A 57,671-nucleotide genomic window follows, 5' to 3' on the forward strand; every position below is an offset into this window, starting at 1 on the left:
GCCTTTGCGTAGTGATTCCCATGCTTTGACTATTGAAGAGTTTTTTTATTATCTTTATTTAATTATTGAAAAGAATCATATTTTCCGATTCTTGTATCGCAATCCGATGGATTTGACGGATAAATATCCCAGTGTTGCCAAAGGATTTTCAAAATTAATGCTGGCCCAAGAACGCTGTATAACAGAGTTGCTGGCGCAATTTGTTGTGCAAAAAAGTATCAATGCTACACCGGCGCAATGCGCTAATATGGTAGAGGTTATTGGCTTGGTATTTAGTCAAGCAGTAAACTATTATGCTCTTAAAGGGCAGGATTTAAATGATGATGGCTATTTATATAAAAGTTTGTCGGCAATTTTATTTGTCCTGCTTCCTCATATAAATATTGCAGAAGGCGAATTGCAGCGTTTACAAGACGCATTAGCTAATCATGCATTTGTCCAAGAGTCTTCGCTTTAAAAAATAAACAAACTGAGTGATCACCAAGTTTAGCCAATGATCGCAGCAGTCGTTATTTTGCATTAAAAGGAAGTAGGTTGTGAGTAAAAAAATTAGCTTTTTAGATAGAACATTTTGGATCACCGAAACTGAGGATAATCCAAAGCATGTAGCCAGTTTGCAAATATTGCAGAAACCCGCTGATGCAGATAGTGATTATGTGCAGCGTCTTTTCAAAGAGTTACATGCACATTCAAATGCTAAACCCCCTTTTAATTGCGTCGTCCGCCGTTTTCTTGGTTTTCCTCTCAAGTTAGTGTCCGTTGCCCAACTGGACATGGATTATCATGTGCAGATGCATGTGGTTGAAGATATTAATGATCGCCAAGCCTTGCATAAGTTTGTCGCTGAGCTTCATCAAACCTGGTTAGAAAGAGATAAACCACTGTGGCAATACCACTTAATCAGTGACGACAAAAGTAAGCAGTTTGCCATTTATGTCAAAGTTCATCATATGTATGGAGATGGCGCAACATTGATCCGCTGGTTTCAAGCAGGTTATACCGAGAGTGTAAAAACGGATGAATTTATACCGGTTTGGGCCGCTGATCGCAGCCCACGTAGTACAGTTAAAGTAAGTGTAGTTAAGCAAGTTGGGTTGGGCTTATGGGATTTGTTCATTACCCTTAAAGATTTAGTGTGGATTATATTTCGCCTGATACTCAAGTTACTGCGCATTAACTCAAACTATATGCCGTTACCATTTTCAGGAACTAAAACGGTGCTCACCGGACAAGTTAAAAAGGGTCGGGTGGTATCCACCTTAGATATTGATTTTGCTCGCATCAAGGCTCTGAGTCACCGTGTCCGTGCTTCAGCTAATGAGGTGATGCTGTGTGTTTTTGATATCGGTGTACATCGCTTTTTAAAGGACTATGGGCATACCTTTAAGCGTGCGTTGCATACCAATATGCCGATAAACTTAAGAAAACCCGGTGAAACTACGGCAGGCAATAGAATTGCCATCGTGCCAGTAAAGCTTGCACATGGGGAAAATGATCCTTATTTACGCTTGCGCCAGATAATTGAAAATCATCGTGTCGTTAAACGCGCTGCGCGAGTCTCTCATCCCATGGCGTTTAGTTATTACACGATACTGATCCAATCTTATTCGATGCTTTTTGAGCTATTACATTTATCTGACTGGGTTAAACCCATCGCTAATATTTTAGTGTCTAATTTACCAGGACCACCAAACACCTTATATTTTAAAGATAGTAAGTTGTTGGCAAGTTATCCCATATCAGCCATGACACCCGGTGGTGGAGTAAATATTACTATGGTGAGTTACGCCGGCAAGGCCAATATTGGACTTGTGTGTTGTAATAAAAATATTCCAAGTTTAGAAATAATGAGTCAATATTTTCTGGAGGCATTTGCCATGTTAGAGGGTTGTATTGATGACCCTAGCTTAAATATTGATGATATTGGCGAGCAGATCACAGAAGAGTACTCATCTATTGTTGATGAGCACGATATTGAGCAGACCGTTGAAAAATAAGCTTCAATATTGAGATGGCTAATTAAGCTATTAACCATCTCAAATATCTTTGTGTTCAATCTTGAAATGACTTAGTGACTATGGCCACAGCCATCTTCTGAGTGAGGGTGACCATGAGCAATTTCCTCTTCAGTGGCAACTCTAACTCCAAGTACTTCAACATCAAAATTAAGGGTTAGCCCCGATAAGGGATGATTACCATCAACCACAACTTCATCCTCGGTCACATCTATTACCATCACAGATTGTTCACCGTCATCGGTGGTGGCGCGAAAGGTCATACCTGGGTTGACATCTATATCAGCAAACATTGATTTCGGTACAACTTGTACCAAGGCGTCATGGCGTTCACCGTAGGCCAGCTCTGGTTCCACATCAATAATAAATTTATCACCGGCTTGTTTACCTTCCAATTCGTTTTCTAAACCCTGAATCAAATAGTGACTACCCTGCAAGTAGTCCATGGGTTTGCCTGTGCGTGAAGTGTCGATTTGTGTCCCATCTTGGGTACAAACAGTGAAGTGGATGGTCGCAACTGTTTCGTGTGTAATTTTCATCATTGTCCAAATTTAGTCTGTGCTGATACTTGGCTAAGCATCAAAAGCATGAGTTACCTTAAGCTAATAAATATTAGGTTAATTCGTATGGTTGTGGGAGAACAGTAAAACTCGATTCCGGAGCATCTTTAACTCGCATAACGCTGCCAATCTCAGTATCTGAGGCTAAAGTGGCAAGTAGCCATGTTTGTTCTTTAGTGGTGGCGCTGCGCAAGATGGTACCTGCAGGCCGCCAGTTTTCGCCTAATTGACGCTCAAGCTTGTCTCCAACATGCGCAGATTTTACGCCATCTGCATGCAATCTAAAAGCTGCTCGTTTGTTTTTGCCTAAGTATTTGGTGCGCGCGACAACTTCTTGCCCCATGTAACATCCTTTGGAAAAACTAATCGCCCCAAGTTGTTGTAAATTCATCATTTGCGGCACAAATTCATTGCATGTTTGCGCACGAATATCAGCGATCCCCGCTTTAATATCTTCCACTTCCCAGATGTTTTCTGCGTCTTTTGTGGGTTCAATGTTGACGATACTTTGAGCGTCTTTAGGTTGCAGAATAATGTAGCGCTTGGTCGATCCTGCTAGCAACAAAACCAGTCCATTTTCGTTTTGACAGTAGTCTTGGTGTTTTTCCGGAAGATGGTTAAATACTCTAATAATCTCTGCTTCAATCGCCTTGCCTAAACCCGCAGTCACCCGCCAATCTTTGCTGGCATCAACAATATCTACTTTGGCAAAAACACCGTATTTTTTAAGTTCGCCTAAAGACTTTTCCATAACGGATTGGTGTGTTAATAGTAAAAGTTGTTCTTGCCAACTCATCAGATAACTTACACTCCACGTTTTTCCTTTAAAGTCGCAATGACAAGCCAATAAAGCATTATTACCGGTTAATGCATTTACGTCGGCGGTAATTTGTCCTTGTAGATATTTTTGTCTTTCTGGTCCAGAGAGTTGAATCACGCCTTTATCAGATAAGTCTGTGTAGAAATCGCTAGGGAGCATATTTATCTCTATGTTGTTGAAGTTAATGAGTTTCGTTTGCAAGAATTGGGATCTTAATGCTTCAATACATCCATTAATGTCTTGTTTCGTATTAATGGTATCATGCTGCTAATTTTTCAATGAAATAAAATATATGAGCCAAATAAAAATGAGGAATAAAAATGTTTGATAAACAACGATTGGGACGCTTGAAATGGGCCTGTCGCCGTGGAATGTTGGAACTAGATGTATTGTTTATGCCATTTGTTGAAAATGGCTTTGCCGACCTTGATGAAAAGCATCAACTTATCTTTGAGCGTCTTCTTACTTGTGATGATCCAGATTTATATGCATGGTTTATGGGCCACTTACCCTGTGAGGACAAAGAAATAAAAGCAATGATTGAGCACATTCTGCAACGTGTCAAAGTATAGAATTGCGTTAGTACCATCGAAGTATAAAGTCACTATACAGTTATTGTTTTGGGGCGTAGTTTTGGTTTCCCCTTTTCATTGGCAAAGCCATATAGTGCCTTTTCAATGGCTGATCCAAACTCTTTTTTCTTTAATTATTTTATGGCTCGCGCTGACTAGTCTGCATGAGCATGTAAAGTCTCAACCGCTAACAGTGGACTTGAGTTCAGATGGCGAGTGGCATGAACTAAGCCCTATTGCTCAATCTCATTGGAGGATTAGTCTTAAGTCTAGAATTTCACCTTGGTTTTTGTGGATACACCTCGTTTCGCCGATTAATCCGCAGCAAGCACATTGGCGAGTTGTATACAAAGACCAAGTGAGTGAGTTGGATTATAGGCGGATTTGTCGTGCCATCCTATTTCAACAACAGAGTAAACAATAAACAATTATGTCTGAAGTCAATGCTCAGTATTTAGCTAAGTCACCCAAATTCATCGGGTTAATCCCTCGAATATTATGTAAAAAAAATATCGGCTATCAACTCGGTACTTCTCTACCAGATACCTCTATTTGGCTAAAAAATGTAAAATTTGATGCAAACCATATGGCTTCTTTTAATCATACAGTTGATTGGCAACAGCCAAGCATTCTGCACCCTGGCTATTTGCATACCTTGGCTTTTCCCATACAACTAAAACTGATGTTACAACAGTCATTTCCTTTTTCTATCATTGGACTAGTGCATGTTCACAATAAAATCGAGCAAAGCAAGCCGGTGAGGATAAATGACAAAGTTGATATCTGTTGCAAATTTGGCGAGTTGGTAAAACAAGATGCTGGTGTTTCATTTACCATCAATAGTACATTTTATGTAGATAATGTTTGTGTGCTGAGTGCGCAGCATCAATATTTAAAACGGGAAATTAGGCAGAATAAACCGACACGCACTGTCACTGCTGAGCCAGTATTTTTAGCAACTCCGCAAAGTCAGCTCTGGTCACTAAGCAGTGCACTAGGCAGACAATATGCACGTTGCTCTGCGGACTATAATCCCATTCACTTACATCGACTTAGTGCAAAGTTATTCGGTTTCAAACGGCATATTATTCATGGAATGTGGCTCAAATCTCGGATAATTTCTGCCTTATGCAATCAACAAGATGCTATATTTACATCGCCATTTAGTTGCGAGGTTGAATTTAAAAAACCGCTTTATTTGCCCAATGTTGTGCGCTTTCACAAGCAATTAGTTGAACAGGCGCAAAATTATAAAGGTTTTGAATTCAAGGTCATAAGTGACAACAATAATCTGCCTGTTGAACATATGTCAGGCAGATTACTATTCTAGGTGAATGATTATAGTGGCCCAGCCCGTTAGGCGTTAAGATTAACTGGATTTTCCCGCTATAATAGTGGGGCCCGGATTTTCTAATAATTGTGGGTAATCAATATTATAATGAAGACCGCGACTTTCTTTTCTGGCTTGCGCGCAACGAACAATTAAGTCTGCCACAGTCAGAAGGTTACGCAGTTCTAACAGATTGTTGCTCACTATAAAGTGAGAGTAATATTCGTCCACTTCTTGTTTTAATAAAGCAATTCGATGTTGGGCTCGCTCTAGACGTTTATTAGTTCTGACAATACCGACATAATCCCACATAAATAATCTTAGTTCATGCCAGTTATGTTGAATAATAACTTCTTCATCAGAGTTACTAACCTGACTTTCATCCCATGAGTTAATGGGTTCTATCTCTAGGGTTTCAGTCAGACGTTGCAATATGTGGTCAGCGGCAGCATGCGCAAAAACAATACACTCTAACAACGAATTACTGGCCATACGGTTCGCGCCATGTAGGCCAGTATAGGCGACTTCACCTATGGCATATAAATTATCCAAATCGGTCTTGGCATCAAAATCAGTAACCACGCCGCCACAGCTATAATGAGCCGCAGGCACAACCGGTATTGCTTGTTGGGTAATATCAATGCCTAAAGAACGACATTTACGGTAAATATTGGGGAAGTGTTGCACGATAAAATCACTGGATTTGTGGCTAATATCTAAATACATGCAGTCAGCACCCAGTCTTTTCATTTCGAAATCTATTGCTCTGGCGACAATGTCGCGGGGCGCTAAATCACCTCTTTCATCAAAGCGATGCATAAAAGGGGTGCCGTCTGCGTGACATAATTTAGCCCCTTCGCCTCTCAAGGCCTCAGTTATCAAGAAATTGCGTGCTTCTGGATGATAAAGACATGTCGGGTGAAATTGATTGAACTCCATGTTGGCAACTCGGCATCCTGCCCGCCACGCCATGGCAATTCCATCGCCACTTGATACGTCTGGGTTGGATGTATACTGATACACCTTGCTCGCACCTCCAGTGGCTAAAGCCACAAAACGGCTGCGAATAACCTCGACGCTTTCTCTTTTTCGATTCCATACGTAAGCGCCAATGATGGTGCTTTTGTTGCTACTACTTTTGATCAGATCGATAGCGTTATAACGTTGAAACAAATGAATGTTGGGGTGGTGTTTGACTGCTTCCACTAAGGTAAGCTGCACAGCGGCCCCCGTCGCATCAGCAGAATGCAGGATGCGTCGATGACTATGGCCACCTTCTCGTGTTAGGTGAAAACGGGTTTCGATGCTTGCTGTATCGTGTTCTTTATTGGCTATTTGATCGAAGGGCATACCAAACTTAATCAGCCATTGCATACAGGCCTTAGCTCTAGAGGCAGTAAAATAAACAGCGTCCTCATTACACAAGCCTGCACCCGCATTAAGGGTATCTTCTACATGGCTGTCAATGGAGTCGCTTTCATCAAAAACCGCCGCAATGCCCCCTTGCGCATATTTGGTTGATCCTTCAGATATATCACTTTTACTAAGTACTATAACTTGGCAATGTTCAGCAAGTTTAAGAGCTAGACTGAGTCCTGCAGCACCACTCCCAATAATAAGCACATCACATTGATGTTCGACACTAGAGTGCATACACTACTCGAAGTTAAACGTATTAAGGACAGTCATACTAATTAACAGCTCAAAAATTACAATCATTCCCATGGTTTTTAGGCAATAAATATTGATAAAACGCTCGTGTAATAGACAAATTTCCCGAGTATGCAAATTTTTTGCTAAAAAAATGAGGTAAAATCGAACTTTTATGACAAGCCAGAGTCAATACTTGTGCTTGCATGAGTCGCAGTATTAATTCGTAAAGGAGTAAAGGCTCGAATGAGCGAGCAATTCACAGATCAACAGATAGTTGAAAAAGTGCAGCGCGGAGACAAAAATGCTTTTGGTTTGCTGGTGGTAAAGTATCAGCACAAAGTGGCTTATTTAGTTTCTCGCTATGTAAAAAATTCGGGTGATGTAGCTGATGTAGCGCAGGAAGCGTTTATCAAAGCCTATCGAGCCTTACCAAGCTTTAGAGGCGACAGCGCATTTTACACTTGGTTATATCGAATAGCAGTAAATAGCGCCAAAAACTACTTAGTGGCGCAGGGTAGAAAACCACCAGCCAATGATGTTGATGCTGAGGATGCAGATTTTTATGATGGCAGTGATGCACTAAAAGAGAACAATTCTCCAGAAAAATGTTTGATGTCTGATCAAATGGAGAAGTTGTTGTTTGATACGCTAGAACAGCTGCCTGAAGATTTACGTATGGCGATTAGTCTACGTGAGTTAGATGGAATGAGTTATGAAGATATAGCCAATGTCATGGATTGTCCTGTAGGTACAGTAAGATCAAGGATCTTTCGAGCCAGAGAAGCACTCGATAAAGTTATCCAGCCAATGCTTATGAATGATTAAGCTTTGGTTAGAAAAATTTTAGATATTTAATTTACATTGAGCGGGAAACAATTTGTATGTCGCAAAAGTTTGAAAATTTGTCAGCTTTAATTGATGGTGAAAACCCTCAGTTTGACTTGCATGGTAATGATACAATTACCGCGATGAAACATGATAAGGAGCTGCAGCAAAAGTGGCACTCGTACCATGTTATTCGTTACGGCTTGCGCAAAGAGTTACCAAGTCAATTAAACTTTGATATTGCTGCGAATGTTGCACTGGCACTTGAGTCTGAACCTGCTATTTTAGCACCGAAAAAGACTTGGCGTGATACTCGACTTGCGAGTTCAGTGGTTCCATTTGTTAAACAAGGCAGCCAAATGGCCATTGCAGCATCGGTTGCTGTGGCGATGATCATTGGTGTGCAGCAGTTTAATCAAACTGATGTTGAACAACCTTTCAGTTCAGCCGCGCCTATTCTGGGTATTCCAGGTGGTTTGTCACCAGTGAGTTTCGAACAAACTCGCACAGTGCCGCAAAATGATATGGTTGAGCAAAAGCGCAGAATTAATGCATATATTGCTGACCATCAACAACAAATGCAGTTAAAATCTGTAGAATTGAACCCAATATCTAATGTGGAACAACAAGTTGAAAAGAGTGATTTGCAGTCTGAAGTCCTTGAACAAACTCCCTAAAAGCTTTGCAGCCTCTGTATCTCTTGGGCTGCTTAGTTTGTTTTTTGTTCCCTTGGTAGGGAACGCGCAGGAGGAAAGCGATACTTCCCCCGCTCTAGAAAATTCTACTTCACAATATCCTGCAGATAGCGCAGAAGCGTGGTTAATGAAACTATCCAGCGCTGTTAAGTCGCTTAATTATAGTATCTCGTTAGTTGTTCTGAAGCCTGGGGTAGATTCCCAACCTTATCTGTGGCGCCATGCTATTGACGATAACGGTGTTGAGTTAGAGCAATTAAATTTACTTAATGGCCCAGGGCGCGAAGTGGTCAGAATTGGTAACAAGGTCAGTTACTTTGAACCTAACGTCCCACCTTACAGTTTGCAGTCAAACACCATCAATGGACCATTTCCAAGTGAACTTCTATACGATCCTGAACAACTATTCGATAGTTACGAATTTGTTTTGGTGGGAAGAAGTCGGGTCTCAGGTCGTTCTGCGCAACAAATTAGAGTCATCAGCAAAGATAAAAGCCGTTTTGGCTTGAATCTTTGGTTGGACCAAGAAAGTGGCTTAATTCTAAAAATGAACATGGTTAATTTAGAAGGGCAGCTACTAGAACAAATTCAAGTAACAGGTATTCATGTAAGTGAAAAACCCGATCCTTTCTTTGCTCGAATTGAGCAAGCCATGTTGCCAGATATCTTGGTTTTACGAAATCAAGTCGACAATCCCCCTCGCTGGAAAATTACTAATCTACCAGTGGGAATGCACATTATAAAACAAGATATCCATCGCTTACCTATGACAGGTGATGTGGTTGACTATATCTTATTGTCAGATGGCTTAGTGGATGTATCCATATATTTGCAGCCCTTACCTAGTGCCAGTGCCTCTCAGGATTTAATTGGTCGTCACGAGTCAAATACCATACTGACTCGTCAGATAGGTGATGTAAGTGTCACTGTGGTAGGAAAGGTGCCTGCGGTAACGGCTGATGCGATTTTAAAGTCTATCCAAGTAGTGCAATAAGCAATGATTGAAGAAATTGGCACCATCGTTGCGATAGCGCATGAAAAAGGAATGCAAAAGATTTGGGTTGAAACGGAGATCAAAACGACCTGTAACTCTTGTCAGGTCCAAACCAATTGTGGCACCAGTGTGGTCGCTAAAGCCTTTACACCGAAAAAGCAAAATATCGAACTCTTCTATGATCTACCTGTAAAAGTGGGGCAGAAGGTAAAATTAGGCATACCCGAAGAAACGTTGTTGAGTGCGTCTTTGCAAGTCTATTTGTTACCCCTTTTTGGACTAATAGTCGGCGCCATGCTTGCAAGCTGGCTAATGCCATTTTTTGCATTAGAATCAGAATTGTGGGTGGTGTTGAGTGGCTTTGTTATGGCTATTTTAGTGTTTTTGCTGATAAGACATAGAATGGCTTCATCAGGCAATCAGCAGTTTTGTCCGACATTACTCGATGTATTTCCACATGATGCTCAGACTATTTCTATCACAAACCTGTGACAAATTAATGGTGCCAAATACTCCACTGAAACTAATCCTCAGATCCTTGTCGCAAAGTTAACTATAAAAATGTAAAATCCAGCCCTATTTAATCAATTGTTCCCATATTTCGCCTGAGCATGCTTGCATTGTTCTGACAAGCACTTGGGGGAAAGCAACAGCACTAGGTACTTTTCTAAATCGCTATGCAAATGAAGCACATACGTAACTTTTCAATAATCGCCCATATCGACCACGGTAAATCAACTCTTTCAGATAGACTTATCCAGCATTGTGGGGGCTTACAAGCCCGTGAAATGTCTGAACAAGTTCTAGATTCAATGGACATTGAACGCGAACGCGGAATTACCATAAAGGCACAAAGTGTCACCTTGAACTATCTTGCAAAAGATGGAGAAACCTATCAATTAAACTTTATAGATACTCCGGGGCATGTTGACTTTACTTACGAAGTATCTCGGTCTTTAGCGGCTTGTGAAGGTGCTTTGTTAGTAGTTGATGCCGGACAAGGGGTTGAAGCTCAGACCTTGGCTAATTGCTATACGGCCATTGAATTAGAAATGGAAGTCGTGCCGATTATCAATAAAATTGATCTTCCACAAGCTGAGCCTGATCGTGTTGCGGCCGAGATAGAGGATATCGTTGGCATACCAGCGATGAATGCTGTGCGTTGTTCAGCTAAAACGGGTATCGGTATTGAAGACGTACTTGAAGTGATTGTAAAGCAGGTGCCTTGTCCAGAAGGCGATCCTAATAAACCACTAAAGGCCTTAATCGTTGATTCTTGGTTTGATAATTACCAAGGGGTTGTTTCATTGGTGCGTATCATTGATGGCCAGTTGCGTAAAAACGATAAAATGAAAATTATGTCAAACGGGGTTATTCACCAAGTTGACAAAGTTGGAATTTTTACGCCAAAAGCGACCGATACAGGAGTATTAAGTGCCGGTGAAGTTGGCTTTATTATTGCTGGTATAAAAGAAATTCACGGCGCCCCAGTGGGCGATACTATTACCTTAGCCAAAGATCCTGCCGCACAAGCTCTGCCGGGCTTTAAGAAAATAAAACCACAAGTTTATGCTGGTATGTTTCCTATCAGCTCAGACGATTATGAAGACTTCCGTGACGCACTCAACAAACTTAGCTTGAACGACGCGTCTCTGTTCTTTGAGCCTGAAAGTTCCTCAGCGCTGGGTTTTGGTTTCCGTATTGGCTTCTTAGGTATGCTGCACATGGAAATTGTGCAGGAGCGTCTGGAACGTGAATATAATCTTGATTTAATAACGACTGCACCAACAGTGGTATATGAGGTTGTAGATTCTTCTGGTGAGGTAATTTATGTGGATAACCCTTCTAAATTGCCTCCAGTGAATAACATTCAGGAAATTCGCGAACCCATAGTGGAAGCCAATATATTGGTGCCGCAAGAATATTTGGGTAACGTCATAACGCTGTGTATTGAAAAACGAGGTACTCAGAATAACATGACTTACCACGGTAAACAGGTCGCTTTAAGTTATGACCTACCGATGGCCGAAGTGGTAGTGGATTTCTTTGATAGACTTAAGTCTACAAGCCGCGGATTTGCTTCATTAGATTACAATTTCAAACGCTTTCAATTGGCTAATATGGTGCGTTTAGATATTTTGATAAATGCTGAAAAAGTAGATGCATTGGCTATGATTACGCATCGTGATAACGCGCAAGGCCGTGGGCGAGATATTGTTGAAAAATTGCGGGATATCATTCCAAGACAAATGTTTGACATTGCTATTCAAGCGGCGATTGGCAATCAAATTATTGCTAGAAGCACGATTAAGCAACTTCGTAAAAACGTAATAGCTAAATGTTATGGTGGTGATGTAAGCCGTAAGAAAAAATTGTTGCAGAAGCAAAAAGAGGGTAAAAAACGTATGAAACAAGTGGGTAACGTAGAACTCCCTCAAGATGCTTTCATGGCAATATTGAAGGTGGGTAAATAGATGGCAAATTATTTTTCTATTTTCTTGGTAGTATTAACTTTAGCTTCCGGATTAATCTGGCTAGTTGACAGTTTGTTGTTTGCGACCAAACGACGTGAGCGCATGGCTTTAGGCGGCACAATGCAAAAAGCACAAGCTGGCATTCAAGCCGATGAACAACTACCTTGGTTAGTAGACACGGCACAGCAAATATTTCCAGTCATCGCTTTTGTTTTGGTCTTACGTTCGTTTTTATATGAACCGTTTCAAATCCCTTCTGGCTCAATGATGCCAACCTTATTAGTCGGGGATTTTATCCTGGTTGAAAAATTTTCTTATGGCTTAAGGGATCCTGTTTTACGCAAAAAGTTTGTTGATATAGGTGAACCTGAACGCGGTGACGTAGTGGTGTTTAAATATCCTGTTGATACTCGCTTAGACTATATTAAACGTGTTGTCGGTTTGCCTGGAGACACTATTATATATCGCAATAAACAACTGCAAATCAAGCCAGCCTGTAATGTGGTTGATAATTGCCTCCCGCTACAAACAGTCGAGCTGAAATTTGAAAGTGTGGGCGAGGAGTTTCAAAACTTTGCTCCCTTAGAAAAACTCACCGAACAGCTAGGTGAGGCGAGTCATCAAATATATCGCACAACCAGTAAAAATAATCGTTCAGGTGAATATTATCAGCAACCTGGTACACAGGTAGATGAATGGTTAGTACCTGAAGGCCATTATTTTGTTATGGGTGACAACCGGGACAATAGTCTAGATGGTCGTTTTTGGGGCTTTGTACCAGAAGAAAACCTAGTCGGAAAAGCCGTAGCAATTTGGATCAGTTTTGAATTTGATCGTGTACCAAGTAGTTGGGTACCAGGATGGATCCCTACCGGTGTTAGATTTGCCAGAGTGGGTGGCATTCACTAAATGCAACTTGTTGATCCTTATGTCAATTTGTACAAAAAAATTGGTTATACTTTTGTAGAACCAGACAATCTGAAGATGGCACTGACTCACCGTAGTGCCAATAAAAAGCACAATGAACGCTTAGAGTTTCTCGGTGATGCCATACTCGGTATGATTATCGCTAAAGAACTGTTTCAACGCTTCCCTTCTCAGCCAGAAGGAAAGTTAACTAGGATGCGTTCGAATTTGGTTAAGGGCGATACACTTGCCATCTTAGCGAGAGAGTTTGACCTAGGTGACTTATTGCTACTTGGTCCCGGTGAATTAAAAAGTGGCGGTTTTAGACGCGACTCAATACTAGCTGATGCATTGGAAGCCATTATAGGTGCTATATACCTAGAAGGTGGATTGTCACAGTGTGAACCCATCGTACTACAGTGGTTTGCAGCAAGACTCGCAGAGCTAGATCCACTGTTGGTGTCTAAAGATGATAAAACCCGTTTACAAGAATATTTGCAGGCTAGAAAGTTACCCTTACCCATATATGAGGTGAGTGAAATTACTGGCCAATCCCATGAACAAATTTTTTACGTCGAGTGCTCGGTGGCGGGTTTGAACAAACCTACTATTGGCAAGGGTAATAGTCGTAGAAAAGCAGAACAAAAGGCAGCAAGACAAGCCTTTGAGAAATTATCAAATGCAGGATAATACCTATTGCGGCATGATTGCTATTGTGGGACGCCCCAATGTGGGTAAGTCGACTTTACTCAATAAATTACTGGGACAAAAAGTCAGTATCACTTCACGCAAACCGCAAACCACGCGTCATAGAATAATGGGCATCGACAGTGAAGAACAATATCAAGCCGTCTATGTTGATACACCCGGTCTGCACATTGAAGAGAAACGTGCCATCAATCGTTATATGAATCGAGCGGCCTCAAGTTCAATTGGTGATGTGGGTTTGGTGTTGTTTATTGTTGAAGGCACTAAATGGACAGACGATGACCAGATGGTCTTAACCAAGATTCAACAGAGTGATTCACCTTGTTGGTTGATCGTTAATAAATCAGACAACGTTAAAGATAAAGAAACCATGTTACCTCATTTAAAATGGTTAGGTGAGCAGCATAGTTTTGCCAAGATAATGCCAGTATCGGCTAAAACGGGTAAAAACGTTGAAGAGTTGCGTAAGTTAGTACAACAAAGCTTGCCACCCAGTGAATTTTACTTTCCTGAAGATTATATTACCGACCGTTCCAGTCGTTTTATGGCTTCAGAAATCATTCGTGAAAAGCTCATGCGTTTTACTGGAGAAGAGTTGCCTTACTCAGTCACAGTGGAAATTGAACAATTTTTATTAAGTGAAAACGGCATGTACCGGATTAATGGCTTGATATTAGTAGAACGAGATAGTCAAAAAAGTATGGTGATAGGCAAGGGTGGCCAACGACTTAAAACCATTGGTGCAGAAGCTCGAAAAGATATGGAAAACTTATTTGATGCCAAAGTCTTTTTAGAATTGTGGGTCAAAGTTAAGTCGGGCTGGGCTGATGATGAACGAGCTTTGCGCAGTCTTGGTTATGGTTTAGATAATTAAATTCCGTTCAAACAATGAGGTTAGGTATGCAATCTATTAGTGATATCAGACGGGACTATACAAAGTCCGGATTAGATACCGAAAATCTAAAAGACGATCCCTTAGAGTTGTTCGATATTTGGTTACAAAATGCAGTTGATGCAAAGTTAGACGATCCGACTGCGATGACTGTGGCAACCGTTGATGCTTCAGGGCAACCGTCGCAGCGTATCGTATTATTAAAAGACATCAGCCAAGGCGGTTTTGTTTTCTATACAAACTTAGGCAGTAAAAAAGCCGACGACCTTAAGCATAATAATAAAATATCATTACATTTTCCTTGGCATATGCTCGACAGACAAGTAAAGATCAGTGGTACTGCACATCAGTTAAGTGTTGCTGAAGTCACCAAATACTTTTTTTCAAGACCCAAACCAAGCCAAATAGCTGCTTGGGTCTCGAAACAAAGCCGACCTATTGCGACCAAACAGCTACTCATGTCACAGTTTAACGAAGCTAAACAAAAATTTATGCAAGGAGAGGTTCCCTTTCCTAGTTTTTGGGGTGGTTATCGGGTTGTACCCCATAAAATTGAATTTTGGCAAGGCGGAGAACATCGTATGCACGATAGATTTGTTTTCTCCTTAGATGAGAATAAACAATGGCAGCATCAGCGCCTGATGCCATAGGTGCCTGTGCCTCTTTTAAGGGGCTTAGTCCTACCTGTGCTTTATTATGTTGATTGACTCCCATTGCCATCTAGATTTTGACTGCTTCGATCATGACCGCCAGCTGGTGATCGAGCACTGCGCAGATTTATCTATTCATACCCTAGTTATACCTGGCACACAGGCTTGTTCTTGGCAAAAAATAATGGAATTAAGTCAGCAATATAAAGCCCTGAAACCAGCCCTGGGTTTGCATCCTTATTTTTTAGCCCAATACCAAGCTAATGACCTGAGCCGCTTGTCTGAATATTTGCAAACATACCGCGATCAAATTGTTGCCTTAGGTGAAATTGGACTTGATAAAGCAATTGATGTGGATGTTAATCTGCAATTGCAGGTTTTTAAATCACAACTAGCCATCGCCAGTGATTTTAACTTGCCTATCATTGTGCATCACAGGCATTCACACAACGAAATCATTCAAACCTTAAAACAATGTCGGTTTTCTGGTGGGGGGATTATTCACGCGTTTTCGGGCAGCTTGCACGAAGCTCTGACTTATCAGGAGATGGGGTTTAAATTGGGTATTGGAGGATTAATTACTTATGCTCGAGCTCAGAAAACCCGACAAGTGGTCGGTCAACTGCCTCTGGAATTATTAGTATTAGAAACCGATGCGCCTGATATGCCCCTAGCGGGTAAGCAAGGTCAGCGCAATACGCCGGAAAATTTACCCCTTATATTGGCAGAGTTGAGCAAATTACGTACTGAAAGCCAAGATGAGATCGCTGCTCAATGTTGTCAAAATGTGTATTCGGTCTTAAATAATATCGGCACTGTTTGAATCTTCTTTGAGTTTGCGTCGATATTGGCGATATCTGATAGTATAAAACGCCCTAGTAACAATACCGCCAGTGAGTGCAGCAAGTAGTAATAAGACTTCAAATTTTTCAATCATTTGTTGTTGATAATCAAAATGAAATTGCATGACTTTTGTTTCGTCGAGCAGAACACGTAGATAGCCGATGATGTCATTCTGATCTGAGCGAACTTCTTGGATAAAGGTTAAGGTTGGCTTAGTCAATTTTTGGTCGCCAACAAAAATCACACTTTCAGCATTCTCTTGCTGAATCAATTGCCCTTTTTGGTTGTAAAGTGCGACACCTAAAACATAATCATTGTTAGTTAAAAAGCTGATTTGTTGCACAAGATTTTGTTCATCTTGTTCTATTATTCCTTTAATCATTGTTTGGGCACTGAGTTTGGCCAAACTGCGGCCTAATTGATTGGCCTGTTGGTGATACCATAGCGACTCTTGTTTGCTATGAACCAACCAAAGCTTGCTACAAATAACTACGCCTATAATCACCAAACTTAAGTTAAGTAAGCGTTTGAAAATTGAAAAATTGCTGGCACGCCAATTATGCAGATAATGGGCATCAGTATTTCGCTCTCTATTGAATGAAAAGAGCTGAAAATTAAATGATGTTTTAGGTAGGTTCATAGTTCGACAATAATGCAATTTACTCCACTTGCCAAGGCAAATAACACAGCAAACAATAAAGCTATATTTGTAACAAATAATGACATTTACTTTTAGTGATTGAACCTTAATGGTTAAATTTAGTCGATAACGCGGACTGACTTTTAGCTACTTCTATATAGAAAATTCGGCCTTGTTAAATTGGAATAATATAAAAAGTTAAATTGCATATAAACCCACACTAGTGTTGAAAATACCTGAGTCATCACTATATCTTAGCTCAGTGTTTTCGATCATTTTTAGGATAGTTATGATCTCGGTAAAAAACTTGTATAAGTCGTTCGGCAATGTTGTTGTCGTTGACGATCTTAGTTTCGATGTAAAGCCTGGCGAAGTCGTGGGCTTTTTGGGTCCCAATGGTGCGGGTAAATCCACTACTATGAAAATGCTCACAGGATTTTTACCGCCCAGTAGTGGCGAGATATCGATATTTGATATGTCATTTAAAAATAAGGCTAAAGCGATAAAACAAGGTATCGGTTACTTGCCCGAGGGGGCACCAGCTTATGGTGATATGACAACCCTGCAATTTTTGAATTTCATTGCCCAGATTAGAGGTTATTCGGGCAATGAAAAGAAAGAACGGATAAAAGATGTTATTGGTAAAGTCGAGCTGCAAGAAGTGCTTGATAAGCCAATCGAGAATCTATCAAAAGGTTTTAAACGACGGGTTGGCCTCGCTCAAGCCCTTATTCATGACCCCCAAATTCTCATTTTAGATGAGCCAACAGATGGATTAGATCCGAATCAAAAACATCAAGTTCGTCGCTTAATTCAAAATCTGGCCAAAGATAAAATGGTCATTATTTCTACTCATATACTGGAAGAAGTCAGTGCAGTATGTAACCGCGTAATGATTATTGCCAAAGGCAAGTTACTGTTTAATGGCACACCTGATGAGTTGAATCGAAAATCGAGCTACTACGGTGCAGTTACTTTGCGCTTTAGCTATAAAGCCGACATTTCTGAATTGGCCGAATTAGATGGTGTAGCTAAGATGCAGGTTAATCCTGAAAACGACGAGGTCACTTTGTTTCCAGAACCTGATAAACAAATTTTACATTTAATTACTGCGCATATTCAACGCTGTAAATTACCAGTCGATAGTTTAACTATTGAACAGGGTAGATTAGATGATGTATTTAGGGAAATTACTCAATTGGAGACTAATAAATGAGTAATGTAACGATTTTAGTAAAGCGCGAATTTGCCAGTTTCTTCGCGACACCTGTGGCATTTGTTTTTATTGGTATCTTTTTAATATTATCTGGGGTTTTTGCCTTTTTTGTTGGCAGTTTGTATGAACGTGGTCAAGCCGACTTATTGCCCTTTTTTAACTTCCATCCTTGGTTGTACCTATTTTTGGTACCCGCCATGGCGATGCGAACTTGGTCAGAAGAACGAAAGAGTGGCAGCATCGAGTTATTGATGACACTACCCATCAGTACATGGCAAGCCATGTTAGCCAAATATCTAGCGGCTTGGCTGGTGCTTGGCCTCGCTTTATTATTAACCTTTCCTTTGTGGCTCACCGTCAATTATTTAGGCCATCCTGATAATGGCATTATCTTAGCGGCTTACATTGGTAGTTGGTTTATGGCCGGAGCATTCTTAGCCATCGGTATTTGTATGTCGGCTATGACTAAAAACCAAGTTATTGCCTTTATTTTATCAGTGCTGGTGTGCTTTTTGTTTGTTGTCAGTGGCAGCAACATTGTTTTGGATGCTTTTAAGAACTGGGCACCCAGCGTCGTGATGGATACGATTGCTTCTTTCAGTTTCCTAACGCATTTTGAAGCATTAGCTAAAGGAGTCATTGCTTTGAACGACATCGCGTACTTTTTATTGGTGACAGTAACATGGTTATTTGTCGGTTTACTCATCATTGATCAAAAGAAGGCGGACTAATAATGCAAAATAAATTTACTACCTCACTTAGTCTGTTACTGATAGCGATAGTGTTTTTTGCCTTAGTGTTGATTAATAATCAAGTGCTGTCTCCTTTTCGTCTTGATTTAACCGAAAACCAAGTTTATTCGCTCTCTGGTGGCAGTAAACAGGTACTGGCAGAAATCGATGAGCCGATTAATTTATATTTTTTCTTTTCTGACAAATCGTCTAAGAATATGACGAGTCTGCGAAACTATGCCAACCGCGTAGAAAGTCTACTAAGTGAATATCAAACCATGGCCAAAGGTAAGTTGACCTTGCAGGTTATCGACCCTCAGCCCTTCTCTGAACAAGAGGACCAAGCCAATCAATATGGCCTAACGGGTGCCACCATTGGCGCCGCTGGAGAAGCGATATACATGGGTTTGGCAGCGACGAATGCTATTGGTGAACACAAAGTGATTGCTTTCTTTGACCCGAAACAAGAAAGTTTTTTGGAGTACGAGATAAGCAAGCTTATCCATCAACTTAGCTCGACTAAAATACCAAAAGTAAGCTTGTTGACTGATCTCAATATTGCCGGTGGGCAAAATCCCATGACGGGACAAATGGATCCTGCATGGACGTTTTACACTCAATTACAACAACTTAATGACGTTGAGCTAGTGGGCAGCGACAGTACTAGTTTACCTACAGATACGGATCTTCTAGTCATCGTTCATCCCCAGGGTATAAGTGAAAGTTTACTTTATGCCATTGATCAATATGCACTTAAGGGCGGCAAGTTATTAGTTTTTGTTGATCCACACAATGAATCTGATCAAATGGCGATGATGGCAGGTTCAATGGGACCTAACAGCTCTTCCTTAGATCCACTGTTTGCTGCGTGGGGAATTGAGTTTGACAGTAAACAGGTACTGCTCGACGCAATGGCGGGCTTAGATATTCGAACTCAAGCAGGTGGTGTTACGCGTCATTTTGGTTTTATTGGCTTAGGTGCTGAGCAGTTAGATAGAGAAGACATAACTACATCGAATCTTGAAGTGATTAATGGCGCTTCATTTGGCACCTTTAACAAAAAGTCAGATATTAAAACCCAGTGGTTACCTTTGATGACATCGACAATTAATGCCGATTTAATCGATGTGAGTACCTATGCTATGACCAGAGATCCTGATGAATTGGCTAAGAAGTTTCAAAGTAAAAATAAGGAGTTTGTATTGGCCGGTCGTTTGATAGGCAAAGCAAAGTCTGCCTTTGAACAAGCACCAGAAGGTCAAGATGCAAGCACTTTTACTGCCTCTACCGATGCATTAAATTTAATTGTGGTCGGTGACACTGACTTACTCGCTGACCGTTTTTGGGTGCAACAAGCAAACTTTTTTGGACAAATGGTTTTTACTCCCTTTGCTAATAATGGTGATTTCGTTACTAATGCAGTGGAAAACTTAAGTGGCAGTGAAGCTTTAATCAGTATTCGCAGCAGAGGTACTTTTGCTCGTCCATTCATTAAAGTTGATGAACTTACCGTTGCAGCGGAGAAAAAGTTCAGAGAACAGGAGTTGATCCTGCAGCAACAGCTTGATGACACTGAGCAGCAATTGATGCAATTACAAACCCAACAAGAAGACGAAGCAGGTCTAGTTATCTCAGCTGAGCAGCAGCAAACAATTGATAATTTCATGCAGAAGAAAATTGAAATTAGAAAGGCACTAAGAGAAGTGCGTCATCAATTAGACAAAGATATAGAACAATTAGGAAATTGGATTAAATTGATCAATATTGCTGCGGCACCTTTTATTTTAGTCATGCTGCTTATTTTATTCAGCGCTTTGTTGCGGACTCGTTCGACAGCTGAGCAGCGCGAAGTAACTAAGGGGGGAGAATGAATAAGCAATTAGGCCTTTTATTACTCCTCACCTGTTTAGCCGTTGGTGGAGGCGTTTGGTTAAGTTATAACAATCAAACAGCGAGCCCAGTTGAAGAAAACTTGTTTAGTCCGGGCATAGAGCAAGCAGGCAAAATTAGTGAAATTACTCTGCAAAATAGTCAAAAGACTCTTTTGCAAGCCAGTTTAGTAGACGATAAATGGACTGTTCAGTTACCGGATTTATTTGGTCATTACCCACTTGATAAAAGTAAATTAGCGGGTTTCTTACAAAAAATAGTGCAAGCTAAATTGGCCGAGGCGAAAACGACAAAGCAGAGCAACTATCATCATCTTGGGGTGGAATCCATCGACAATATTGATAGTCTAGCGACATTGGTGTCACTCAATATGGGTGGTGCAGCAAAACCATGGCAAGTGTTAGTGGGTATTACAGCCAACTTAGGAGAGGGCAGTTATGTGCGACTACCTTCGTCCTCGCAAAGTTATTTAATTGACCAAGTGATCGAGCTACCTAGTGACGAGTTTGAATGGTTGCAGCGGCCTTTATTGCCATTTAAATCAAGCGATATAGAATCAATTAGTCGCAGTGACTCTAAGGCTTGGAAGATCAGCAAATCGGTTGATGATGAAGTATTTAGCCTAGATGCATTACCAAAAGACAGAGAACTGCGTTATCCCGGTATTATTAGTGCTTATGTCGATAGTCTTATTGAGCTTGATTTTGAGCAATTGTTGCCCTTGGATGCTGAACGTTGGCAGAAGGCCAAAGTGATAGCAAAAATAAATGTACTCATCGAGCAAAATCAAACACTACAACTTAAAATAGCCAGTGTAGACAATGACTATTATGTGCAATTTAGCTCTCCCGCGCTCGATGGATATTATCTGGACTGGACTTATAAAATCAGTGCCTTTAGTGCACAACAGTTATTGAAAAATAAAGATGATTTTTTAAGTGAACTCAGTGATACAGGTGATGTTAAATCGCCGACCTTAAAAATTGATGAAGGCGATGCTCCGAACTAAGTAAGCCCAACTCAATGTTTGGACTCCACCACTATAGCTCAACTAAAGTGGTGGAGTCCAAAACCCAAGCTGAGGTTAAGTGTTAAACATAGCTGTTTAAAGTAAAACGCTGCTGAAGTGTAGCCGCTCAGTATTGATATTATATTTGAAGTCTAAAGCGTTTGACCTCATCTAACAGTCAGTATTGTGCCTATCCCCCGTCATGGGGTTATCTTTTAAGTCGAAGTAGATAAAAGAACAAATTGAAACCACGGAGGACACGGAGTTAACAGAGGAAAATCAGTTTAAAAAGACAGTTATTATTGGAGTAAAGAGCTAGAGCTGACTTGCGGTAATGCGCAAATTATAGTCATTCAGGGATTAAATTCTCTCTGCAATTTCAGCGGCTCTGACCCCGCAGTTCCCTGACCCCGCAGTTCCCCCGTTGGTTTTCCGAAGCCCGAACTGGCGATAAAGCACAACAAAGCAGATGCTTACTTTATAAATGACCTCAAAGTACCGTATAGGGTACTAATATCAATAGGTTTTGCTATATGAGCATCAAATCCTTGGCTTAAATAGTTGGAAACGTCATCAACCATCGCATTCGCGGTTAGTGCAACTATCGGTATATGATTATTGAAACTACTGATATTTTTCATTGCTTCGACACCATCCATTTCTGGCATTTGAATATCCATAAGTATCAAATCAAAGTCTTCTTTCTTAGCGGCTTCCACAGCCTGCTTACCGTTATCTACAATGGTTAATGCAGCGTTAGTGCTTTCGAGCATTGACTGAACGACCATTTGATTGATTTCGTTATCCTCAGCAACCAGTATTTTCTTTCCCTTCAACTGCGGCGGAGTCATAGATTTTTGTACGAGAGAGCTGATACTCTTATTAGTTATAGCTAACGGTAATATGACTCTTACGTTTGTCCCTCTACCCACCTTGCTTTTTACATCAATTGTTCCTCCCATCATCTGAGTGAGGCTGATGGTAATCGACATACCCAGTCCAGTACCACCAAACTTACGAGTTGTTGAGTTGTCAGCTTGTGAAAAACGATCAAATATACGTGCTTGAGCTTCCTCGCTTATTCCAATGCCTGTGTCAGCCACTTCAATACTAATAGCCTGCTTTTCGTGATATGGAATTTCGCTAAAGAAAATGTTTACACTACCCTTTTCAGTAAATTTAACCGCATTCGACACAAGATTGAGCAATATTTGCTTAACACGGACAATGTCTCCCAACCAGCGATCATGAAAACTTTCATCAATCTTAATGGCCAGTTGAATACCCTTATTACTGACTAAACTGTCCACTTCAAACTTTACAGATTTAATGATATCCCTCATTGAGAAAGGCTCTTGCTCAAGGCTTAGCTTATTACTCTCTATTTTTGAGTAGTCCAAAATATCGTTGATAATGGTCAATAGTGATTGGGAAGACGATACTGCATTTTTAAGCATGACTTTGGATTTGGTGTCTAAGCTATTAATATTCACCATTTGCAGTCCGCCTAAAATTGCATTCATGGGCGTTCGTATTTCATGGCTCATATTTGATAGAAATTCACTTTTCGTTTGGGTTGCATGTTCGGCCTTTTGCTTAGCTGTTTCTAACTCATTTATCGCATTTATTTTGTCTGTAATGTCGTAATTCACACCAATAACTTTTAATGCATTGCCATCATGGTCTCTGATAACCTCTGCGCTTGCTTTGATCGTTCTAATCTCTCCGTTTGGATGTACTACTCTAAACTCTGGATTGAAAGTACCTATACCGGCTACAGCATCCTCTAATTGTTTGTTAGACGCTTCCATATCACTAGGGTGAAGACTATTAGTCCACGCTTCATAAGCACCAGAAAAACAATTCTCTGTAATGCCATACAGCTTGTACATCCATTCATCCCAGATTAGCTCTCCCGAAACAACATCCCACTCCCAAACACCTATTTGAGCAGATTCATTTGCCAATTTCATTCTCAAGGTATTGGTTTCAGCTTGGCTTTTGGCTATCTGTAATTCGGACTCTATTTGTTTTTGATGAGAAATATCTTGGATGACGGAACAAATCAATTCATCGCCATTTGCCCTCTTAATTTTTACGCCAGTCAATTGTACGGGGTATGTGAAACCCTTTTTATGAATATATTCTTTATAGTAAGGTCCGTAGCGGCCTGTCTCTGATAGAGATTGCAGTTGTTCTTTTTCTTGCTCTTCGTACTTTATCGGCGTCAGTTGCCAATAGTCCATTTGATTTAGTTCGTCTTTGTCATAACCACTAAAACGACTAAATTCCTTGTTTACATATTCAAATGAACCATCGTCTAACCTATTAATTGCAATTCCTATCGGCGCTAAGCTAAAAAACTGTTCAAATTTCTCTTTTTCCTCATTGAAAGCGGAGCTAATTCGTTCTATGTCTGTTGAAGCTTTATGTAATTTATTTTGCGTATCAACTAATTCACTAATGTCTCGACCTATGGCTAAAACAAGAGTTTCATCATCCACATTAAATGCCGTTAGTGATACGAGGCATGGAAAAGTTGAGCCGTCTATTCGAGAATGTACCCACTGAAAAATTTGAGGTCCTTTAGTGAGGGCATTCTTAATGTATTCTCCGGCCATTTCTTCAGATCGCCTCCCACATAGTTGATACTCTGGTGAGATATCGGAAGGCTTTAAATTAAGAAAATTGTCTTCACTTTCGACGCCGTGCAACTTAATTGCAGCTTGATTACATTCTGTGAATTTACCGGATTTAAGGTCGATTATTGATAATGCGTCCCCAGAGACTTCAAATAATTTTTTATACTTTATATTTTCAGCTTTAGCGTTTGAAAGTTGAGCTTTAAGCTGGTCAATCTCCGCTTCGAGAGCGTCTCTGGGTTTACTCATAAGAACTCACTATTAATGACGTCAACTCTTTAACCAAATATGACAATACCTATATTTTATGATTTTTTATAGAAGTTTTAAAAAAAGTAGTGTTGAATGTTTATTTTTTAGAGCACCGTTTGACGAGAATCAATAAGTTTGTCAAATATCTAATCACATAAGCAGATGATCATAGTTGGCTATAATGTTGAGGAGCGAAAAAAGACAACATATTTTTTCCTTATTTAATTTTTTGAATAGTTGAAGAGACCGGATTACGAAAAGGGCGCTCTGAAGTTAATAGACTTTTATTCAGTCTTATGGCCATTTTTCGCTCAGTATACAAATAGTTTCATCGACTGACAGCTATCTAGGGCAAAGGGGGCGTTCGGCAGAGGTAGGTCGAATAACCGCTTTTTGCTAATATGCGACTGTCAGGGCTTGTTGAAACCTAATTTAACAAAAGCCAGATTGCGTTAGGTTTATTCAGTTGAAGACAGCGTTTACTTTAACAAATTTTGCAGATAATTGACGCCCAGCTCTCTAGCCTTATCGATATTTCTTTGTGGGATTAATTCTGGCTGAGGATAGAGTCTTAAGACTTTTTCTAGGCTTGATTCTCGCAAAATATGTAACATAGGGTAGGGCGAGCGATTAGTGAAGTTGGCAGGATCATCCAGCTCTTCTCCCTCAAAACAGTAATCTGGATGAAAACTTGCGACTTGGTAGATACCCCGATAAGCACTTTTCTCAACCAGTGAAGACGCTACCGCCAGCCAATCAAGATAATCGTCAAAGTGCTGATAGGCATGCTCATAAATAAGCAAAGTGGTTTCAATTTCTGCTCTAGTATCCAATAAACTCAATTCGTCTATCAGCGTATTTAAGGCCTCTTTTTGTGAGGCCGATGAATCTATGACATAGCGTATACTTTGACGCTCGAATTCTTTTTTGGCAAAAGGGCAAAAGTTGAGGCCAATAACCACTTTTTCAAGCCATCGCTTCGATTGGCTGATGATGGCTTGATGCTGCTGGCTATCGCTCAAGACTATAACTCATTAAGAATGGTACTTCACATAAGCTTCTAGGGTGTTTTCAATTAGGCTAGCGACTGTCATTGGGCCCACGCCACCGGGTACCGGTGTAATCCAGCCAGCGCGCTCTTGTGCCGTATCGAAGTCAACGTCACCGCCTAAGCTGCCGTCGGTCTGGCGATTAATGCCTACATCAATAACAATGGCACCGGGTTTAATCCAACTACCAGGAATAAAAGCTGCTTTTCCAACTGCAACCACGAGTAGGTCCGCTCGCTCAACATGAGATTGCAGATTTCGGGTGAATTTGTGACAGCTAGTTACGGTGCAGCCTGCCAGCAATAATTCCATAAACATGGGGCGGCCGACAATGTTCGACGCACCAATAATCACAGCGTCTAAGCCCTTTATTGGGCGCTTAGTTGATTCAATTAGCGTCATGATACCTTTGGGAGTACATGGCCTTAAAGCAGGGATACGCTGGGCCAAACGCCCGATATTGTAGGGGTGAAAACCGTCTACATCTTTATGGGGATGAATACGCTCCAGTACTTGCTCTTTGTCCAAACCCGCAGGTAAGGGTAATTGCACCAATATACCGTCAATCTCGTTGTCCGCATTCAACTGGTCTATGACTGCCAGTAACTCTTCTTGCGACGTGGTTGATGGAAGGTCGAATGACTTAGATAAAAAGCCCACTTCGTCACAAGCTTTACGTTTATTATTAACATAAACATGGGACGCAGCGTCACTGCCAACTAGTACCACAGCTAATCCAGGTGGCCGTTTACCAGCGGATAGAATAGCGTCTACTTGAGTCGTGACATTTTGGCGGATATGTTTGGCGATAAGACCGCCATCGATTTTTTGTGCAGGCATAGTGGCTAACGTTTGGCTAATTAGGCTGCTATTGTCACATAGGCGCTTGTTATCAAGCAATTAACTTGCGTTAAAAAAACAAAATCGCCACTATTCCGCTCTATACTGAATCAAAATAGTTTTATTAGGAGGTAAGGTGCAAATATCTGGTGTTGAGGTGTTTGGTTATTGTGCGTCGGCACTCATTGCGTTTTCGTTGACCAGAAGTTCTATTGTGAAATTGCGCTGGTATAATTTATTCGGTGCATCGTCTTTTTGCATTTATGGGATTATTATCAATGCCTACCCCGTTGCGATACTCAACGGTTTTATCGCTATGACTAATATCTTCTTTTTAAGCCGTCTTTTACTCAATACTCAGCAGCATTTCAATATATTAAAAGTAGCGCGTCCGTCAAACTATGTTGATTTTTTCTTGGATTATCATCAAAAAGAAATTAAACAACTCTTTCCACGTTTTATGCGCGGTGCAATGAATGATAACCGCGAATACTTTTTTCTGACCGAACATACCGAGGTGATCGGTATGTTAAGTGGCTACATGAGTGAGGTTGATGTTTTTGTAGTAGATTTTGATTTTGTTATCCCTGCTTATAGGGATTGCCGATTAGGCCACTTTACTCTGGGGCATGGTCAAGAATTACACAAAAAGTTTGGTTTTAAGCAAGTCATTGCGCTAGCAGATAGCTATGAACATGAACATTATTTAACGAATATTGGATTTACCCCGAAAAAAAATGGACGATGGACTTATGATGGGCCACGCAACTAATAAGTTTTTTAAAATAATAGTTAATTTCCAGCAGGATTAATGGCCAAAATTAGCGCAATACGTGCTTAAAATAACCGTTTCGCCGTAAAAGTAAGCAACTAAAACTTTTGTTATAAAAAGTGTTTGACGAGGTCAAATCAACTATGTAACATGCGCCTCCCGTAACCGATGAGAATGAAGTTACGGATTAAGTCGGTGAGTAGCGCAGCTTGGTAGCGCACTTGGTTTGGGTCCAAGGGGTCGTAGGTTCGAATCCTATCTCACCGACCATTTTCTCTTTATTACTTAAGATTCGTCAAGCGTTCGTAGCTCAGCTGGATAGAGCAACGGCCTTCTAAGCCGTGGGTCGCAGGTTCGAGTCCTGCCGAGCGCGCCATGCGATTCGGAAGGACAAGAGTAATAAATTTAAAAGCATTGCAGTTTATTGTGGTGAGCGTAGCTCAGTTGGTAGAGCCCCGGATTGTGATTCCGGTTGTCGCGGGTTCGAACCCCGTCGCCCACCCCACTCGCGGGAGTGGTGGAATTGGTAGACACGCTGGATTTAGGTTCCAGTGCTTTACGGCGTGAGAGTTCGAGTCTCTCCTTCCGCACCAAAGCTTTAAAGATCATCAAAAATATTTTCCTCAAACTAGCTTCCTTTAAAAACCATAAAAACTCCAGACTGCTGTTGATACAGAAATGCTTGTCTTCACCCTCTATTTTACTTATTCATGATTATTCATTGATCTTAGAGTTTGGCGTCGAATGAAACTACTTTTCCTGCTATATATCCATCAGTGCATCGTTGCCACGCAGTTTGTTTCTGTTCAATCACTTGGTTTGAAACACCAGCCCCAAGCTTGTCTTTAAAACAGCGACTAACTCTAATAGATATAAAAATATCTTTTATATAAAAGACCGGATTATTGTGACTTGAGTAGAATCACACCACAAGCTAAGAGCCGCGGCGTTTCTTTACACCGTGACTAGTAAGAAATATTGCACAAACAAGTAGTATAAATTTGTGACTTTTAGTCTCAATCATTTTATTTGTCTTTTACCCTCGACTTGCTATAAAGCTATCGCTATACTACTGCGTCTTTTTATCTGGCAATGTTAAGTTTATCGGTTAAATCCGCGTTTGAGCGGCTGTAGCAATGTTAGTTTTATTGTTGTAGTCAATATCTCGCCAGTAAAATTCCATTAGTTGTTATTAATATATGAGCGCGAGTAAGCGCCTAATCGAGGTAGAAGAATGCAAGTTTCCGTTGAGACGACTACAGGTTTAGAACGCCGTCTTACTATCACCCTTCCTGCGGTATCTATTGATACTGCAGTTAAATCGCGCTTACAGCAATTGTCTAAATCCCAGCGTATCAATGGTTTCCGTCCCGGTAAAGTGCCAGTAAACGTGATCCAAAAGCGTTACGGCCAAGCGGTTCGTCAAGAAATTGCAAGCGAGGCAATGCAGCGTAGTTTTTATCAAGCCATCACTCAGGAAAAAATTACTCCAGCGGGTGCGCCAAATTTTGAATTGAAAACAGACATAATGGGTAAAGACCTAGAGTTTGTTGCTTCATTTGAAGTTTATCCCGTCATAGAAGTTAAAGACACTGACAAGATTGAAGTTGAAAAAGCAGTCGTTGAAATTAACGACAAAGACCTTGCTAACATGATGGATACTTTACGTAAACAGCATGCTAGTTGGAAAGAAGTTAAACGTAAATCTAAGAAAGATGACAAGTTGACTATGGACTTTGTTGGTACTATCGACGGTGAAGAGTTTGACGGCGGAAAAGCTGAAGACTTCGCTTTAGAGATGGGTAAAGACCGCATGATCCCTGGTTTTGAAAAACCGCTAGTGGGTTCAAAAGCCGGTGATGAAGTCATTGTTGACGTGACTTTCCCAGAAGAATATCACGCTGAAAAATTGAAAGGTAAAGCTGCGCAATTTAAGGTTACTGTTAAGAAAGTAGAAGCCTTAGACTTACCGAAAATCGATGAAGAGTTTGCTAAACTGTTCGGTATCGAAGACGGAAGCATAGACGCTCTAAATCTAGAAGTGCGTAAAAATATGCAACGTGAGCTTGACCAAACATTAAAAGCTAGCTTGAAAGAACAGGTTATTAATGGTTTGTTAGCCAATAACAGTGTTGATCTGCCTAAGGCCTTAGTCGATCAAGAAATCGATGCCTTACGTGAGCAAGCTAAGCAACGCTTTAGCCAGCAACAAGGTGGAAATATTGAAAACTTGCCTGAATTACCAGCAGATTTATTTGCTGAGAATGCACGTAAGCGTGTTTCAATCGGTTTGTTGTTAGGTGAAGTTATTCGCACTAACGATTTGAAAGTAGATCAGTCAAAAGTTGACAGCTTGATCGAAACAGCTGCTTCAGCGTATGAAGATCCGGCTGAAGTAGTCGAGTACTACAAATCTAATAAAGAACTAATGCAGCAAATGCAAAATGTAGCAATGGAAGAGCAAGCCGTTGAACTACTATTAACTCAGGCTAAAGTGACTGATGTTACTAAAGCATTTGATGAGATCATGAACAAACAGGCTTAATTTGTTTATTGTTAATTGACTTGTCTAGTCTGCAACTGCTTAAATGCTCGGTATTCCCCGAGCATTTTTATTTGTGAAGAATTCAAAAATATGATTATAAATCCTAGTAGTCCCAGTAATGCCCTTGTCCCAATGGTTGTTGAGCAAACCGCCAAAGGTGAACGCTCTTATGACATTTATTCACGTTTACTCAAAGAAAACGTAATATTCTTAGTTGGCCAAGTTGAAGATCACATGGCCAACCTGATTGTGGCGCAAATGTTGTTTTTAGAGGCAGAAAACCCTGAGAAAGATATTTTTCTCTATATAAACTCGCCAGGTGGTTCAGTTACTGCTGGCATGGCTATTTATGATACGATGAACTTTATCAAACCCGATGTTAGCACTGTATGTATCGGCCAAGCGGCGAGCATGGGTGCATTTTTATTGTCAGCTGGTGCCAAAGGTAAACGTTATTGTTTGCCCAATGCACGAGTGATGATTCATCAGCCTCTTGGCGGGTTTCAAGGCCAAGCATCTGATTTTGAAATTCATGCTAAAGAAATACTGTCTATTAAAGAAAAGATGAATCGCTTGATGGCCCAACATACGGGGCAAGATTATAAGAAAGTAGCTAAAGACACAGATCGTGACAATTTCTTGTCGGCGACAGATGCAATGGAATACGGTTTGGTTGACCAAGTGTTAACAAGTCGGCCAGACACAAATAAAAGTGATGTTAAGTCAGACAAGTAAACAATATTCTTGATATCGATCTAAAATTGACTCAAGTAAATCCTTTAGCAAAACTAGAATTTAGTTGAAGGATTGTCTCGAAATAGGAAAAGACATCAGATGAGTGAGAAAAAAAGCGGAAACGGTGATAGTAAACTTCTGTATTGTTCGTTTTGCGGTAAAAGCCAACATGAAGTCAGAAAACTAATTGCTGGTCCATCAGTGTTTATTTGTGATGAATGTGTTGATTTATGTAACGATATCATCCGTGAAGAAATCAAAGAGATAGCACCGAAGAAAAAGAAAGATCATTTACCCACGCCTAAAGAAATTCATAGTCATTTAGATGATTATGTCATAGGCCAAGAACATGCTAAAAAAGTATTAGCTGTGGCGGTCTATAACCATTACAAGCGTTTACGTAATGGTGACGTTCATGAGGGCGTTGAGTTAGGTAAAAGTAACATCTTATTGATCGGACCTACTGGTAGCGGTAAGACCTTGTTAGCTGAAACCTTAGCTCGCTTGTTGGACGTTCCTTTTACTATGGCTGATGCAACTACATTAACCGAGGCGGGGTATGTGGGTGAAGATGTTGAAAACATCATTCAAAAGCTATTACAAAAGTGTGATTACGATGTTGAAAAAGCCCAACGTGGTATCGTCTATATCGATGAGATAGATAAAATTTCACGTAAGTCTGATAATCCTTCAATCACTCGTGATGTATCCGGTGAAGGGGTGCAACAGGCATTATTGAAATTGATTGAAGGTACAGTGGCATCTGTGCCCCCTCAGGGTGGCCGTAAACATCCACAACAAGAATTTCTGCAGGTTGATACTTCAAAAATCTTATTTATCTGTGGTGGTGCTTTTTCAGGCTTGGATAAAGTTATTGAGCGACGTGCGCACAAAGGTACCGGTATCGGCTTTGGTTCAGAGATAAAGGATATGAACAGCAAATCCAAAGAGAGTGAGCTGTTTAAAAAAGTTGAACCAGAAGATTTAGTTAAATATGGTTTAATTCCTGAGTTTATTGGTCGATTGCCAGTGTTAACTAGCTTAGAAGAATTAAGCGAAGATGCCTTAGTGCAGATACTGCGTGAGCCTAAGAACGCCTTAACTAAGCAATATTCCGCTTTGTTTGGTATGGAAAACACGGAACTCGAATTTAGAGATGATGCCTTGCAAGCTATTGCTAAAAAAGCCATGAAACGTAAAACCGGGGCACGTGGTTTACGCTCTATTGTAGAGGCGGTGTTACTGGATACCATGTATGACTTACCCTCTATGACTAACGTAAGCAAAGTTGTCATCGACGAAGCGGTTATTCGTGGGGAGTCAAAACCTATTTTAATCTACGATAATTCTTCAGACAAAAAAGTCGCGTCAGAATAAATCGATAAAAGGCTCCTCTAGGAGCCTTTTTTATGGACTTATTTCACCTATTGAATATTTAACAACACGCTTTATTTATATTTTTATTTGAACTTTATCTGACCATCCCCATATAGTCTTAAAATATCCATCATTAATTATTAGTACGAGATTGAATATGACAAAAACGCGAGAAAATACCATTGAGATGCCGGTGCTAGCATTACGCGATGTCGTTGTATACCCGCATATGGTGATCCCGCTGTTTGTTGGTCGAGAGAAATCAATTCGTTGTTTAGAAGCAGCGATGGACAAAGACAAACAAATTTTTTTGGTCGCCCAAAAAGATGCCGGTGTTGATGAGCCGACTACCAATGACATATACACCTTTGGCACTATCGCCACGATTTTACAACTTCTGAAGCTACCTGACGGTACGGTTAAAGTACTAGTTGAGGGCAATCTGCGCGGTGAGATCGACGTTTTCACCTCTACAGAAGACTTTTTTGTCGCAGAAGTGGCCAGCAAAATAGATGAAGAAGTGGCGGAAAACGAGCAAGAAGTATTAGTTCGTTCTGCAATATCTCAGTTTGAAGGTTACGTTAAACTTAACAAAAAGATTCCACCTGAAGTTTTGACTTCCTTAAGTGGTATTGAGCAAGCTGCACGTTTGGCCGATACCATGGCTGCACATATGCCGCTTAAATTATTAGAAAAGCAGAAAGTATTAGAAATGCTCAGTGTTACAGAGCGTTTAGAGTATTTGATGGCGCTAATGGAAAGCGAAATAGACTTACTGCAAGTTGAGCGAAAAATTCGCACTCGTGTTAAAAAACAAATGGAAAAGAGCCAGCGAGAGTACTACCTCAACGAGCAAATGAAGGCCATTCAAAAAGAGTTGGGTGAGCTGGATGATGCACCTGATGAGTTCGAAACCTTAAGTCAAAAAATCAATGATGCAAAAATGCCTGAAGAAGCCAAGAAAAAGGCGACGGCAGAACTGAATAAACTCAAAATGATGTCACCTATGTCGGCTGAAGCCACAGTAGTGCGTAGCTATATCGATTGGTTGACTAATGTGCCATGGTCAAAACGCAGTGTGGTGAAAAAAGACCTTGCATTGGCTGATGAAGTTTTAAATTCAGACCACTATGGCTTAGATAAAGTCAAAGAACGGATCATTGAATATTTGGCCGTTCAACAGCGCGTCAAAAAATTAAAAGGTCCGATATTATGTTTAGTTGGACCACCTGGGGTAGGTAAGACCTCTTTGGGTCAGTCTATCGCTAAAGCGACCGGTCGTAAGTATGTACGTATGGCCTTGGGTGGCGTGCGTGATGAGGCTGAAATTCGCGGTCATCGCCGTACCTATATTGGCTCTATGCCAGGTAAAATAATTCAAAAAATGGCTAAAGTAGGGGTGAAAAATCCATTGTTTTTGTTAGATGAAATTGACAAAATCTCATCAGACATGCGTGGTGACCCTTCTTCTGCTTTGTTAGAAGTACTTGACCCTGAGCAAAACAGTGCCTTCAGTGATCACTACCTAGAAGTTGATTATGACCTTTCTGACGTTATGTTTGTGGCTACGTCGAATAGCATGGATATACCTGGTCCCTTGCTCGATCGTATGGAAGTTATTCGTTTATCTGGGTATACCGAAGACGAAAAGCTCAACATTGCCAAAGGTCACCTGATTGACAAACAAATTTCACGCAATGGCCTAAAAGCATCCGAATTGACCATCGAAGAAGATGCAATCGTAGGCATAATTCGCTATTACACTCGTGAAGCGGGGGTCCGCAGTTTAGAACGTGAAATATCTAAAATCTGCCGCAAAGCAGTGAAAAAAATATTGCTTGAGAAAGGCACCAAACAAGTTGTGGTTAATCAAAAGAACCTCAACCAATATTTAGGTGTGCAACGTTTTGATTATGGAAAAGCGGACAAAGAGAATCAAGTTGGCCAAGTTACTGGATTAGCTTGGACTCAAGTAGGTGGCGAGTTATTAACTATTGAAACTCAATCCGTAGTGGGTAAAGGTAAAACAACCTTTACTGGTTCTTTGGGTGAAGTGATGCAAGAGTCGATTCAGACAGCGATGACTGTAGTGCGCAGTCGTGCTGAAAAATTGCGTATCAATCCGGATTTTCATGAAAAACGCGATATTCACGTGCATGTACCTGAAGGTGCTACCCCCAAAGATGGTCCCAGTGCTGGTATCGCGATGTGTACTGCACTTGTGTCTACCTTAACCGGCAATCCAGTACGCTGTGATGTGGCCATGACGGGTGAGATTACTCTACGCGGTGAAGTATTGGCTATTGGCGGATTAAAAGAAAAACTTTTGGCCGCTCATCGAGGTGGCATTAAAACGGTTATCATTCCTAAAGACAACGAACGAGACCTAGAAGAGATACCTGAGAACGTGAAAAGAGACCTTTCTATTCATCCCGTGCAATGGATTGATGAGGTGTTATCTCTGGCTTTAGCTGAAGATCCGGAGAGATTTTCGCCAGTAATTAAAGAAGAGGTCAAAAAATAACCGTAAAACACAAGTTTTTTTAATTTTTTTGTCTGAAAGGGCTTCACTATGTAAAAAGTTATGGTAGCCTTTCAAACAGATTCGCTTTAAGCCTTATCACAAAAGGGATGGAGACGATTCATAAAAGTTAATTATTTGTAAATTTATGCTTGAAGTTAGAATTCAAGCTTGCTATAACACTTCGGCATCGTATTTTGCGAGCCAACAGTATAATAACAATTGAAGGGGTTCATATTGTGAATAAGTCTCAACTTATTGATTCTATCGCTGCAAGTGCAGACATTTCTAAAGCCGCAGCAGGACGTGCACTAGATGCATTAACTGATGCAATTACATCAGCACTTAAAGACGGTGACCAAGTTGCATTGGTTGGTTTCGGGACTTTCGCTGTTCGCGAGCGTGCTGCTCGTAGTGGTCGTAATCCGCAAACTGGTGAGACTATCCAGATTTCTGCAGCTAAAGTACCTTCGTTCAAAGCTGGTAAAGCATTAAAAGACGCTTGTAACTAAGCAACGCAAAAACTCTAGAAAGGCGATGATTTATCATCGCCTTTTGTTTATCTGCGGTTTGTCAGCAATAACACCCTATTTTTACCCTAAGCGGCGTAATCCCCTGTTAATAAATTGAATTGATTGATATATAATCCCTCGCGTTTATCACTGAGTTGGTTGTCGGATTGTAGCAATCCAAAATATCAAAGCCATGTCGGTGGCATGTTAATAGCAAATCCGATTGGGGCAACTCCTTGGGTTAAAACAGTAGTCGCTACACTGCCTTATCAATAACAGCTCATTTTGGAGTTTGGAACATATTATGTTGGAAAGAATTAGAGAAGGATCACAAGGCACTGGCGCCAAGGTTATCCTAGGATTAGTCATCTTTAGCTTTGTATTTGCCGGTATCGGTAGCTATATCAATTCATCGATTAATTCTGCGGCCGCAACGGTTAACGGACAAGACATTAGTCGCGATGCGTTGGAGAAAGCGTATCAAAATAAACGGGCGCAAATGGAATCGCAATACGGCGAGGCGTTTAGTGCACTTGCTGGAGATGCCAACTATCTACAGGAGTTTAGAAGAAGCGTATTAGACCAATTAGTCAGTGAAAAATTGATCGACCAAGCTGCCCTTGAATTAGGTTTACGGGTAAGTGATGCACAAATAAAGCAAACTATTGTGCAGATGGAAGAGTTTCAAATTGACGGTAAATTTGATAACGATCGTTATTTGGTTGTCTTACGCACAGCGGGATTTCAGCCAAATAGTTTTAGAGACTTTATGCGTACTCGCATAACACGTGAGCAACTATCAAAAGCCTTAATCGGTACTGAGTTTGCTTTACCTGGTGAGGCGACATTAGCTTATGACTTGCAGGCACAAACTCGTGATGCAAAATATTTGACAGTAAGCGCCGCTGGATTTGAACAGCAAGTCAATGTTTCTGATGAACAGATTGAAACTTATTATCAGACAAATATTGCGAGTTTCGATACTGAACAAAAAGTCAGTGTTGCTTATGTTGAGTTAACTTTAGATGACTTGTTACCGACGATCGATGTCACAGAACAAGAATTGGAAGATGAATATCAAGCTTCCATCGCTAACTACAAAACAGAGGAAGAACGCAGGGTGTCGCATATTCTTTTAGAGTTTGGCGATGATGAAGCTGCAGCTCAAAGCAAAATTGAAGATATTCTCTCTCAAGTTAAAGCCGGGAAAGATTTTGCAGAGCTAGCGAAGGAATTTTCTGTTGATACTTTTAGCGCAGAGAAAGGTGGAGACATCGATTGGTTTGGTAAAGGCATGATGGACCCTGCGTTTGAGCAAGCCGCTTATTCACTAGCATCTATTGGTGATGTTAGCGATGTAGTCAAAAGTGATTTTGGTTTTCACATTATTAAATTGACTGACATCAAAGCAGAGACAACCATGGCGTTTGCTGATGTAAAAGATGAGATAGCAAATCGAGTAAAAATGCGTAAAGGGGAAGAAGAATTATATTCCCTGCAACAACGTATGGCCGAAGTCGCATTTGAAATTCCAGATCATTTAGATGAAGTCGCCGCGGTAGCTAACAAACCGATTATTACCACTGAGTTATTTACTCGTACAGCGCCACCTGAAGCTCTTTCTTCAGCTAAAGCGCTTAATGCTGCCTTTGATGTTGATATTATCGACCAGGGTGTTAACAGTGACCTGATTGATTTGGGTGACAATCGCTTAATGGTTTTGCGTGTTGTTAATAATGAAGCTGAGAGAACCAAAGAGTTAACTGAAGTCTCGGCGAGCATTAAACAGATTTTAGTTAAAGAAATGTCACTATCTGCTGCAAGAGAATGGGCACAGAGTCTATTAACCGGTATCCGTGCTGGCGAAGATATTAGTGAACAATTGGCGAGCAAAAACATTGCTTGGCAAGAAAAACAATCTGTGGCACGTACTGACTCAGAATTAGGTCAAAATGTGTTGACTGAGTTATTTAAATTAAGTGAAGACAGTGCTAACAATACCGCAGTGGTTGATACGCTGAGTGGTGATGTTACCTTGGTGCAAGTAACCAAAATTAATGCCGCTGCTACACCTGAGTCATTGCAAATTGATAATTTCCAGCGTCGTTTGGCGTCGAATAAAGCGCAGCTTTTATATACCGAGTGGTTGGAATCATTGAAGGCTTCAGCTGAAATCGAAATTTATAACTAGTTAAGCATTTTTCAAAAAGTAATACAGAGGGAGCCTATGGCTCCCTTTTTACGTTTACAATCGGGTTAACCACATCATCACTATATAAAATACCGCAACAACTGAAGAAAAAGCCAGAATATAAACGAAACCCTTGCGACCTTGGCCGAGGCTATAGCCTCTTATATTTAAGTAGGCGAACCAGAGAATACAAAGGATAAGGGGTAGTAAAAATAAAAATTTAATCAACTTCACTCTCCGATTAGCAAAATAGAAAACTAAGGTGTTTTGCCACTATATTATCATTACTTTTTTTAGAAACCGTGCAAATAGATAACATTTTCTCTTTTAAAATACCTAGATAGTTTACAAGTAGTGGATTAAATTATCATGTTATTGAGTGACTTATTAAAAATTCTAGGGATTCATTAGGCATTTAAGCACATATTGCATATAATCCGCGCGAAAATTTTGTCACCCCCCACGTGGGTACTTTTAAATTAATATGGAGTCCAGAAAATGGCTTTAGAGCGCACTTTCTCAATTATCAAACCCGATGCAGTTGCAAAAAACGTTATCGGTGCAATATACAACCGTTTTGAGTCTGCAGGTTTAAGAATCGTTGCAGCTAAAATGTTGCATTTAAGCAAAGAGCAAGCTGAAGGATTTTACGCTGAACACAGCGCTCGTCCGTTCTTTGGTGCACTTGTTAGTTTTATGACTTCTGGTCCTGTTATGATCCAAGTATTAGAAGGCGAAAACGCCGTTCGTAAAAATCGTGAAATCATGGGTGCAACTAACCCTGCTGAAGCGTTTGCTGGCACCCTACGTGGTGACTATGCAGCTTCTATCGACGAAAATGCGTGTCACGGTTCTGACGCTGCAGAATCAGCAGCTCGTGAAATAAATTACTTTTTTACTGATGAAGAGTTGTGCCCACGCACTCGTTAATCTTTGTTAGTGCTTAAGTAAAAAGGGAGCTTAGGCTCCCTTTTTTGTATTATATATCGACCTATTTTGTGCCTTTAACTGAGACGTTAAGTAGAAGTATTGATAGCGATTTGCTTTCGCTATTTAAAAATCTGTGTTCAAGCTGGTATACTATACCGTTGGAACAAAATCATATATTGAGGTTGCTTGTGTCTGCTCAAATACCGTTGGCTAATGCCAACAAAACGAATCTGCTTGACTTTGATCGCGCAGGCCTGCGCGCTTATTTTAGTGAAATTGGTGAAAAGCCATTTCGCGCTGACCAAGTGATGAAGTGGATTTATCAGCAAGGGATCGCTGATTTTGAGCAAATGACTAACCTGAACAAAGTACTGCGCACAAAATTAATCGCAAATTGTGAAGTACGAGCACCTGAAATTGCTTATCAACAAAATGCCACTGATGGCACAATTAAATTTGCCTTACGCTTAGAGGGTGGGCAAGAAGTAGAAACAGTTTGGATCCCAGATGGCGATAGAGCCACCTTGTGTGTTTCTTCGCAAGTAGGCTGTGCTCTCGAATGTACCTTTTGTTCTACTGCTCAACAGGGCTTTAATCGTAATTTAAAAGTGTCAGAAATAATCGGTCAAGTGTGGCGCGTGGCCACAACTATAGGTTTATCAAATGACTCTCAACGTCGACCTATTACTAATGTAGTCATGATGGGGATGGGTGAGCCCCTGTTGAATTTAAAAAATGTTATTCCCGCTATGAATTTAATGATGGACGACTTAGCTTTTGGTTTGTCTAAACGCCGCGTCACTCTGAGCACTTCAGGGGTTGTGCCCGCGTTAGATCTGTTAGGTGATCAAATTGACGTGGCATTAGCCGTTTCTTTGCACGCACCCAATGATGAGCTGCGTGATGAAATTGTACCCGTGAACAAAAAATATCCCATCCAAGTGCTTTTAGCGGGTGTGCGTCGTTATTTGGCCAAATCTAATGCTAACCAAGGAAAGGTGACTATCGAGTATGTCATGCTCAATGGTATTAACGATAGTACCGATCAGGCGCATGAGTTGGCGAAGGTCTTAGCCGATACCCCGAGTAAAATAAACCTGATCCCATTTAATCCATATCCAGGTTCTCCCTATACTTGTTCAAGCAATTCACGAATTGACCGCTTTGCTAAAGTCCTTATGAGTTATGGTTTTGTGGTGGTTGTGCGCAGAACACGCGGGGATGATATTGATGCCGCATGCGGACAATTAGTGGGTGAAGTTGTAGATAGAACAAAAAGAATGTTGAAAAAACAACTTAAGGGAGAGAATATTTCGATAAAGATGGCACAATAGCTTTTTTAAAAATCGAACGAGCACAATGAAATATTCTATTATCCTACTATGCCTTATATTTGTGACACTCGTTGGATGTACTAGTCAGACTAGTCATCCAAGTTTTGGCGATGATTTTGATCAGAAGAAAGCGGCTAAAACTCGTGTTTCTCTGGGATTAACATACCTAAAAAACGGCAATTTTAGTCAGGCTAAATATAATTTAGACAAGGCTCTAGAGTTTGCGCCACGCTCAGCTGACGCACATTATGGTTTAGCCTACTATTATCAAACCGTTGGTGAAATGGCTTCGGCAGAAACGTCCTTTCAAACAGCCATGGATTTCGAGCCCAACAATGCAGATATCGCTAATAGTTACGGGGCTTTTTTGTGCCAATTAGGCAAATACCCCAAAGCCAAAGAGTATTTTCTAAAGGCGATAAACAACAATAGCTATATTTCCAGTGCCGAAACCTATGAAAATCTAGCTTTATGTAGCCAAAGTCAAGGCTATCAGGCGGATGCTTCTGAGTATTTGCGCAGTGCGGTTAATCACCAACCAGGCAGAGCCAAAAGCCTGTTTTTACTAACCCAATCTTTGGTCATTGAAAAGAAATGGCTAGAGGCTAGGGAAGTACTAAGAAAATATGAAAAAGTCGCACAAATCAGTGCTGATACTTTGCTGCTTTCCAGTCGCATTGAACGAGAGTTGGGCAATCTCTCTATCGCTGCCAGTTATGGTGACATGTTATTAAAAATTTACCCTGATTCTGCTGCGAGTCAGCGCTACAAAGAAGAACTGTTGGCGCAAACGTCAGCGCCACTGCCAGTAGCACGAAAATCAATTAAACTTGAAGTACCAGAGCAACAAGCACAGATTCAAGCAGCGCCAGAGCAAGAGACAGAAGCAACACCCGAGCTTTCACCCGAGCTTTCACCCGAGCTTTCACCCGAACCCACATATGAAAGTGAGACAGTCTCAGCAGTCGTGCCAGACGCCATTGAAAAAGTCGAAGCGGTGCAGGAACAAGCCACTACCAGTGCTGAAACTTTACCGCTGTTCCATGAAGTGAAAGCTGGGGAAAATTTGTATCGAATTTCACTGCAATACAACATTAAAATGCAACGTCTGATAGAATGGAACGGATTAAATAATGCATCTGATATTTATGCCGGTAAAAAGTTGCGTCTCGTGTCTCCTGATTCTACCAGTCTTAAAGAGTAAAATAATAATATGAGTGAAGATCTACAAGAGCAACCCCAGATTAGTCCTGGCTTATTGTTACAAACTGCCAGAGAAGGGCTAAAGCTTAGTACCCAAAATATTGCTGATAGATTGTGTTTAAAAAATGGCTTGATTCAGGATATTGAATCAGACACTTATGATCCAGATATCTCACTGACCTATATTAAAGGCTACTTAAAGTTGTATGCCAAACAAGTTGGTGTGCCAGAAGTAGCGGTCATTAGTGCGTTTGACAACCTAAAAACCCAGAAAAAAGAGCCGGCTAAATTACAAAGCTTTTCCAAACGATTAGCTCATCAAGCTCATGACGATAAATTAATGTTAGTGACTTACCTAATTGTTGGCCTGGTTATCGCGTTGGTCGTTATATGGTGGTTTCAGCAAAGTGATAGTCCTTCAGTGGTCACAAACCAAGGGAATACTTCACTTTCACAAAGCATCGAGATGCCTGCCCAAACTTTGCAAACGGACGAGGTCCAAGAATTAGACGCTGCAGAAGCAAGTTTCACGAATCAAGAAGATTTGATGCTGGATGACAGTGATTCCGTGCCGAGCAATAGCGTCATAGAGTCAGCTAATGACGTTATGACTCAAGAGGCTGTTGCTGACTTTGAATTATCGCCTAGTCGTCAACAAAGTTTAGTCGAAGAAACTGAATCACTGGCACCCGTTGAGGTGGTATTTACTTTTAAGAGTGATTGTTGGATGAAATTAACCGATGGAACAGGTGAAGATATTGCCTATGGTACCAAGGTTAAAGGTAGAGTGATGAGCGTGTCGGGTGTCCCGCCTTTTTCCGTCATACTCTGCTCACCAGAGGGTGCTGAGATTAACTATGTAGGTCAAATGGTTGACTTGTCTGGATTCCGTTCTGGTAGTACAGCTAAGTTTACCTTACCTTTTTCTGAATAATTGAGGTTTAAGAAATCTAATTATGTTCGCTGAATCGCCAATCAAACGTCGAAAATCAACACGTATTTATGTCGGTAACGTGCCCATCGGTGACGGTGCGCCTATTGCTGTGCAATCAATGACAAATACCCTAACAACTGATGTTGCTGCGACTGTTGCACAAATTAATCGAATTCAAGCTGTCGGTGGTGATATTGTCAGGGTATCAGTGCCAACGATGGACGCTGCTGAAGCATTTAAACTAATTAAACAGCAAGTTAATATTCCCCTCATTGCCGATATTCATTTTGATTACCGCATTGCCTTAAAAGTGGCTGAATACGGGGTTGATTGCTTGCGCATTAACCCTGGTAATATTGGTAGCATGGACCGTGTTAGGTCGGTAGTTGATTGCGCTCGCGACATGGGTATTCCAATTCGCATTGGTGTAAACGGTGGTTCACTTGAAAAAGACTTGCAGGAAAAATACGGTGAACCGACGCCGCAAGCCTTAGTAGAATCGGCTATGCGCCATGTAGATATTCTAGATAAACTTAATTTTTATCAGTTTAAAGTCAGTGTTAAGGCCTCTGATGTGTTTCTCGCCGTTGGTGCTTATCGCGAATTAGCGAAACGTATAGACCAGCCCCTGCATTTAGGTATCACCGAAGCAGGCGGTCTGCGAGCTGGAGCAGTAAAAAGTTCAGTCGGTTTAGGCATGTTATTAGCCGAAGGCATTGGCGATACGATTCGAATTTCATTGGCGGCTGATCCGGTTGAAGAAATTAAAGTCGGTTTTGACATACTTAAATCCCTAAGAATACGCTCCAGAGGCATTAATTTTATTGCTTGCCCAAGTTGTTCACGGCAAGAGTTTGATGTTATCAGTACGGTAAATGCTTTAGAGCAGCGACTCGAAGACCTATTGACGCCAATGGATGTGTCGATTATTGGTTGCGTTGTCAATGGCCCTGGTGAAGCAGAAGTGTCAGATATTGGTTTGACAGGCGCCCGCAATATGAGTGGTTATTATGTCGATGGTCAACGTCAGAAAGAGCGGTTATCTAATGATGATCTGGTCGATCAGCTTGAAAAGCGTATTAGAGCAAAAGCCGCGCAAATTGACCAAAAAAATCAAATACAAATCAAACTGGTTAATTAAAGCCTAATCCTTGTTAAATAAGGACAATAACAGCGTATTTTTGCCCCGCAATATTTTACGTTTGAGTACAAAGTCCCTATAATGCGGGGCTTTTTTAAATCAGTTCAAAGAGATTATTGTCAGTGTCAAAACAAATTCAGGCTATTCGAGGAATGAATGATTGTCTACCGAGTCAAACCGGTCTATGGCAGTTTGTAGAATCTGTTATCCGTCAAGTGGTAGCGAGCTATGGTTATCAAGAAATTCGTACTCCGATTGTTGAAAGTACCTCTTTGTTCAAACGATCAATTGGTGAAGTGACTGATATTGTTGAAAAAGAAATGTATACCTTTGCTGACCGCAATGACGAAAGCATAACATTGCGTCCAGAGGGCACGGCCAGCGTTGTGCGTGCCGGCAATGAACATGGTTTACTGTACAACCAACAGCAACGTCTTTGGTATATGGGGCCGATGTTTCGCTATGAGAAACCGCAAAAAGGCCGCTACCGGCAATTTCATCAATTCGGTTTAGAGGCCTTTGGTTTGGCTGGACCCGATATTGATGCGGAAGTCATTTTGTTAAGTCATCGTTTATGGCAACGTTTTGGTATCACAGAGCATGTTAGTTTAGAAATCAATTCTTTAGGCTCTAATCAGGCTAGAGCAGATTACAAAGAAAAATTAGTCGCATTTTTACATACTCGCCAAGACGAACTAGATGAAGACAGTTTGCGTCGCCTTGAAAGTAACCCTTTGCGAGTATTAGACAGTAAAAACCCACAAGTACAGGCCGTAGTAAAAGACGCCCCTAAGTTGATTGATTGTCTAGATGAAGAGTCTGCGCAACATTTTACTGCATTGTGTGAACGATTAGACAGTTTTGGTATCCAATATCGGGTTAATCCTAGTCTAGTGCGTGGTTTAGATTATTATAATCGCACGGTATTTGAATGGGTAACCCAGAGTTTGGGTGCTCAAGGTACTGTTTGTGCCGGTGGACGTTACGACGGCTTGGTGGAACAACTAGGTGGTAAATCAACAGCAGGTGTAGGCTTTGCGATTGGGCTTGAGCGTTTGGTGCTTATGCTGGAAACGCTCAATCTAGATAACAAAGTGGCAGCACCGGTTGATATTTACGTGACCTCATTAGATGCCTCTGTTGAAACCTATGCGTGGCAAATAACAGAGCAAATAAGAGATGTACTGCCTGACATGCGAGTAATGAATCATTGCGGCGCCGGAAACATCAAAAAACAAATGAAAAAAGCCGATGCCAGCGGTGCCAAGTTGGCCTTGTTGATTGGCGGTGGTGAGTTACAAGAACAACGCGTTACGATTAAATACTTGCGTGAGCAACAAGAGCAAGTATCTATACCACGTGGTGATATTATTCAATTTTTACAGCGATACTTTTAAGTCAGTTGTACAAAATTTAGGTTTAAAATAACAACGCTTAACCATGAGCGAGAGTAGTAAGAGGAATATTTGATGGAACGTTACGAAACAGAAGAACAACAAGTCGAAGCAATCAAGCGTTTTTGGAAGGAAAATGGCATGGCTCTGGCCATTGGTGCCGTTCTTGGATTGGGCGGCTTGTATGGCTGGCGTTGGTATAACGAGCAACAAATTGAAGCGCAAGAAAGTGCCTCTTTTGCCTATGAAAAAGCCTCTACCAATCTGAGTGAAAATGAAAAAGGCTATAGTCAAGCACAAGCCTATGTTACTGAGCACAGTGATACTGGTTACGCCTATTTGATGTCGCTAGAATTGGCGCAAAAAGCCATAGAGCGTAAGGATTTATCCGAAGCAAGCAAACAATTAAGATTTGTGGTGAGCAATGCTGACATATCTACGATTAAAGCCATTGCCAGTATTCGTCTAGCTCGCGTACAGATTGAGCAAGGTCAATTTGAAGAAGCACTGAAAAGTGTGGAAGCAGTGGTAGATGAGGCGTTTGCCGGACAAGTACATGAAGTCAAAGGTGATGTGTATTTAGCGCAACAGCTTTTTGATAAAGCACGTGCGGCCTATAGCGCTGCTTTAGAGAAAAACAGTAATGATCGATTATTAAAAATGAAATTAGATAGCTTGACCAGTGTCACGGCTGTTGCAGCGAATGGGTAAGGTGAATAAATTGAAATTGCCCATTTATTCATTGCTGGTTGTTTCTATCCTGACATTGTCAGGGTGTTCAACGATTGCTGATTGGTTCTCTGACGATGAGGAAATTGCCATCCGTCGTCTGCAGCCCATTCAAGCTTTATTTACCCCCAAGATCCTTTGGCAAGAAGATATGGGCAGTGGTGTTGGTCATTATTACTCGAGACTTGAACCCGCTTTGGCTTATGGCAATATTTATGCGGCTAATCGTCAAGGGTTAGTGGCGGCCTATGATCAAAAAACGGGTAAAGAAATTTGGACCCGTAATTTTGCCATTTATCCTAATACCGGCTTAACCTCTGGCCTTAAAAAGTTATGGTCAGATGGCCTACCGGCAAAAATATCGGGCGGTGTTAGCATTGCTTATGAAACTGTGTTTTTCGGGACTGAAAATGGCGAAGTAATTGCGCTTGATGCGAAAAACGGCAAGCTAAAGTGGCAGGTCAGTGTTAAAGGTGAAGTTATCGCCGCACCTGCCATAGACGAAGGCATTGTGGTATTAAATACCGGTTCTGGCATGGTCTTCGCGCTAGACGCAAGTAATGGCGAAACAGTGTGGACCTACGAATCAGAGGTTCCGCCCTTGTCGTTACGTGGTGTATCTGCGCCTGCTGCTGTTGGTGGTGGTGCAATCATTGGCACTGCAACCGGTAAGTTAGTGGTTAATATACTTGAAAGTGGTCAGACAGCTTGGGAACAAGTTATCACCTCAGCCAGCGGTGTCACTGAGTTGGAGCGTATCGTTGATATCGACAGTCAACCTCTAGTCTCTGCCGGTATCATTTATGTTATTACCTATGATGGGTCGTTGGCTGCGGTAGAAATGCGCAGTGGCCGCATCATTTGGAAACGCGATTATAAATCTTATCGTCGCTTAACCATTGCTGGTTCTACGTTGTTTGTGGTTGATTCTAATAGCAATCTTTATGCTTTAGATGGCCGCAATGGTGTTGAATTGTGGAGCCAAGGTAAGTTAAAACAAAGATTACTGACATCAGCAGTGCCAGTAGGAGAATACTTAGTGGCTGGCGATAAATACGGCTTTTTACATTGGTTTAATCAGTCTGACGGCAAAATAGTATCAAGAATTGCTGTCGGCGATGACGATGAAGATGAGAGTATTTACAGTGCCCCTGTGGTTGATGGCAATGTCATTTATACCCAAACGCGCGACGGCAAATTAGTGGCAGTGCAAACGCCCTAATTATGTTGTTATAGCCGATAAGCGGCTAATAATTTTGAAATTTTTAATTGGCTTGGATACGTATCCGAGCCTTTTTTGTCTATAGGATAGTCATTTATGTTACCGGTTGTTGCTCTTGTAGGTCGTCCAAATGTTGGTAAGTCGACGTTGTTTAATCGATTAACACGTACGCGTGATGCCTTAGTTGCTGATTTTCCGGGGCTGACTCGTGATCGCAAATATGGTCAGGCAAAATATGAAAGTCTGCAATTTATTGTGGTTGATACGGGGGGTATAAGCGGTAACGAACAAGGTATCGATATGGCCATGGCGGAACAATCACTATTAGCCATTGTTGAAGCCGATGTTGTGTTGTTTTTAGTGGACGCTCGTAGCGGAATGACGGCGGCCGATCAAGGTATTGCTAATCATCTTCGCAAACAAGAAAAGCCAGTTTACGTGGTCGCCAACAAAGTCGATGGTATCGATGGTGATAGTGAAAGTGCAGATTTTTACGCCTTAGGTTTAGGCACTGTCAGTCAAATCGCAGCAGCCCATGGTCGCGGTGTATCTCAGTTGCTCGAGCTCGCCTTAAAACCTCTGGAAACTGCATTTCCAGAAATGGTCATTCCAGAAGTTGAAGAAAGCCAAGAAGAGTTGGATGCTGAAGCTCAACTCGAAAAATTACAAAATTTACCGATAAAGTTGGCTTTGGTCGGTAAACCTAATGTGGGTAAGTCTACCTTAACCAATCGCATTTTAGGTGAAGATAGGGTGGTAGTGTATGACGAGCCAGGCACCACTCGTGACAGTATTTTTATTCCCATGGAGCGTGATGGTCGAGAATATATTCTGATTGATACGGCTGGTGTAAGACGCCGTAAAAATATATCCGAAGCGGTTGAAAAGTTCTCTATCGTCAAAACTCTGCAAGCCATTGAACAGGCAAATGTGGTGTTATTGGTGGTCGATGCCCAAGAGGGCTTGACCGATCAGGACCTCAGTTTATTGGGCTTTGTGCTAAACGCCGGACGCTCATTAGTGGTCGCGGTTAATAAATGGGATGGTTTAGGCAAAGATGTAAAAGAAGAAATAAAACGTGAACTTGATCGTCGTTTAGGTTTTATCGATTTTGCTCGTATTCACTTTATATCAGCCTTGCATGGAACCGGTGTAGGCCATTTGTTTGAGTCAGTGCAGGAAGCCTATGCTTCAGCCACCAAACGCATTAATACGGCAATGCTGACGCGTATTATGGATATGGCGCAAGATGATCATCAACCTCCAATGGTTCGTGGGCGCAGAGTTAAAATGAAATATGCCCATGCTGGTGGATATAATCCTCCTTTAATTGTGGTGCACGGTAACCAAGTTAAAGACTTGCCCGATTCTTATAAACGTTATTTGATCAATTACTTCCGTAAATCACTTAAAATAATGGGTACGCCCATTAAAGTTGAATTCCGCGAAGGGGCTAACCCATTCGAGAATAAACAAGACTTTATGACTGATTCACAACGTCGTAAACGTAATCTGTTAATGCGCATGCATAAAAAGAGTAAATAACTCTTCATTTATACCCTTAGCTATTTATATAAAATAAAAGAGCCCGCAACAATGTTGTGGGCTTTTTGTTTTGCGGAGCAAGGTAATTAACTCCTGTATATTGCAATACTGCGCCTATCTCATTCTTTCTATTGAAATGACACGAAGTAAAGCAATTGTGTGATATAAATCGAGGGGGTATTTTTATGGTTGAATGTTGTTAAATAATCAACCGACTTAAAACGGAGTTGTTCTACTTGAAAAATTGGTTTTTATGGCTTGCGTTAGCCGCGCACTCGTCCTGGGCAAGTGCATTGACTTATACCGTCAATATATCGCAACAAGAATTGCAATCTAAGGTAGAAGCCTTGATGCCGATTGAAAAAACCAAACTATTTGTTACGGTAATATTGTCAAATCCGCGCATCGAATTAGCTGAAAGTAGCAATGAAATTGGCCTATTCAGTCGTATATTAATTTCTGCTCCTGGTGGATTAGGCGGGCAGGGGGCGATTAAACTCACAGGCTCATTATTGTATGATGCCGACCAAGGGGCGTTTTTCTTGAATAATCCCCAGATCCAATCCATAGAGTCAAAGGATGTGGCGGCTAAGCATCTAGACAAAGTGCAGCAGATTGCGCAACTCGCTCTTGAACAGTATCTATCGGCTAAACCTATTTATCGCTTTAAAGACGACAACATGAAACACAAATTGGCTAAAGCCGTATTACAATCTGTCACGGTTGAAAACCAACAATTAGTGGTAGAACTTACTGTTTTTTAGCCTGTCACTTGTAATTTGAGCCACTACCCCAATTTCTATCAACGAAATGCCTCAATAAATGAAACCATTATGCTCCCATACTCTTTACTTGATCTCGCTCCAATCAATCAAGGTGGCTCCGTTGCCCAGGCATTAAATAATAGCCGTAGAATGGCGGTAGTAGCCGAGCAATGCGCATATCAAAGAGTGTGGTTAGCTGAACATCACGGTATGCAAGGGGTAGCGAGTTCGGCGACAGCTTTAGTTATTGGCCATATTGCCTCAGCGACAAAAAATATTCGAGTAGGGTCGGGCGGAATTATGCTACCCAACCACTCTCCTTTGGTGATTGCAGAACAATTTGGCACCCTTGAGGCGCTGTATCCAGGACGTATTGATATAGGCTTAGGCCGAGCGCCGGGAAGTGATATGGCAACCGCCAGAGCACTGCGCCGTGACCTCAATTCACCCGTCGACGATTATCCGCAGAGTATTCGTGAATTACAGGGCTTTTTAGGACCCTCAAAGGGCGAGGCAGCAATTCATGCCGTGCCGGGTCAAAACAGTAATATTCCCCTGTGGCTGCTTGGTTCGAGTTTATACAGCGCCCAGTTAGCCGCGAGTATGGGTCTACCCTATTCCTTTGCCTCACACTTTGCACCTGATCAACTGTATGATGCCTTAAGTATTTATCGACACCATTTTAAGCCTTCTAAGCAAAGCCAAAGCCCCTACGTTTCTGCGGGCTTAATGGCGGTTGTTGCGCAAAGTGACGAACAAGCCCAATACCTATTTACTTCAGTACAACAGCAATTTATTAAGATGCGCCGTGGGGTAAATCAGGCTTTTTCAGCTCCCGTAGACTCTATCGTGGGTCTTTGCTCTGAGGCAGAAAGGTTGATGATTAACCATACTTTGCAGTACGCACTAGTGGGCAGTCAAGCAACAGTGAAAGCAAAATTAGCGCAATTTTTAGCCGCCACACAAGTCGATGAAATTATTGTTTCAATGCCTATTTTTGATATTGAAGCTCGCTTGAAAAGCGTGGAATTATTCGCAGAATGTATGACTTGAACAGTGGAATAGCAAACTTTAGATAAGTTGCAAAAAGAGTTATTGGCAAAGCTAAGTCATAAAACGAAAGATGTGCTAACAGCACCAAGGGATGGTTATTAGCACACTTCTTTGAAAAGAGATTCATCAATAATGGTATTGTCGATTATGCTTTGCGCCATTTGAATACAACGACCACATTGGCTACCAACACCCAAATGATGCTTTAACTGACGCACGTTACCAATACCTTCTTCTCGAACGGCTTGTTTAATTGCTTTATCAGTAATACCGTGACACAAACAAACGTACATATTTGCTCCTCCAACTCCAGATGCAAATAATAATAATTGTCATTTAGATAAAGATCAAGTATTAAATTGTTGAATAAATAAACATAAAAATAATTGTGCGTTACGATTCCACACTTACTAAAATTAGTTTGCAGTTAATAATTGTTTTTTATGCAAACGGACCAACATTAGCCAGTAAGATTTATTTGCTAAACTTAAATAAGCAAAACTAGCAGTTTGATAAAACCCAAAAGGAGAATGAAATGAGTGTATTAGTAAGTCGTCCAGCACCAGATTTTACTGCCGCGGCCGTATTAGGCAGTGGTGAAATTGTAGAAAACTTCACATTAAGCGAAGCCATCAAAGGTAAAAAAGCCGTTATCTTCTTTTATCCTTTAGACTTTACCTTTGTTTGCCCTTCTGAATTAATTGCTTTTGACAAGCGCTATGCAGAATTCCAAAAGCGCGGTGTTGAAGTCATCGGTGTATCAATTGATTCACAATTCAGCCATAACGCATGGCGCAACACTGCTATCAATGACGGTGGTATTGGTCCAGTAAAATATACTTTGGTTGCTGATGTTAAACATGAAATTTGCCAAGCATATGATGTTGAGCATCCAGATGCCGGTATCGCTTTCCGTGGTTCATTCTTAGTCGATGACAAAGGCGTTGTGCGTCACCAAGTAGTTAATGACTTACCTCTTGGACGTAACATCGACGAAATGTTACGTATGGTTGATGCCCTAAACTTCCACGAAGAGCACGGTGAAGTATGCCCTGCCGGTTGGACTGAAGGTAAAAAAGGCATGGTTGATAGCCCTGCTGGTGTGGCGAGTTACTTATCAGAAAACGCTGATAGTCTCTAAACATAATTGTTAATAAAAAAACCGCTTAATAGCGGTTTTTTTATTTAAACAAGGCGTTAAATTAATCTGACCCTAAGCCACCTAAGACTTTCCATTTATTGACGATATAACAAAATAGCTCTGCCGTTTTTTGTGTATCGTAAAGGGCTGAGTGAGCTTCTTTCTGATCAAATTCAATTCCCGCAGCCATACAAGCTTTGACTAATACTGTTTGACCTAGGGCAAGGCCAGCCAGTGTTGTGGTATCAAAAGAAACAAAAGGGTGGAAAGGCGTGCGTTTAATATTGCTGCGCTCGATAGCGGCATTGACAAAACCTTGGTCAAAAGCGGCGTTGTGGGCGACTATCACTGATCGTTGGCAATCTGCGTCTTTTTGCTCTTTGCGAATGTCTTTACATAATTCTTTCATGGCTTCAGATTCATCGATTGCACCACGTAAGGCGCAATAGGGATCGATGCCATTAAAGTCCAGAGCAGCTTGTTCCAAGTTAGCCCCGACAAACGGTTCTACATGATGGTGAAACGTCTTGTCGGGATGCAGGAATCCGTTTTCATCCATTTTTAATGTAACGGCAGCAATTTCTAACAATGCATCGGTTTTTGCATTAAATCCTGCGGTCTCAACATCAACTACAACGGGGAAATAACCCCGAAAACGATTTTTTATTAAACAATGTGACTCAGACATGTAAACCTATGGACGTGTGAAGTGGCGAGATTATGACAATTAACCGGCAAGGGTGCTAGTGTAAAAGCCTTTTACAAGTGACAAATACTCAGTCAGTATTAAGTTTATTACTCAAGCTAACGCAATTATGGCTAAACAATTAGTCGTTTAGGTCGATAAAAAGGCACAGAAGTGAGGGCGTTAATGACATGAAAACGAATACTCGAATAGGCTTATTGTGGCTTTGCGTCGTGCTGGTCCCTTTGAATTCCTGGGCTGCCCTACGACAGTACTCAGCAAAAATCGAATCATCTAGTTGGCAATTGAAAAATCCTAACCGGCTACAATGCTCCTTAGTACACGGTTTACCAGGTTACGGTGAGGCCATTTTTACCAGTATGGCATCAAAGCAACTTAATATGGAATTTGAGTTAGATATGCTGCAATTGCCTAAAACCTATGGCGTCGCTGCAGTGTATTCGGTGCCACCTAAATGGATGCCCGGACAGGCGTCTAAAACCATCGCTGATATGACTATTCGTAAACAATACAATGGTGATTTACCCGAGCAAGCGGCGTGGACAATGTTGTCTGAACTCGAAAAGGGTTATTGGCCAACCCTCTATTATCAAGATTGGTATAATCAATATGATCAAGTGGCAGTGGGTTTAAACGCCAGTAATTTTACACTGGCCTATCAGCAATTTGCGCAATGCGTGGCCAACTTGTTGCCCTATAGTTTTGATGATATCGCCTATACCGTATTGAATTTTGAATTTGGCACCACAGAACTAACTAAATACTCAAAACAGCGACTGAGCATGATTGCCGAATATTTAAACGAAGACCAAGACTTAGAGCTGGTTTTAGTGGATGGTTATACCGACAGTTATGGCGCTTCGGGTATTAACCAAAAAGTATCTATCGAGCGCGCAGTAGAGGTTAAATCGTTTTTTAGTAACCTCGGTGTGCCAGCCGAGCGAATTGATGTGACAGGCCATGGGGAACGCCGACATATTTCGCCCAATACTAACGAATCGACCCGGGCTTTAAACAGGCGTGTCGTGGTACGCATGTCAAAACCCTAAATCAATCGTAGTTTATGGTGTAAAAAATCCCTTAGTTGGGATTTTTTGCTTTTTGCTCATCTAAAAAGGTAACGACCGTATCAGTAAAATCACTGAACAAGCCATCTACTTTAACTTGATTAAACAGCACAGAGAGTATCTGCTGTGACGTTACACCCGGCGGAAGGGCATCTTGTCTAAAGGTATAAGGATGTACTTGTAAACCCGCTTGATGGGCGTCACTCACCAAAGAAGTGGCTTGACCCGCCTTTAGATCAAATACTTGAGGCAACCATGGGCCTATGCCTTGCGCATATTTAGCCACCTCAGCCAACATCGCTGGTGTTTGCAGGGCAGTGTAATCTGTATCTGCTTCGCCCCAACTATTATCGCCAATTAACTGAATAAGTTTGACCTTAGCGCCTAACTCGCTGCGTAAACGTTTTATTTCAGCAAAATCAAAACATTGCACGTAAATAGCTTGGTTGGCATCGTCTAGTCCATACTCTCGCAACATTTTCAGCACAATAAGACTTATATCGACGCCTTGTTGTTGATGCCACGCTGGCGACTTAATCTCTGAGTAATAACCTACTTGACGCTCGAATTGCCGATTAAGCTGAGCAATCAGTTCGAGTTCTTCTGCAAAGGTCGCTATTTTAAAGCTTGCCTTGCCTTGGTAGCGATTAGCAAAAACTTGCGTGCCGTCTAGCTCTCGTCTTTCATGCACATCTAATGTTTTAAGTTCAGCAAGCGTAAAATCTAAGGCGTAAAAACGACCGTCTTCGCGATGGCGCTGAGGATATTTGCTCGCCACATCTGTCACGGTATCTAAATGAATATCATGCAGTACCACTGGGACTAAATCTTTACTTAGGACTAAATCTTGTTCAATAAAATCGGCGCCTTGCGCAAATGCCAGGGTCGCCGCTTCTAAAGTATGCTCAGGTAAATAACCCGAGGCACCACGGTGGGCAATAACAAGTGGCTGAGCTAAACATGTCGCCATAAAACTGCTGGCTAACAATAAACTTAATAGGCGTAACTTCATTATTTAAACCTTAATTTTAGTCTGCAATTAATTCAATGGCGTAACCATCTGGGTCACGCACAAAAGCGATAACCGTGTTACCACCCAATACGGGTCCTGGTTTGCGGTAAACATCCGCACCTAACTTTTCAAGTTTGGCGCACAAACCATAAATATCATCAACACCAATAGCAATATGCCCATAGGCCTTGCCCATATCGTAGGATTCTGTACCCCAGTTATAGGTAAGCTCTAACACGGTAGTGCAACTTTCCTCTCCGTAACCTATAAAGGCTAGCGTGTATTTATATTCGGCATTTTCACTTTGGCGAAGTAACTGCATACCCAACATTTCAGTGTAAAAATTGATTGAGCGCTCAAGGTTGCCCACGCGCAACATAGTGTGAAGTAAACGCATAATGTGTCCTTTGGTGTTAATTTAATAATCGCTTAGCATCGCATTTTTAATATATTTTTGCGACCTAAGACGCATGAATCGACTCATACTCTTGGTATTTTTACATTAGGTTTGTGACAATCTAAGGTCAGCGTTAATCAACGTTTATATAAATATTCAGAAGACGCAGAGAGTAACCATGCTCTGCGTCAAATATAGCCCAGAAACACTGATTAAAATGATAATACCGCTGCCACTAAACCAATTAAACCGCCAAACACGCCGCCCCATACCACTAACCAACCTAGGTGCTGTTGAATCATTTTTTGCACGATTTCTTTAACCATTTGTGGTGTCAGTTCGTTTAGGCGTTGCTCAACAATATTGCTAATTTTAACTTGCATTTCATCTTGGACGTCGGCTTGTTTAAGTTCATCAGTAATTAAAGCCATAAAGGCCGGATCGTCGGCAATCTCTTGTAAAGACACCAGCATCTTATCCATAAAGGGTTGTTTGAGAGGTTCAAGGGCTTGTACGCCACCAAACATGCCGAGCATTTGACCAAATGACGAGGCTTGGATCACTGCCACCAATGAATCAAATGTGGGGGCTAAATCAACTTTCTCTAAAATAGGTTTTAAATTAAAACTCTTAGACTGGCCGCTATCAGCCATAAAACGCTGAATATTTTCGCTGGTAAAAAACTGCTCCATGATGAGATTACGGATGCCGTTTTTAAAATCTTCAAAGTGCTGCGGAATAACCCCAGAGCCATACAAACCAGGCACTTTTTCAAACAACATATGCACGGCTAACCAATTGGTGATGGCACCCGACAGGGCAAACAAGCCCACAGTTTTTACCATGTCATTATTTAGCCCAAAGCCCAACAAGGTTAAAAACAAGGCTAATCCGTTGGTGATAATACTTTTATTCACTCTCTTCTCCGTATCCATTTTTTCAAACAGATATTAATTCAATTACAAGGACAAATTTTAGCCGCGAATGCTAGCGCAATTCGTCAACAAATAGCAGTCAACTCAACATATTATTTGTAGTAAAAAATTCAAGCACTAACTAAAACTTATTTGTTGATTAAGGCTGTTAGTTAGCTAACTGGGGGTAATTATGGCATCGATTCAGATCTTAGACTTGAATGTTGGAAGCATAAATAGATTAAGTCACGACAGATGTCAGGTGCAATCTTTGTTAGCAAAATTAGTACAGGCTCACTCGGGGCGACTGAATTCAGTCGACCACGGCAGTCTCAACAGGCGCCAAGGCAAGTTTGATGATACCCCTAGCCAGATCTCCAGTAAAAACAAACTATCTGCAGAACAAATGCCCATACGACAGTGCTGTCGTATAACTTAAATATCTTTTTGTAATTCGGTCGTCTCTGACTGCAAAAAAACCGCATGTTTTTTGAATCTATTTTGTAAATTTCGGTGAGCATTTGTGTATAAAAGTGCTAAAAACTCCGCAAGAATGTGTCAGGATATTTTACACTTTCTGCGAGGTTGACGATTAACCACTGGTCGTACCTCGGTTAAATATCAATCATTTTCAATTCTTTATAAATACTGTCAAAAAAATGGCACTTATCTTGATAGGTTCTGCCGAAGCAAATATCGCTGCTTGTGTAAGTAATCTGTCTCCATCCGCCTCTAGGCGACACGTTTGCTCTGCGATGGCCGCACATTAAATTGGGGCTGTGACACTATAAGGATTTTGGCATGAAAACAAAATTTATTGGCTCACTTGCAGCGTTGGTTACTGTCTGCACTCTGAGTCCTCCCGCACTGGCCGACTTGGTCCCTGCAGGCATATGGAATGGAACTGTCGGCTTGAGTGTCGATGGAATTGGTGGTAACGGCACAGGTACAATTGGTAATGTTCAGGCAAGTATCCCTGTCACTGCCACAGTATTGCAAGCTTATCTTTACAGTGCTGGTACGCCGTACCCTTTTTACCCCAATAGCCCCCAAACGCTGGCTGACTATAATAATGCAGGTATTACCCTCGCGGGCCAAGCGGTAAACAATTTTGATACTTTGGTGGGCGCTACCAGTACCCGAGCCGATATTGGTCAATGGTTCACTGCTCGCGCTGACGTTACTACTCTTGTTCAATCTTTACTCGGCGGCGGACCTGATTATTCTTGGGCCGTGGGTGAGGGCTCAATAACAAATCGACTAGACGGTGAGATACTGGCTATTGTGTACAGTGATGCTAGTTTAGCTGTTGGCAGCGTAGCATTATTAGACGGTGGACAAAACACGAGTGGTGAAACGACAAATGTGTTCTTCGGTTCCCCCCTTGATACTAGTTCACCTACTTTCGCGGCGGAATTAGGTTTAGGAATTTCATTCAGCTGCTGCGGTCAGGCGTCTAATGTCAGCATTAACGGAAATTTATTGTCTAGTAATGCTGGCAATTTTGATGATGGCTTGGATCAAACTGACGGGAGTCTTATCACTGTTGGTGGTTTAGGTGATACAGCTTCTAACCTTCAGAGCTACGCAAATGATGGGGAGCTTTACGACCTGTCGTCGTTTCTTAATACTGGCGACACGAGCTTCTCGCTTTTCACCAGTAATCCTACTAATGATGACAATATTTTCTTCGCCAGTCTCTATCTTAATGGTGAAATAAGCGGGATAAATAATCCGCCACCTCCAGGAAATCCTGTACCAGCACCCGGTACGTTATTGCTGATGGCGGCAGGTCTTGGACTGATGAACCTGACCCGTCGTAACAAAAAAATCTAACATTCTTGTCAATACACAGTTGTGTAAACAGCGTCACTTCGTGGCGCTGTTTATTTTTTCATGACTCAGCGTTGATTCACATTAATACTAGTCGTACTACTCTAGCTCTGTTAAAAGTTTCTTCGCCGCATCAACTTCTGGAAATACTTCACTGATAGCAAGTGCTTGTTGCAAGGCTGCTGTCGCTTCAACGTTGTTTCCGATTTTGGCATAGGCAAAACCGAGTCGATACAAAGTACTCGGACGGGGCGTTCCTCTTGTTGTAGCCTTCTGCAAGGCCTGTACGGCAAGTTGATTTTCTCCGCGCGCAATGTAAACCGAACCGAGTGTGTCATACAGATTCGCTGAATCTGGCGAAATTTCAATGGCTCTTTTAATCCATCGAAGTCCATTATCTAGCTGTTCATGGCGCTCAACGGCCATCCATGCGAGATTGTTGTAAGCGTTATAAAAATTTGGATCTAAGTCGACAGCTTTTTCATATGAGTCTTCGGCTAGTGCCCATTTTTTCTGTGTGTAATAAACGGTCCCCATATTGAATTGTGTCATCGCATTGGTCGGTTCAAGCTTTGCGACGGTTTGATAATCGACAAGTGCCAACGACAATTCACCTTTTGCTACATGCACGTCACCTCGCTCTAGCATTGCAGGCACATAATTTTTACTGACCTTAAGCGCTCTATTGAGAGCGATAAGCGATTCGTCAAACCTGCGTTGGGATGCATACAAGCGCCCTAGAAGGTGCAAAGGTAAAGGGTTTCCTTTTGCGTTTTGGGCGGCCAAATTATATTGATCTATTGCAGATTGAATATCACCTTGTACCGCCAGTGAGGCCGCCAAACCTAAGTGAGCAAGTACGTGATCTTTCTGCAGACTAATGGCTCGACGATAGGCACTCTCAGCCTTCTTGGGGTCATTTAAACCTTTTAGGTAAGTGTCGCCTAAATCTATATGTAAACGTGGTTCTTTAGGAGTGATTTTCAGGGCTTGTTTAAAGCTAACTTCAGCCTCTGCAAAATTACCTTGAAGGAACAAGTAACGACCCATGGCGCGAAATGCGATCTCATTTTCAGGTTCTATTGCTATTGCTTTTTCGAGCAAGGGCTCGACCAGCGGCCACTCTTGTCGATGCATCGCTACTTCGGCTAAACCTATATAGGGTTCAGCTGATTTCGGATCAATGTTACCCGCTTCATCAAATGTTCTCTCTGCTAAATCCAGAGCACCTTCACTTAAAGCCTTGTATGCCAATGTTAGGCTATCCGCTAGAGGGCCTGAAACAATAGACTTGGCAGGGGGATTATCACGCAGAATAAGTATCGCTTGCGCTGTTGGTACAAAAAATAAAATCGCGCTAGAGAATGCAATAAATAAAAGTATGGTACGCGACAGCCTAAACATATTGACACCCTCATAGCGTTAAAAAAAGAACATTCTTATATTGATAGTTTATAAAAATAATCTCTTGGCTAAAACCACCTAGTCGAATT

Annotated in this window: 53 protein-coding genes and 4 tRNA genes (1 of these 57 cut by a window edge); 44 read left to right on the top strand and 13 right to left on the bottom strand. The window is 41.3% G+C overall.

Translation table 11 applies throughout. The features are described 5' to 3' along the window. Nucleotides 1-457, top strand: partial view of a TetR/AcrR family transcriptional regulator gene (locus tag ABKW31_RS02475; RefSeq protein WP_348614624.1) — the 3' portion only. Its footprint begins 200 nt before the window's first position; the window shows 457 of its 657 coding nt (coding positions 201-657); its start codon lies beyond the left edge, outside the window; its stop codon occupies nucleotides 455-457. A gap of 79 nt (nucleotides 458-536) precedes the next feature. Beyond that, nucleotides 537-1,997 (top strand): wax ester/triacylglycerol synthase domain-containing protein, encoded by a 1,461-nt coding sequence (locus tag ABKW31_RS02480; RefSeq protein ID WP_348614625.1) that lies wholly within the window; start codon nucleotides 537-539, stop codon nucleotides 1,995-1,997. Nucleotides 1,998-2,068: 71 nt separating this feature from the next. Here the strand turns inward: ABKW31_RS02480 and ABKW31_RS02485 are convergent, their stop codons facing one another. Next, complete coding sequence (locus ABKW31_RS02485; RefSeq protein ID WP_348615180.1) at nucleotides 2,069-2,554, bottom strand: peptidylprolyl isomerase; 486 nt, start codon at nucleotides 2,552-2,554, stop codon at nucleotides 2,069-2,071. Between the two features lie 73 nt (nucleotides 2,555-2,627). Beyond that, nucleotides 2,628-3,554 carry a tRNA-modifying protein YgfZ gene (ygfZ, locus tag ABKW31_RS02490; protein WP_348614626.1) on the bottom strand — a complete coding sequence of 309 codons (927 nt, stop codon included), beginning with the start codon at nucleotides 3,552-3,554 and terminating at the stop codon, nucleotides 2,628-2,630. A gap of 161 nt (nucleotides 3,555-3,715) precedes the next feature. Between ygfZ and ABKW31_RS02495 the strand changes: the two genes are divergently transcribed. Genes ABKW31_RS02495 through ABKW31_RS02505 form a run of 3 tightly spaced genes read left to right on the top strand, consistent with a single transcriptional unit; the run spans nucleotide 3,716 to nucleotide 5,297 of the window. Then, nucleotides 3,716-3,967: a succinate dehydrogenase assembly factor 2 gene (locus ABKW31_RS02495; protein ID WP_348614627.1), complete on the top strand. Its 252-nt coding sequence runs from the start codon at nucleotides 3,716-3,718 to the stop codon at nucleotides 3,965-3,967. Beyond that, a complete protein-coding gene (locus ABKW31_RS02500; protein ID WP_348614628.1) occupies nucleotides 3,954-4,391 on the top strand; it encodes a protein YgfX in 438 nt (145 codons plus the stop codon). Before ABKW31_RS02495 ends, ABKW31_RS02500 begins: the two co-directional genes overlap by 14 nt. A 6-nt stretch (nucleotides 4,392-4,397) precedes the next feature. Continuing rightward, on the top strand, nucleotides 4,398-5,297 hold the full coding sequence (locus ABKW31_RS02505) for a MaoC/PaaZ C-terminal domain-containing protein (RefSeq protein WP_348614629.1): 900 nt from the start codon (nucleotides 4,398-4,400) through the stop codon (nucleotides 5,295-5,297). A gap of 39 nt (nucleotides 5,298-5,336) precedes the next feature. Here ABKW31_RS02505 and nadB read toward each other — a convergent pair whose 3' ends face one another. Further along, complete coding sequence (gene nadB / locus ABKW31_RS02510) at nucleotides 5,337-6,950, bottom strand: L-aspartate oxidase (RefSeq protein ID WP_348614630.1); 1,614 nt, start codon at nucleotides 6,948-6,950, stop codon at nucleotides 5,337-5,339. A 243-nt stretch (nucleotides 6,951-7,193) separates the two neighbouring features. On the opposite strand from nadB, the gene rpoE reads away from it, so the two are divergent. The 10 genes from rpoE (at nucleotide 7,194) to ABKW31_RS02560 (ending at nucleotide 15,917) form a co-directional block, all read left to right on the top strand. Further along, nucleotides 7,194-7,775: an RNA polymerase sigma factor RpoE gene (gene rpoE, locus ABKW31_RS02515; protein WP_348614631.1), complete on the top strand. Its 582-nt coding sequence runs from the start codon at nucleotides 7,194-7,196 to the stop codon at nucleotides 7,773-7,775. A 56-nt stretch (nucleotides 7,776-7,831) separates the two neighbouring features. Continuing rightward, nucleotides 7,832-8,452: an RseA family anti-sigma factor gene (locus ABKW31_RS02520; RefSeq protein ID WP_348614632.1), complete on the top strand. Its 621-nt coding sequence runs from the start codon at nucleotides 7,832-7,834 to the stop codon at nucleotides 8,450-8,452. After that, complete coding sequence (locus tag ABKW31_RS02525) at nucleotides 8,436-9,464, top strand: MucB/RseB C-terminal domain-containing protein (protein WP_348614633.1); 1,029 nt, start codon at nucleotides 8,436-8,438, stop codon at nucleotides 9,462-9,464. Before ABKW31_RS02520 ends, ABKW31_RS02525 begins: the two co-directional genes overlap by 17 nt. 3 nt (nucleotides 9,465-9,467) lie before the next feature. After that, the gene (locus ABKW31_RS02530) at nucleotides 9,468-9,956 is read left to right on the top strand and encodes a SoxR reducing system RseC family protein (RefSeq protein ID WP_348614634.1); all 489 of its coding nucleotides are present in this window, start codon (nucleotides 9,468-9,470) and stop codon (nucleotides 9,954-9,956) included. Nucleotides 9,957-10,141: 185 nt separating this feature from the next. After that, the gene (gene lepA / locus ABKW31_RS02535) at nucleotides 10,142-11,938 is read left to right on the top strand and encodes a translation elongation factor 4 (RefSeq protein WP_348614635.1); all 1,797 of its coding nucleotides are present in this window, start codon (nucleotides 10,142-10,144) and stop codon (nucleotides 11,936-11,938) included. Further along, on the top strand, nucleotides 11,939-12,847 hold the full coding sequence (gene lepB, locus ABKW31_RS02540; RefSeq protein ID WP_348614636.1) for a signal peptidase I: 909 nt from the start codon (nucleotides 11,939-11,941) through the stop codon (nucleotides 12,845-12,847). Beyond that, nucleotides 12,848-13,534, top strand: coding sequence for a ribonuclease III (gene rnc / locus ABKW31_RS02545; protein WP_348614637.1), 687 nt, complete (start codon nucleotides 12,848-12,850; stop codon nucleotides 13,532-13,534). Further along, the gene (era, locus tag ABKW31_RS02550; RefSeq protein ID WP_348614638.1) at nucleotides 13,524-14,426 is read left to right on the top strand and encodes a GTPase Era; all 903 of its coding nucleotides are present in this window, start codon (nucleotides 13,524-13,526) and stop codon (nucleotides 14,424-14,426) included. The genes rnc and era overlap by 11 nt, the downstream gene beginning before the upstream one ends. A 26-nt stretch (nucleotides 14,427-14,452) precedes the next feature. Then, nucleotides 14,453-15,094 carry a pyridoxamine 5'-phosphate oxidase gene (gene pdxH, locus ABKW31_RS02555; protein WP_348614639.1) on the top strand — a complete coding sequence of 214 codons (642 nt, stop codon included), beginning with the start codon at nucleotides 14,453-14,455 and terminating at the stop codon, nucleotides 15,092-15,094. 46 nt (nucleotides 15,095-15,140) lie between these two features. Next, nucleotides 15,141-15,917, top strand: a complete 777-nt coding sequence (locus ABKW31_RS02560; RefSeq protein WP_348614640.1) for a TatD family hydrolase — start codon at nucleotides 15,141-15,143, stop codon at nucleotides 15,915-15,917. Here ABKW31_RS02560 and ABKW31_RS02565 read toward each other — a convergent pair. Beyond that, nucleotides 15,894-16,577: an AhpA/YtjB family protein gene (locus ABKW31_RS02565; RefSeq protein ID WP_348614641.1), complete on the bottom strand. Its 684-nt coding sequence runs from the start codon at nucleotides 16,575-16,577 to the stop codon at nucleotides 15,894-15,896. The two genes, ABKW31_RS02560 and ABKW31_RS02565, sit on opposite strands and share 24 nt — an antisense overlap. A 289-nt stretch (nucleotides 16,578-16,866) precedes the next feature. On the opposite strand from ABKW31_RS02565, the gene ABKW31_RS02570 reads away from it, so the two are divergent. Genes ABKW31_RS02570 through ABKW31_RS02585 form a run of 4 tightly spaced genes read left to right on the top strand, consistent with a single transcriptional unit; the run spans nucleotide 16,867 to nucleotide 21,423 of the window. After that, entirely contained in the window at nucleotides 16,867-17,793 is a 927-nt protein-coding gene (locus tag ABKW31_RS02570; protein ID WP_348614642.1) for an ABC transporter ATP-binding protein, read from the top strand. Then, nucleotides 17,790-18,524 (top strand): ABC transporter permease subunit, encoded by a 735-nt coding sequence (locus ABKW31_RS02575; RefSeq protein ID WP_348614643.1) that lies wholly within the window; start codon nucleotides 17,790-17,792, stop codon nucleotides 18,522-18,524. Before ABKW31_RS02570 ends, ABKW31_RS02575 begins: the two co-directional genes overlap by 4 nt. Before the next feature lie 2 nt (nucleotides 18,525-18,526). Continuing rightward, nucleotides 18,527-20,395, top strand: coding sequence for a Gldg family protein (locus ABKW31_RS02580; RefSeq protein ID WP_348614644.1), 1,869 nt, complete (start codon nucleotides 18,527-18,529; stop codon nucleotides 20,393-20,395). Continuing rightward, complete coding sequence (locus tag ABKW31_RS02585) at nucleotides 20,392-21,423, top strand: DUF4340 domain-containing protein (RefSeq protein ID WP_348614645.1); 1,032 nt, start codon at nucleotides 20,392-20,394, stop codon at nucleotides 21,421-21,423. Before ABKW31_RS02580 ends, ABKW31_RS02585 begins: the two co-directional genes overlap by 4 nt. A gap of 473 nt (nucleotides 21,424-21,896) precedes the next feature. On the opposite strand, the gene ABKW31_RS02590 is transcribed toward ABKW31_RS02585, so the two are convergent. The 3 genes from ABKW31_RS02590 to folD form a co-directional block, all read right to left on the bottom strand. Beyond that, complete coding sequence (locus tag ABKW31_RS02590; RefSeq protein ID WP_348614646.1) at nucleotides 21,897-24,314, bottom strand: PAS domain S-box protein; 2,418 nt, start codon at nucleotides 24,312-24,314, stop codon at nucleotides 21,897-21,899. Between the two features lie 482 nt (nucleotides 24,315-24,796). Beyond that, entirely contained in the window at nucleotides 24,797-25,339 is a 543-nt protein-coding gene (locus tag ABKW31_RS02595; RefSeq protein WP_348614647.1) for a DUF1415 domain-containing protein, read from the bottom strand. Between the two features lie 12 nt (nucleotides 25,340-25,351). Further along, the gene (folD, locus tag ABKW31_RS02600) at nucleotides 25,352-26,206 is read right to left on the bottom strand and encodes a bifunctional methylenetetrahydrofolate dehydrogenase/methenyltetrahydrofolate cyclohydrolase FolD (RefSeq protein ID WP_348614648.1); all 855 of its coding nucleotides are present in this window, start codon (nucleotides 26,204-26,206) and stop codon (nucleotides 25,352-25,354) included. Between the two features lie 136 nt (nucleotides 26,207-26,342). Between folD and ABKW31_RS02605 the strand changes: the two genes are divergently transcribed. The 22 genes from ABKW31_RS02605 to ABKW31_RS02710 all read left to right on the top strand — a co-directional run bounded on the left by ABKW31_RS02605 (nucleotide 26,343) and on the right by ABKW31_RS02710 (nucleotide 49,108). Beyond that, complete coding sequence (locus ABKW31_RS02605) at nucleotides 26,343-26,978, top strand: hypothetical protein (protein ID WP_348614649.1); 636 nt, start codon at nucleotides 26,343-26,345, stop codon at nucleotides 26,976-26,978. Between the two features lie 193 nt (nucleotides 26,979-27,171). Further along, a tRNA-Pro gene (locus ABKW31_RS02610) sits at nucleotides 27,172-27,248 on the top strand. Between the two features lie 29 nt (nucleotides 27,249-27,277). Beyond that, a tRNA-Arg gene (locus ABKW31_RS02615) sits at nucleotides 27,278-27,354 on the top strand. 53 nt (nucleotides 27,355-27,407) lie between these two features. After that, nucleotides 27,408-27,483: transfer RNA gene (locus ABKW31_RS02620), tRNA-His, on the top strand. A gap of 3 nt (nucleotides 27,484-27,486) precedes the next feature. Further along, nucleotides 27,487-27,571: transfer RNA gene (locus ABKW31_RS02625), tRNA-Leu, on the top strand. A gap of 641 nt (nucleotides 27,572-28,212) precedes the next feature. Next, the gene (gene tig, locus ABKW31_RS02630; protein ID WP_348614650.1) at nucleotides 28,213-29,523 is read left to right on the top strand and encodes a trigger factor; all 1,311 of its coding nucleotides are present in this window, start codon (nucleotides 28,213-28,215) and stop codon (nucleotides 29,521-29,523) included. 90 nt (nucleotides 29,524-29,613) lie between these two features. Next, nucleotides 29,614-30,258: an ATP-dependent Clp endopeptidase proteolytic subunit ClpP gene (clpP, locus tag ABKW31_RS02635; protein WP_348614651.1), complete on the top strand. Its 645-nt coding sequence runs from the start codon at nucleotides 29,614-29,616 to the stop codon at nucleotides 30,256-30,258. 99 nt (nucleotides 30,259-30,357) lie between these two features. Then, nucleotides 30,358-31,635, top strand: a complete 1,278-nt coding sequence (clpX, locus tag ABKW31_RS02640) for an ATP-dependent protease ATP-binding subunit ClpX (RefSeq protein ID WP_348614652.1) — start codon at nucleotides 30,358-30,360, stop codon at nucleotides 31,633-31,635. Between the two features lie 157 nt (nucleotides 31,636-31,792). Then, the gene (gene lon / locus ABKW31_RS02645) at nucleotides 31,793-34,159 is read left to right on the top strand and encodes an endopeptidase La (protein ID WP_348614653.1); all 2,367 of its coding nucleotides are present in this window, start codon (nucleotides 31,793-31,795) and stop codon (nucleotides 34,157-34,159) included. A 236-nt stretch (nucleotides 34,160-34,395) separates the two neighbouring features. Further along, nucleotides 34,396-34,668, top strand: a complete 273-nt coding sequence (gene hupB / locus ABKW31_RS02650) for a nucleoid-associated protein HU-beta (RefSeq protein WP_068377879.1) — start codon at nucleotides 34,396-34,398, stop codon at nucleotides 34,666-34,668. 304 nt (nucleotides 34,669-34,972) lie between these two features. Beyond that, a complete protein-coding gene (locus ABKW31_RS02655; protein WP_348614654.1) occupies nucleotides 34,973-36,859 on the top strand; it encodes a SurA N-terminal domain-containing protein in 1,887 nt (628 codons plus the stop codon). A 498-nt stretch (nucleotides 36,860-37,357) separates the two neighbouring features. Then, on the top strand, nucleotides 37,358-37,789 hold the full coding sequence (ndk, locus tag ABKW31_RS02660; protein WP_348614655.1) for a nucleoside-diphosphate kinase: 432 nt from the start codon (nucleotides 37,358-37,360) through the stop codon (nucleotides 37,787-37,789). Nucleotides 37,790-37,977: 188 nt separating this feature from the next. Then, complete coding sequence (locus tag ABKW31_RS02665; RefSeq protein ID WP_348614656.1) at nucleotides 37,978-39,123, top strand: bifunctional tRNA (adenosine(37)-C2)-methyltransferase TrmG/ribosomal RNA large subunit methyltransferase RlmN; 1,146 nt, start codon at nucleotides 37,978-37,980, stop codon at nucleotides 39,121-39,123. A 25-nt stretch (nucleotides 39,124-39,148) separates the two neighbouring features. Next, complete coding sequence (pilW, locus tag ABKW31_RS02670) at nucleotides 39,149-40,327, top strand: type IV pilus biogenesis/stability protein PilW (RefSeq protein ID WP_348614657.1); 1,179 nt, start codon at nucleotides 39,149-39,151, stop codon at nucleotides 40,325-40,327. A gap of 9 nt (nucleotides 40,328-40,336) precedes the next feature. Next, the gene (locus ABKW31_RS02675) at nucleotides 40,337-41,260 is read left to right on the top strand and encodes a RodZ domain-containing protein (protein WP_348614658.1); all 924 of its coding nucleotides are present in this window, start codon (nucleotides 40,337-40,339) and stop codon (nucleotides 41,258-41,260) included. Between the two features lie 22 nt (nucleotides 41,261-41,282). Beyond that, the gene (gene ispG, locus ABKW31_RS02680) at nucleotides 41,283-42,401 is read left to right on the top strand and encodes a flavodoxin-dependent (E)-4-hydroxy-3-methylbut-2-enyl-diphosphate synthase (RefSeq protein ID WP_348614659.1); all 1,119 of its coding nucleotides are present in this window, start codon (nucleotides 41,283-41,285) and stop codon (nucleotides 42,399-42,401) included. Between the two features lie 122 nt (nucleotides 42,402-42,523). Continuing rightward, nucleotides 42,524-43,798 carry a histidine--tRNA ligase gene (gene hisS / locus ABKW31_RS02685; protein ID WP_348614660.1) on the top strand — a complete coding sequence of 425 codons (1,275 nt, stop codon included), beginning with the start codon at nucleotides 42,524-42,526 and terminating at the stop codon, nucleotides 43,796-43,798. A 72-nt stretch (nucleotides 43,799-43,870) separates the two neighbouring features. Further along, nucleotides 43,871-44,506: a tetratricopeptide repeat protein gene (locus tag ABKW31_RS02690; RefSeq protein WP_348614661.1), complete on the top strand. Its 636-nt coding sequence runs from the start codon at nucleotides 43,871-43,873 to the stop codon at nucleotides 44,504-44,506. Then, the gene (gene bamB, locus ABKW31_RS02695; protein WP_348615181.1) at nucleotides 44,499-45,746 is read left to right on the top strand and encodes an outer membrane protein assembly factor BamB; all 1,248 of its coding nucleotides are present in this window, start codon (nucleotides 44,499-44,501) and stop codon (nucleotides 45,744-45,746) included. The genes ABKW31_RS02690 and bamB overlap by 8 nt, the downstream gene beginning before the upstream one ends. Nucleotides 45,747-45,842: 96 nt before the next feature. Further along, nucleotides 45,843-47,291 (top strand): ribosome biogenesis GTPase Der, encoded by a 1,449-nt coding sequence (gene der / locus ABKW31_RS02700; protein ID WP_348614662.1) that lies wholly within the window; start codon nucleotides 45,843-45,845, stop codon nucleotides 47,289-47,291. 236 nt (nucleotides 47,292-47,527) lie between these two features. After that, nucleotides 47,528-48,055 (top strand): DUF1439 domain-containing protein, encoded by a 528-nt coding sequence (locus tag ABKW31_RS02705; RefSeq protein ID WP_348614663.1) that lies wholly within the window; start codon nucleotides 47,528-47,530, stop codon nucleotides 48,053-48,055. A gap of 66 nt (nucleotides 48,056-48,121) precedes the next feature. Then, nucleotides 48,122-49,108, top strand: a complete 987-nt coding sequence (locus ABKW31_RS02710; RefSeq protein WP_348615182.1) for an LLM class flavin-dependent oxidoreductase — start codon at nucleotides 48,122-48,124, stop codon at nucleotides 49,106-49,108. 98 nt (nucleotides 49,109-49,206) lie between these two features. Here the strand turns inward: ABKW31_RS02710 and ABKW31_RS02715 are convergent, their stop codons facing one another. Then, the gene (locus tag ABKW31_RS02715) at nucleotides 49,207-49,401 is read right to left on the bottom strand and encodes a bacterioferritin-associated ferredoxin (RefSeq protein WP_348614664.1); all 195 of its coding nucleotides are present in this window, start codon (nucleotides 49,399-49,401) and stop codon (nucleotides 49,207-49,209) included. A 242-nt stretch (nucleotides 49,402-49,643) separates the two neighbouring features. Between ABKW31_RS02715 and ABKW31_RS02720 the strand changes: the two genes are divergently transcribed. Continuing rightward, the gene (locus ABKW31_RS02720) at nucleotides 49,644-50,249 is read left to right on the top strand and encodes a peroxiredoxin C (protein WP_348614665.1); all 606 of its coding nucleotides are present in this window, start codon (nucleotides 49,644-49,646) and stop codon (nucleotides 50,247-50,249) included. A 61-nt stretch (nucleotides 50,250-50,310) separates the two neighbouring features. Here the strand turns inward: ABKW31_RS02720 and rnt are convergent, their stop codons facing one another. Then, nucleotides 50,311-50,937, bottom strand: coding sequence for a ribonuclease T (gene rnt, locus ABKW31_RS02725; RefSeq protein ID WP_348614666.1), 627 nt, complete (start codon nucleotides 50,935-50,937; stop codon nucleotides 50,311-50,313). Between the two features lie 188 nt (nucleotides 50,938-51,125). Between rnt and ABKW31_RS02730 the strand changes: the two genes are divergently transcribed. Next, a complete protein-coding gene (locus tag ABKW31_RS02730; RefSeq protein WP_348614667.1) occupies nucleotides 51,126-52,004 on the top strand; it encodes an OmpA family protein in 879 nt (292 codons plus the stop codon). A gap of 31 nt (nucleotides 52,005-52,035) precedes the next feature. Here the strand turns inward: ABKW31_RS02730 and glpQ are convergent, their stop codons facing one another. The 3 genes from glpQ to ABKW31_RS02745 form a co-directional block, all read right to left on the bottom strand. Further along, entirely contained in the window at nucleotides 52,036-53,034 is a 999-nt protein-coding gene (glpQ, locus tag ABKW31_RS02735; protein ID WP_348614668.1) for a glycerophosphodiester phosphodiesterase, read from the bottom strand. A 16-nt stretch (nucleotides 53,035-53,050) separates the two neighbouring features. Then, a complete protein-coding gene (gloA, locus tag ABKW31_RS02740) occupies nucleotides 53,051-53,431 on the bottom strand; it encodes a lactoylglutathione lyase (protein ID WP_348614669.1) in 381 nt (126 codons plus the stop codon). Nucleotides 53,432-53,643: 212 nt separating this feature from the next. Continuing rightward, the gene (locus ABKW31_RS02745; protein WP_348614670.1) at nucleotides 53,644-54,348 is read right to left on the bottom strand and encodes a DUF445 domain-containing protein; all 705 of its coding nucleotides are present in this window, start codon (nucleotides 54,346-54,348) and stop codon (nucleotides 53,644-53,646) included. Nucleotides 54,349-55,146: 798 nt separating this feature from the next. On the opposite strand from ABKW31_RS02745, the gene ABKW31_RS02750 reads away from it, so the two are divergent. Beyond that, a complete protein-coding gene (locus ABKW31_RS02750; RefSeq protein WP_348614671.1) occupies nucleotides 55,147-56,181 on the top strand; it encodes a PEP-CTERM sorting domain-containing protein in 1,035 nt (344 codons plus the stop codon). A gap of 96 nt (nucleotides 56,182-56,277) precedes the next feature. On the opposite strand, the gene ABKW31_RS02755 is transcribed toward ABKW31_RS02750, so the two are convergent. Then, the gene (locus ABKW31_RS02755; RefSeq protein ID WP_348614672.1) at nucleotides 56,278-57,582 is read right to left on the bottom strand and encodes a tetratricopeptide repeat protein; all 1,305 of its coding nucleotides are present in this window, start codon (nucleotides 57,580-57,582) and stop codon (nucleotides 56,278-56,280) included. Nucleotides 57,583-57,671 lie beyond the last annotated feature (89 nt).

This window comes from Paraglaciecola sp. 25GB23A (assembly GCF_040012495.1).
Classification (GTDB): domain Bacteria; phylum Pseudomonadota; class Gammaproteobacteria; order Enterobacterales; family Alteromonadaceae; genus Paraglaciecola.

Bases quoted from the DNA above. Each gene is read 5' to 3' on its own strand.
- ABKW31_RS02485 (WP_348615180.1), bottom strand. From the start codon at position 2,554: ATGAAAATTACACACGAAACAGTTGCGACCATCCACTTCACTGTTTGT.
- ygfZ (WP_348614626.1), bottom strand. From the start codon at position 3,554: ATGCTCCCTAGCGATTTCTACACAGACTTATCTGATAAAGGCGTGATT.
- ABKW31_RS02495 (WP_348614627.1), top strand. From the start codon at position 3,716: ATGTTTGATAAACAACGATTGGGACGCTTGAAATGGGCCTGTCGCCGT.
- ABKW31_RS02505 (WP_348614629.1), top strand. From the start codon at position 4,398: ATGTCTGAAGTCAATGCTCAGTATTTAGCTAAGTCACCCAAATTCATC.
- nadB (WP_348614630.1), bottom strand. From the start codon at position 6,950: ATGCACTCTAGTGTCGAACATCAATGTGATGTGCTTATTATTGGGAGT.
- rpoE (WP_348614631.1), top strand. From the start codon at position 7,194: ATGAGCGAGCAATTCACAGATCAACAGATAGTTGAAAAAGTGCAGCGC.
- ABKW31_RS02520 (WP_348614632.1), top strand. From the start codon at position 7,832: ATGTCGCAAAAGTTTGAAAATTTGTCAGCTTTAATTGATGGTGAAAAC.
- ABKW31_RS02530 (WP_348614634.1), top strand. From the start codon at position 9,468: ATGATTGAAGAAATTGGCACCATCGTTGCGATAGCGCATGAAAAAGGA.
- lepA (WP_348614635.1), top strand. From the start codon at position 10,142: ATGCAAATGAAGCACATACGTAACTTTTCAATAATCGCCCATATCGAC.
- lepB (WP_348614636.1), top strand. From the start codon at position 11,939: ATGGCAAATTATTTTTCTATTTTCTTGGTAGTATTAACTTTAGCTTCC.
- rnc (WP_348614637.1), top strand. From the start codon at position 12,848: ATGCAACTTGTTGATCCTTATGTCAATTTGTACAAAAAAATTGGTTAT.
- era (WP_348614638.1), top strand. From the start codon at position 13,524: ATGCAGGATAATACCTATTGCGGCATGATTGCTATTGTGGGACGCCCC.
- pdxH (WP_348614639.1), top strand. From the start codon at position 14,453: ATGCAATCTATTAGTGATATCAGACGGGACTATACAAAGTCCGGATTA.
- ABKW31_RS02560 (WP_348614640.1), top strand. From the start codon at position 15,141: ATGTTGATTGACTCCCATTGCCATCTAGATTTTGACTGCTTCGATCAT.
- ABKW31_RS02565 (WP_348614641.1), bottom strand. From the start codon at position 16,577: ATGAACCTACCTAAAACATCATTTAATTTTCAGCTCTTTTCATTCAAT.
- ABKW31_RS02570 (WP_348614642.1), top strand. From the start codon at position 16,867: ATGATCTCGGTAAAAAACTTGTATAAGTCGTTCGGCAATGTTGTTGTC.
- ABKW31_RS02575 (WP_348614643.1), top strand. From the start codon at position 17,790: ATGAGTAATGTAACGATTTTAGTAAAGCGCGAATTTGCCAGTTTCTTC.
- ABKW31_RS02580 (WP_348614644.1), top strand. From the start codon at position 18,527: ATGCAAAATAAATTTACTACCTCACTTAGTCTGTTACTGATAGCGATA.
- ABKW31_RS02585 (WP_348614645.1), top strand. From the start codon at position 20,392: ATGAATAAGCAATTAGGCCTTTTATTACTCCTCACCTGTTTAGCCGTT.
- ABKW31_RS02590 (WP_348614646.1), bottom strand. From the start codon at position 24,314: ATGAGTAAACCCAGAGACGCTCTCGAAGCGGAGATTGACCAGCTTAAA.
- folD (WP_348614648.1), bottom strand. From the start codon at position 26,206: ATGCCTGCACAAAAAATCGATGGCGGTCTTATCGCCAAACATATCCGC.
- tig (WP_348614650.1), top strand. From the start codon at position 28,213: ATGCAAGTTTCCGTTGAGACGACTACAGGTTTAGAACGCCGTCTTACT.
- clpP (WP_348614651.1), top strand. From the start codon at position 29,614: ATGATTATAAATCCTAGTAGTCCCAGTAATGCCCTTGTCCCAATGGTT.
- clpX (WP_348614652.1), top strand. From the start codon at position 30,358: ATGAGTGAGAAAAAAAGCGGAAACGGTGATAGTAAACTTCTGTATTGT.
- lon (WP_348614653.1), top strand. From the start codon at position 31,793: ATGACAAAAACGCGAGAAAATACCATTGAGATGCCGGTGCTAGCATTA.
- ABKW31_RS02655 (WP_348614654.1), top strand. From the start codon at position 34,973: ATGTTGGAAAGAATTAGAGAAGGATCACAAGGCACTGGCGCCAAGGTT.
- ndk (WP_348614655.1), top strand. From the start codon at position 37,358: ATGGCTTTAGAGCGCACTTTCTCAATTATCAAACCCGATGCAGTTGCA.
- pilW (WP_348614657.1), top strand. From the start codon at position 39,149: ATGAAATATTCTATTATCCTACTATGCCTTATATTTGTGACACTCGTT.
- ABKW31_RS02675 (WP_348614658.1), top strand. From the start codon at position 40,337: ATGAGTGAAGATCTACAAGAGCAACCCCAGATTAGTCCTGGCTTATTG.
- ispG (WP_348614659.1), top strand. From the start codon at position 41,283: ATGTTCGCTGAATCGCCAATCAAACGTCGAAAATCAACACGTATTTAT.
- ABKW31_RS02690 (WP_348614661.1), top strand. From the start codon at position 43,871: ATGGAACGTTACGAAACAGAAGAACAACAAGTCGAAGCAATCAAGCGT.
- bamB (WP_348615181.1), top strand. From the start codon at position 44,499: ATGGGTAAGGTGAATAAATTGAAATTGCCCATTTATTCATTGCTGGTT.
- der (WP_348614662.1), top strand. From the start codon at position 45,843: ATGTTACCGGTTGTTGCTCTTGTAGGTCGTCCAAATGTTGGTAAGTCG.
- ABKW31_RS02715 (WP_348614664.1), bottom strand. From the start codon at position 49,401: ATGTACGTTTGTTTGTGTCACGGTATTACTGATAAAGCAATTAAACAA.
- ABKW31_RS02720 (WP_348614665.1), top strand. From the start codon at position 49,644: ATGAGTGTATTAGTAAGTCGTCCAGCACCAGATTTTACTGCCGCGGCC.
- rnt (WP_348614666.1), bottom strand. From the start codon at position 50,937: ATGTCTGAGTCACATTGTTTAATAAAAAATCGTTTTCGGGGTTATTTC.
- ABKW31_RS02730 (WP_348614667.1), top strand. From the start codon at position 51,126: ATGAAAACGAATACTCGAATAGGCTTATTGTGGCTTTGCGTCGTGCTG.
- glpQ (WP_348614668.1), bottom strand. From the start codon at position 53,034: ATGAAGTTACGCCTATTAAGTTTATTGTTAGCCAGCAGTTTTATGGCG.
- gloA (WP_348614669.1), bottom strand. From the start codon at position 53,431: ATGCGTTTACTTCACACTATGTTGCGCGTGGGCAACCTTGAGCGCTCA.
- ABKW31_RS02750 (WP_348614671.1), top strand. From the start codon at position 55,147: ATGAAAACAAAATTTATTGGCTCACTTGCAGCGTTGGTTACTGTCTGC.
- ABKW31_RS02755 (WP_348614672.1), bottom strand. From the start codon at position 57,582: ATGTTTAGGCTGTCGCGTACCATACTTTTATTTATTGCATTCTCTAGC.